Annotated in this window: 60 protein-coding genes and 1 pseudogene (2 of these 61 only partly in view); 26 read left to right on the top strand and 35 right to left on the bottom strand. The window is 67.6% G+C overall.

What is annotated here, in order from left to right:
- Positions 1-2,448 carry the 3' portion of a bifunctional FO biosynthesis protein CofGH gene (locus ACFWUP_RS06430; protein ID WP_379231390.1) on the top strand. Its footprint begins 153 nt before the window's first position, so only the last 2,448 of its 2,601 coding nucleotides appear in the window; its start codon lies beyond the left edge, outside the window; the stop codon is at positions 2,446-2,448.
- A gap of 25 nt (positions 2,449-2,473) precedes the next feature.
- Here the strand turns inward: ACFWUP_RS06430 and ACFWUP_RS06425 are convergent, their stop codons facing one another.
- Positions 2,474-2,788, bottom strand: a complete 315-nt coding sequence (locus tag ACFWUP_RS06425) for a ribbon-helix-helix domain-containing protein (protein WP_379231388.1) — start codon at positions 2,786-2,788, stop codon at positions 2,474-2,476.
- Positions 2,785-3,054: a hypothetical protein gene (locus ACFWUP_RS06420; RefSeq protein ID WP_379231386.1), complete on the bottom strand. Its 270-nt coding sequence runs from the start codon at positions 3,052-3,054 to the stop codon at positions 2,785-2,787. The genes ACFWUP_RS06425 and ACFWUP_RS06420 overlap by 4 nt, the downstream gene beginning before the upstream one ends.
- A 264-nt stretch (positions 3,055-3,318) precedes the next feature.
- Here ACFWUP_RS06420 and fdxA point away from each other — a divergent pair, with 264 nt between their 5' ends.
- Complete coding sequence (gene fdxA, locus ACFWUP_RS06415) at positions 3,319-3,642, top strand: ferredoxin (RefSeq protein ID WP_056813450.1); 324 nt, start codon at positions 3,319-3,321, stop codon at positions 3,640-3,642.
- Positions 3,643-3,668: 26 nt separating this feature from the next.
- Positions 3,669-4,754: a succinyldiaminopimelate transaminase gene (dapC, locus tag ACFWUP_RS06410; protein WP_379231384.1), complete on the top strand. Its 1,086-nt coding sequence runs from the start codon at positions 3,669-3,671 to the stop codon at positions 4,752-4,754.
- A 15-nt stretch (positions 4,755-4,769) separates the two neighbouring features.
- Here the strand turns inward: dapC and ACFWUP_RS06405 are convergent, their stop codons facing one another.
- The gene (locus ACFWUP_RS06405) at positions 4,770-5,201 is read right to left on the bottom strand and encodes a hypothetical protein (RefSeq protein ID WP_379231755.1); all 432 of its coding nucleotides are present in this window, start codon (positions 5,199-5,201) and stop codon (positions 4,770-4,772) included.
- Here ACFWUP_RS06405 and ACFWUP_RS06400 point away from each other — a divergent pair.
- Positions 5,153-7,069, top strand: a pseudogene (locus ACFWUP_RS06400) (protein kinase). The gene ACFWUP_RS06405 and the pseudogene ACFWUP_RS06400 sit on opposite strands and share 49 nt — an antisense overlap.
- 139 nt (positions 7,070-7,208) lie before the next feature.
- Here ACFWUP_RS06400 and ACFWUP_RS06395 read toward each other — a convergent pair.
- A complete protein-coding gene (locus ACFWUP_RS06395) occupies positions 7,209-8,060 on the bottom strand; it encodes an oxygenase MpaB family protein (RefSeq protein ID WP_379231382.1) in 852 nt (283 codons plus the stop codon).
- A gap of 120 nt (positions 8,061-8,180) precedes the next feature.
- Here ACFWUP_RS06395 and ACFWUP_RS06390 point away from each other — a divergent pair, with 120 nt between their 5' ends.
- The gene (locus tag ACFWUP_RS06390; protein ID WP_379231380.1) at positions 8,181-9,608 is read left to right on the top strand and encodes an acyl-CoA synthetase; all 1,428 of its coding nucleotides are present in this window, start codon (positions 8,181-8,183) and stop codon (positions 9,606-9,608) included.
- Between the two features lie 53 nt (positions 9,609-9,661).
- On the top strand, positions 9,662-10,039 hold the full coding sequence (locus ACFWUP_RS06385; RefSeq protein WP_379231379.1) for a PPOX class F420-dependent oxidoreductase: 378 nt from the start codon (positions 9,662-9,664) through the stop codon (positions 10,037-10,039).
- Here ACFWUP_RS06385 and ACFWUP_RS06380 read toward each other — a convergent pair.
- The 6 genes from ACFWUP_RS06380 to dapD form a co-directional block, all read right to left on the bottom strand.
- Complete coding sequence (locus ACFWUP_RS06380; protein ID WP_379231377.1) at positions 10,020-10,886, bottom strand: RNA polymerase sigma-70 factor; 867 nt, start codon at positions 10,884-10,886, stop codon at positions 10,020-10,022. The two genes, ACFWUP_RS06385 and ACFWUP_RS06380, sit on opposite strands and share 20 nt — an antisense overlap.
- Positions 10,883-11,962 carry an NAD(P)/FAD-dependent oxidoreductase gene (locus tag ACFWUP_RS06375; RefSeq protein ID WP_379231375.1) on the bottom strand — a complete coding sequence of 360 codons (1,080 nt, stop codon included), beginning with the start codon at positions 11,960-11,962 and terminating at the stop codon, positions 10,883-10,885. Before ACFWUP_RS06375 ends, ACFWUP_RS06380 begins: the two co-directional genes overlap by 4 nt.
- 133 nt (positions 11,963-12,095) lie before the next feature.
- Complete coding sequence (locus ACFWUP_RS06370; protein WP_379231373.1) at positions 12,096-12,743, bottom strand: hypothetical protein; 648 nt, start codon at positions 12,741-12,743, stop codon at positions 12,096-12,098.
- Positions 12,740-13,354 carry a hypothetical protein gene (locus ACFWUP_RS06365; RefSeq protein WP_379231371.1) on the bottom strand — a complete coding sequence of 205 codons (615 nt, stop codon included), beginning with the start codon at positions 13,352-13,354 and terminating at the stop codon, positions 12,740-12,742. Before ACFWUP_RS06365 ends, ACFWUP_RS06370 begins: the two co-directional genes overlap by 4 nt.
- Before the next feature lie 429 nt (positions 13,355-13,783).
- On the bottom strand, positions 13,784-14,356 hold the full coding sequence (locus tag ACFWUP_RS06360) for a hypothetical protein (protein ID WP_379231369.1): 573 nt from the start codon (positions 14,354-14,356) through the stop codon (positions 13,784-13,786).
- A gap of 109 nt (positions 14,357-14,465) precedes the next feature.
- A complete protein-coding gene (gene dapD / locus ACFWUP_RS06355) occupies positions 14,466-15,416 on the bottom strand; it encodes a 2,3,4,5-tetrahydropyridine-2,6-dicarboxylate N-succinyltransferase (RefSeq protein ID WP_379231367.1) in 951 nt (316 codons plus the stop codon).
- Between the two features lie 183 nt (positions 15,417-15,599).
- On the opposite strand from dapD, the gene dapE reads away from it, so the two are divergent.
- Positions 15,600-16,694 carry a succinyl-diaminopimelate desuccinylase gene (dapE, locus tag ACFWUP_RS06350; RefSeq protein WP_379231365.1) on the top strand — a complete coding sequence of 365 codons (1,095 nt, stop codon included), beginning with the start codon at positions 15,600-15,602 and terminating at the stop codon, positions 16,692-16,694.
- A gap of 4 nt (positions 16,695-16,698) precedes the next feature.
- Here the strand turns inward: dapE and ACFWUP_RS06345 are convergent, their stop codons facing one another.
- Entirely contained in the window at positions 16,699-17,484 is a 786-nt protein-coding gene (locus ACFWUP_RS06345) for a hypothetical protein (protein WP_379231363.1), read from the bottom strand.
- Positions 17,485-17,574: 90 nt separating this feature from the next.
- Between ACFWUP_RS06345 and ACFWUP_RS06340 the strand changes: the two genes are divergently transcribed.
- From ACFWUP_RS06340 to ACFWUP_RS06320, 5 genes are all read left to right on the top strand, one after another.
- A complete protein-coding gene (locus ACFWUP_RS06340) occupies positions 17,575-18,375 on the top strand; it encodes a TIGR00730 family Rossman fold protein (protein WP_379231361.1) in 801 nt (266 codons plus the stop codon).
- Positions 18,372-18,923, top strand: a complete 552-nt coding sequence (locus ACFWUP_RS06335; protein WP_379231359.1) for a TIGR00730 family Rossman fold protein — start codon at positions 18,372-18,374, stop codon at positions 18,921-18,923. The genes ACFWUP_RS06340 and ACFWUP_RS06335 overlap by 4 nt, the downstream gene beginning before the upstream one ends.
- 11 nt (positions 18,924-18,934) lie before the next feature.
- The gene (locus ACFWUP_RS06330; protein ID WP_379231357.1) at positions 18,935-20,701 is read left to right on the top strand and encodes a long-chain-acyl-CoA synthetase; all 1,767 of its coding nucleotides are present in this window, start codon (positions 18,935-18,937) and stop codon (positions 20,699-20,701) included.
- Between the two features lie 88 nt (positions 20,702-20,789).
- Complete coding sequence (gene folP / locus ACFWUP_RS06325; RefSeq protein WP_379231355.1) at positions 20,790-21,701, top strand: dihydropteroate synthase; 912 nt, start codon at positions 20,790-20,792, stop codon at positions 21,699-21,701.
- The gene (locus tag ACFWUP_RS06320) at positions 21,698-22,636 is read left to right on the top strand and encodes a glucosyl-3-phosphoglycerate synthase (RefSeq protein ID WP_379231354.1); all 939 of its coding nucleotides are present in this window, start codon (positions 21,698-21,700) and stop codon (positions 22,634-22,636) included. Before folP ends, ACFWUP_RS06320 begins: the two co-directional genes overlap by 4 nt.
- A 62-nt stretch (positions 22,637-22,698) precedes the next feature.
- Here ACFWUP_RS06320 and ACFWUP_RS06315 read toward each other — a convergent pair whose 3' ends face one another.
- From ACFWUP_RS06315 to sigE, 8 genes are all read right to left on the bottom strand, one after another.
- Positions 22,699-23,952 (bottom strand): ATP-binding protein, encoded by a 1,254-nt coding sequence (locus tag ACFWUP_RS06315; protein ID WP_379231352.1) that lies wholly within the window; start codon positions 23,950-23,952, stop codon positions 22,699-22,701.
- Positions 23,953-24,117: 165 nt separating this feature from the next.
- Positions 24,118-25,191, bottom strand: coding sequence for an XdhC family protein (locus tag ACFWUP_RS06310; RefSeq protein ID WP_379231350.1), 1,074 nt, complete (start codon positions 25,189-25,191; stop codon positions 24,118-24,120).
- Positions 25,192-25,302: 111 nt separating this feature from the next.
- A complete protein-coding gene (locus ACFWUP_RS06305; protein WP_379231348.1) occupies positions 25,303-25,869 on the bottom strand; it encodes a hypothetical protein in 567 nt (188 codons plus the stop codon).
- A 116-nt stretch (positions 25,870-25,985) separates the two neighbouring features.
- A complete protein-coding gene (locus ACFWUP_RS06300) occupies positions 25,986-26,843 on the bottom strand; it encodes a hypothetical protein (RefSeq protein ID WP_379231346.1) in 858 nt (285 codons plus the stop codon).
- Positions 26,844-27,023: 180 nt separating this feature from the next.
- On the bottom strand, positions 27,024-27,446 hold the full coding sequence (gene tatB, locus ACFWUP_RS06295) for a Sec-independent protein translocase protein TatB (RefSeq protein ID WP_379231344.1): 423 nt from the start codon (positions 27,444-27,446) through the stop codon (positions 27,024-27,026).
- A gap of 33 nt (positions 27,447-27,479) precedes the next feature.
- Positions 27,480-29,012, bottom strand: coding sequence for a trypsin-like peptidase domain-containing protein (locus ACFWUP_RS06290; protein WP_379231342.1), 1,533 nt, complete (start codon positions 29,010-29,012; stop codon positions 27,480-27,482).
- Positions 29,013-29,022: 10 nt separating this feature from the next.
- Positions 29,023-29,394, bottom strand: a complete 372-nt coding sequence (locus ACFWUP_RS06285) for a hypothetical protein (RefSeq protein WP_379231340.1) — start codon at positions 29,392-29,394, stop codon at positions 29,023-29,025.
- 59 nt (positions 29,395-29,453) lie between these two features.
- On the bottom strand, positions 29,454-30,110 hold the full coding sequence (gene sigE / locus ACFWUP_RS06280) for an RNA polymerase sigma factor SigE (protein ID WP_379231338.1): 657 nt from the start codon (positions 30,108-30,110) through the stop codon (positions 29,454-29,456).
- A 376-nt stretch (positions 30,111-30,486) separates the two neighbouring features.
- Here sigE and ACFWUP_RS06275 point away from each other — a divergent pair, with 376 nt between their 5' ends.
- Positions 30,487-31,119 (top strand): O-methyltransferase, encoded by a 633-nt coding sequence (locus ACFWUP_RS06275; RefSeq protein WP_379231336.1) that lies wholly within the window; start codon positions 30,487-30,489, stop codon positions 31,117-31,119.
- 111 nt (positions 31,120-31,230) lie between these two features.
- On the opposite strand, the gene glgC is transcribed toward ACFWUP_RS06275, so the two are convergent.
- A complete protein-coding gene (gene glgC, locus ACFWUP_RS06270; protein WP_379231334.1) occupies positions 31,231-32,448 on the bottom strand; it encodes a glucose-1-phosphate adenylyltransferase in 1,218 nt (405 codons plus the stop codon).
- 110 nt (positions 32,449-32,558) lie between these two features.
- Here glgC and glgA point away from each other — a divergent pair, with 110 nt between their 5' ends.
- Complete coding sequence (gene glgA, locus ACFWUP_RS06265) at positions 32,559-33,725, top strand: glycogen synthase (RefSeq protein ID WP_379231746.1); 1,167 nt, start codon at positions 32,559-32,561, stop codon at positions 33,723-33,725.
- A gap of 121 nt (positions 33,726-33,846) precedes the next feature.
- Here glgA and ACFWUP_RS06260 read toward each other — a convergent pair whose 3' ends face one another.
- From ACFWUP_RS06260 to ACFWUP_RS06220, 9 genes are all read right to left on the bottom strand, one after another.
- Entirely contained in the window at positions 33,847-34,779 is a 933-nt protein-coding gene (locus ACFWUP_RS06260; RefSeq protein ID WP_379231744.1) for a putative RNA methyltransferase, read from the bottom strand.
- Positions 34,776-34,943, bottom strand: coding sequence for a DUF3117 domain-containing protein (locus ACFWUP_RS06255; RefSeq protein ID WP_011211259.1), 168 nt, complete (start codon positions 34,941-34,943; stop codon positions 34,776-34,778). Before ACFWUP_RS06255 ends, ACFWUP_RS06260 begins: the two co-directional genes overlap by 4 nt.
- A gap of 106 nt (positions 34,944-35,049) precedes the next feature.
- Positions 35,050-35,682 carry a DNA-3-methyladenine glycosylase I gene (locus tag ACFWUP_RS06250; RefSeq protein ID WP_379231332.1) on the bottom strand — a complete coding sequence of 211 codons (633 nt, stop codon included), beginning with the start codon at positions 35,680-35,682 and terminating at the stop codon, positions 35,050-35,052.
- Positions 35,679-35,999, bottom strand: coding sequence for a DivIVA domain-containing protein (locus tag ACFWUP_RS06245; protein ID WP_379231330.1), 321 nt, complete (start codon positions 35,997-35,999; stop codon positions 35,679-35,681). Before ACFWUP_RS06245 ends, ACFWUP_RS06250 begins: the two co-directional genes overlap by 4 nt.
- A 170-nt stretch (positions 36,000-36,169) precedes the next feature.
- Positions 36,170-37,306 carry an Mrp/NBP35 family ATP-binding protein gene (locus ACFWUP_RS06240; protein ID WP_379231328.1) on the bottom strand — a complete coding sequence of 379 codons (1,137 nt, stop codon included), beginning with the start codon at positions 37,304-37,306 and terminating at the stop codon, positions 36,170-36,172.
- Positions 37,307-37,476: 170 nt separating this feature from the next.
- A complete protein-coding gene (locus tag ACFWUP_RS06235) occupies positions 37,477-38,331 on the bottom strand; it encodes a lytic transglycosylase domain-containing protein (RefSeq protein ID WP_379231326.1) in 855 nt (284 codons plus the stop codon).
- 96 nt (positions 38,332-38,427) lie between these two features.
- Positions 38,428-39,786, bottom strand: a complete 1,359-nt coding sequence (locus tag ACFWUP_RS06230; protein ID WP_379231324.1) for a lytic transglycosylase domain-containing protein — start codon at positions 39,784-39,786, stop codon at positions 38,428-38,430.
- 112 nt (positions 39,787-39,898) lie between these two features.
- Positions 39,899-40,489 carry a DUF1003 domain-containing protein gene (locus ACFWUP_RS06225; RefSeq protein WP_379231323.1) on the bottom strand — a complete coding sequence of 197 codons (591 nt, stop codon included), beginning with the start codon at positions 40,487-40,489 and terminating at the stop codon, positions 39,899-39,901.
- On the bottom strand, positions 40,486-41,793 hold the full coding sequence (locus ACFWUP_RS06220; RefSeq protein ID WP_379231321.1) for a magnesium transporter MgtE N-terminal domain-containing protein: 1,308 nt from the start codon (positions 41,791-41,793) through the stop codon (positions 40,486-40,488). The genes ACFWUP_RS06225 and ACFWUP_RS06220 overlap by 4 nt, the downstream gene beginning before the upstream one ends.
- Before the next feature lie 52 nt (positions 41,794-41,845).
- On the opposite strand from ACFWUP_RS06220, the gene ACFWUP_RS06215 reads away from it, so the two are divergent.
- The 3 genes from ACFWUP_RS06215 (at position 41,846) to ACFWUP_RS06205 (ending at position 43,933) form a co-directional block, all read left to right on the top strand.
- The gene (locus ACFWUP_RS06215; RefSeq protein ID WP_379231319.1) at positions 41,846-42,775 is read left to right on the top strand and encodes an HpcH/HpaI aldolase/citrate lyase family protein; all 930 of its coding nucleotides are present in this window, start codon (positions 41,846-41,848) and stop codon (positions 42,773-42,775) included.
- Between the two features lie 77 nt (positions 42,776-42,852).
- Positions 42,853-43,347 (top strand): general stress protein, encoded by a 495-nt coding sequence (locus ACFWUP_RS06210; RefSeq protein WP_379231318.1) that lies wholly within the window; start codon positions 42,853-42,855, stop codon positions 43,345-43,347.
- Between the two features lie 4 nt (positions 43,348-43,351).
- Positions 43,352-43,933 carry a suppressor of fused domain protein gene (locus tag ACFWUP_RS06205; protein WP_379231316.1) on the top strand — a complete coding sequence of 194 codons (582 nt, stop codon included), beginning with the start codon at positions 43,352-43,354 and terminating at the stop codon, positions 43,931-43,933.
- Here ACFWUP_RS06205 and ACFWUP_RS06200 read toward each other — a convergent pair.
- On the bottom strand, positions 43,930-45,009 hold the full coding sequence (locus tag ACFWUP_RS06200) for a magnesium and cobalt transport protein CorA (RefSeq protein ID WP_379231314.1): 1,080 nt from the start codon (positions 45,007-45,009) through the stop codon (positions 43,930-43,932). The genes ACFWUP_RS06205 and ACFWUP_RS06200 overlap by 4 nt on opposite strands.
- Before the next feature lie 78 nt (positions 45,010-45,087).
- Between ACFWUP_RS06200 and ACFWUP_RS06195 the strand changes: the two genes are divergently transcribed.
- From ACFWUP_RS06195 to ACFWUP_RS06175, 5 genes are all read left to right on the top strand, one after another.
- Entirely contained in the window at positions 45,088-45,942 is an 855-nt protein-coding gene (locus ACFWUP_RS06195) for a PHP domain-containing protein (protein WP_379231742.1), read from the top strand.
- Positions 45,939-46,205, top strand: a complete 267-nt coding sequence (locus tag ACFWUP_RS06190) for a hypothetical protein (protein ID WP_379231312.1) — start codon at positions 45,939-45,941, stop codon at positions 46,203-46,205. The genes ACFWUP_RS06195 and ACFWUP_RS06190 overlap by 4 nt, the downstream gene beginning before the upstream one ends.
- Before the next feature lie 51 nt (positions 46,206-46,256).
- Complete coding sequence (locus tag ACFWUP_RS06185; protein ID WP_379231310.1) at positions 46,257-47,813, top strand: FAD-binding protein; 1,557 nt, start codon at positions 46,257-46,259, stop codon at positions 47,811-47,813.
- 398 nt (positions 47,814-48,211) lie between these two features.
- A complete protein-coding gene (locus ACFWUP_RS06180; protein ID WP_379231308.1) occupies positions 48,212-49,432 on the top strand; it encodes an NADP-dependent malic enzyme in 1,221 nt (406 codons plus the stop codon).
- A gap of 71 nt (positions 49,433-49,503) precedes the next feature.
- Positions 49,504-49,713: a hypothetical protein gene (locus ACFWUP_RS06175; protein ID WP_379231306.1), complete on the top strand. Its 210-nt coding sequence runs from the start codon at positions 49,504-49,506 to the stop codon at positions 49,711-49,713.
- Between the two features lie 42 nt (positions 49,714-49,755).
- Here ACFWUP_RS06175 and ACFWUP_RS06170 read toward each other — a convergent pair whose 3' ends face one another.
- The 4 genes from ACFWUP_RS06170 to ACFWUP_RS06155 are packed head-to-tail and all read right to left on the bottom strand — an operon-like array spanning position 49,756 to position 53,171.
- Complete coding sequence (locus ACFWUP_RS06170; RefSeq protein ID WP_379231304.1) at positions 49,756-50,466, bottom strand: ABC transporter permease; 711 nt, start codon at positions 50,464-50,466, stop codon at positions 49,756-49,758.
- Positions 50,463-51,116 (bottom strand): ABC transporter permease, encoded by a 654-nt coding sequence (locus tag ACFWUP_RS06165; protein WP_379231302.1) that lies wholly within the window; start codon positions 51,114-51,116, stop codon positions 50,463-50,465. The genes ACFWUP_RS06170 and ACFWUP_RS06165 overlap by 4 nt, the downstream gene beginning before the upstream one ends.
- A complete protein-coding gene (locus ACFWUP_RS06160) occupies positions 51,113-52,261 on the bottom strand; it encodes an ABC transporter ATP-binding protein (protein ID WP_379231300.1) in 1,149 nt (382 codons plus the stop codon). The genes ACFWUP_RS06165 and ACFWUP_RS06160 overlap by 4 nt, the downstream gene beginning before the upstream one ends.
- A 25-nt stretch (positions 52,262-52,286) precedes the next feature.
- Positions 52,287-53,171, bottom strand: a complete 885-nt coding sequence (locus ACFWUP_RS06155; protein WP_379231740.1) for an ABC transporter substrate-binding protein — start codon at positions 53,169-53,171, stop codon at positions 52,287-52,289.
- Positions 53,172-53,418: 247 nt separating this feature from the next.
- Here ACFWUP_RS06155 and ACFWUP_RS06150 point away from each other — a divergent pair, with 247 nt between their 5' ends.
- The 3 genes from ACFWUP_RS06150 (at position 53,419) to ACFWUP_RS06140 (ending at position 55,555) form a co-directional block, all read left to right on the top strand.
- The gene (locus tag ACFWUP_RS06150) at positions 53,419-54,027 is read left to right on the top strand and encodes a hypothetical protein (RefSeq protein ID WP_379231298.1); all 609 of its coding nucleotides are present in this window, start codon (positions 53,419-53,421) and stop codon (positions 54,025-54,027) included.
- 17 nt (positions 54,028-54,044) lie between these two features.
- A complete protein-coding gene (locus tag ACFWUP_RS06145; RefSeq protein ID WP_379231296.1) occupies positions 54,045-54,563 on the top strand; it encodes a GNAT family N-acetyltransferase in 519 nt (172 codons plus the stop codon).
- A 227-nt stretch (positions 54,564-54,790) separates the two neighbouring features.
- On the top strand, positions 54,791-55,555 hold the full coding sequence (locus ACFWUP_RS06140) for a PASTA domain-containing protein (protein ID WP_379231294.1): 765 nt from the start codon (positions 54,791-54,793) through the stop codon (positions 55,553-55,555).
- Positions 55,556-55,567: 12 nt separating this feature from the next.
- Here ACFWUP_RS06140 and ACFWUP_RS06135 read toward each other — a convergent pair whose 3' ends face one another.
- On the bottom strand, positions 55,568-55,897 hold the full coding sequence (locus tag ACFWUP_RS06135; protein WP_379231293.1) for a hypothetical protein: 330 nt from the start codon (positions 55,895-55,897) through the stop codon (positions 55,568-55,570).
- A gap of 174 nt (positions 55,898-56,071) precedes the next feature.
- Between ACFWUP_RS06135 and ACFWUP_RS06130 the strand changes: the two genes are divergently transcribed.
- A protein-coding gene (locus ACFWUP_RS06130) for a PadR family transcriptional regulator (protein ID WP_379231291.1) crosses the window boundary here: on the top strand, positions 56,072-56,077 show its 5' portion. The gene runs 666 nt beyond the window's last position; 6 of the gene's 672 nt are visible here — the first part of the coding sequence; it begins with the start codon at positions 56,072-56,074; its stop codon lies beyond the right edge, outside the window.

The following is a 56,077-nucleotide window of genomic DNA, read 5'->3' as shown; positions in this document are numbered from 1 at the left end:
CTCGCCGACCTGTGCGCCAGTGCGGCGCGGGTTCGCGACGCCGGTCTGGAATCGGCGGGCAGACCCGCCACGATCACCTATTCGCGCAATGTGTTCATCCCGCTCACCAAGCTGTGCCGGGACAAGTGTCACTACTGCACGTTCGTCACGGTGCCGGGCAAGCTGCGCGCCGAGGGCAAGGGCATGTTCCTCGAACCCGACGAGGTCCTCGAGATCGCCCGCCAGGGTGCCGCGCTCGGGTGCAAGGAAGCGCTGTTCACCCTCGGTGACCGGCCGGAGGACCGCTGGCCCGAGGCCGCGCAGTGGCTCGACGAACGCGGCTACGACTCCACCCTCGACTACCTGCGCGCCGTGTCCATCCTCGTGCTCGAGGAAACCGGTCTGCTCCCGCATCTGAACCCCGGCGTGATGAGCTGGAACGAGATCTCGCGCCTCAAGCCCGTCGCCCAGTCCATGGGCATGATGCTCGAGACCACCGCCACCCGGCTGTTCACCGACAAGGGTGAATGCCATTACGGCAGCCCCGACAAGGACCCCGCGGTCCGGCTGCGTTCGATCACCGACGCGGGCAGGCTCTCGGTGCCCTACACCACCGGCATCCTGGTCGGCATCGGGGAGAATCTCACCGAGCGTGCCGAGTCGATCATGGCTATTCGCAAGCAGCACAGGGAGTTCGGGCACATCCAGGAAGTGATCGTGCAGAACTTCCGGGCCAAGAACGACACCGCCATGCGCGATGTGCCCGACGCGGGCGTCGAGGAGTTCCTGGCGACCGTCGCGGTGACGAGACTGCTTCTCGGACCGGATGTTCCGGTGCAAGCGCCGCCGAATCTGGTGTCGCACAGCGATTGCCGAGCTCTGATCGACGCGGGGATCGACGACTGGGGTGGGGTGTCGCCGGTGACGGTCGATCACGTCAATCCCGAACGCCCGTGGCCGAACCTGGACACCCTGCGTGAGATCACCGAAGCGGCCGGGTTCACCCTCGTCGAACGCACCTCCGCGCACCCGAAATATGTTCGCGCGGGCCATCCTTGGATCGATCCGCGCATCGGCGCGCACGTCGACGCGCTCACCGACCCCGCGACCGGGCTGGCCAGGCCCGATGTCATGCCGGTCGGTCTGCCGTGGCAGGAACCGGATGAGTCGTGGGACTCCGTCGGCCGCGTCGACCTGAACACCGCCATCGACACCGAGGGCCGAAACACCGACAGCCGCAGCGATTCCGGGCTCGGTCAAGAGGTTGTCGGCGCGTTCGGTGACTGGGAGACGATTCGCGAACACGCTCGTGACCTGGCCGTCGTCGCGCCGGAGCGTCTGGATTCCGAGGTGCTCGACGCCCTGCGAGCCGCCGAGAAGGACCCGGCCGGTCTCACCGACGACCAGTACCTCGCGTTGGCGACCGCCGACGGCGCCAACATGGAAGCCGTTGCCGCACTGGCTGATTCGCTCCGGCGCGAGGTCTCCGGTGACGAGGTCACCTACGTCGTCAACCGCAATATCAACTTCACCAACATCTGCTACACCGGCTGCCGCTTCTGCGCGTTCGCCCAGCGCAAGGGCGATGCGGACGCGTTCACCCTGAGCACCGACGAGGTCGCCGACCGCGCGTGGGAAGCCCACGTCGACGGCGCCACCGAGATCTGCATGCAGGGCGGCATCGACCCCGAACTGCCCGTCACCGGCTACGCCGACCTGGTCCGCGCCATCAAAGCGCGCGTCCCGGAGATGCACGTCCACGCGTTCAGCCCGATGGAGATCGTCAACGGCGCCTCGCGCGGCGGCCAGAGCATCCACGACTGGCTGTCGGCGCTCAAGGAAGCCGGATTGGGCTCGATCCCCGGAACGGCCGCCGAAATCCTCGACGACGAGGTCCGCTGGGTGCTCACCAAGGGCAAACTCCCCACTTCGGCCTGGATCGAGGTCATCACGACCGCCCACAAACTGGGCATCCCGTCGAGCTCGACGATGATGTACGGCCATGTGGACAACCCGAAGCACTGGGTCGGCCACCTGCGGGTCCTGCGCGGCATCCAGGACGAGACCGGCGGGTTCACCGAGTTCGTTCCGCTCCCGTTCGTCCATCAGAGCGCGCCGCTCTACCTCGCAGGCGCCGCTCGCCCCGGCCCGACCAACCGCGACAACCGCGCCGTCCACGCCCTGGCCCGCATCATGCTCCACGGACGCATCCACAACATCCAGACCAGCTGGGTGAAACTGGGCACCCTCGGCACTCAGGCCATGCTCACCGGCGGCGCCAACGACCTCGGCGGCACCCTGATGGAGGAAACCATCTCCCGCATGGCCGGCTCCCAACACGGCTCCGCCAAAACCGTCGCCGAACTCACCGAGATCGCCGCGGGCATCGGTCGCCCGGTCCGCGAACGCACCACGACCTATGGGCAGGTGTCGACCGAACCCGTGTCGATCCCGCTCGCGATCAGCTGAGGACGGCCGCACGGCGACGACCAGATCAGGCGGCGTGGCCCTTCTCGGCAAGGAAGGCCAGAAGGGCGTTCACGTCGACTACGCGAGGGGTGTCGGTGTCGGCTGCCACCACAGCGGCCTCGACTGCCTGGCGAATCCATTCGCCGGTGGACAGACCGCGAGCGGCCGCGAGCGTCCGCACCCGCTCGAGAACCTCGGCTGGCAATCGCACACTGAACCCAGACATCCGTTCACTGGCAGGACGGGTGTCTTCGGACTCCCAGCTCCCGGTGACCGGGTCCATCGGAGTCTCGTTGTTGTCGTAGTACTCCCGGAGTTCGTTCAGCTTGTCCTGGTTCATGTCACTTCGCATTCTTGTTGAAAACTTTTCGCTGATTCGGCGTCATGTCGTAGGCCGTCACGACATACCAACGCCCGTCCATTGATTCGGCGAGCACCCACGAACAGGTAGCGACCTGCGGTCGTGCGGCCGAACAACAGGGTGCTCGCCTCCCGACCGGGCTGAAGGTAGCGCGGCCGCGTTGTCGCTTGCTCGACTTCGCTCGGGGTGACGCCGTGGGCGGCAATGTGGGCCTCGCTGTCATCGGTCCAGAGGATCTCGAGCACTCCGCAAGTGTAGTACACGACGTATTACACTTCGAGTAGTTCGTGGTTGAGCTGGTCCGATCTGGGCGGTCCGGCTCGTCTATCCAGGTAGCGACGCGGGACGGCGTACCGTTCGTGGTGGCGGGGGTGTCCGTGATCGACCCGTGGGCGTGACTGCGTCACAACATAGTTAGGGCAGGCTGACCTGGGAGTAATGTGGGCGGTCGGGATAGTGTTTCGGGGGCGGAGTAACCCCGCAGGTGAGGACAGACTAGGAGAACGGCAGTGCCGTACATCATCGCTGAACCGTGCGTTGACGTGAAGGACAAGGCGTGCATCGAGGAATGCCCCGTGGATTGCATCTACGAGGGCGGTCGCATGCTCTACATCCAACCCGACGAGTGCGTGGACTGTGGTGCGTGTGAGCCGGTCTGCCCCGTAGAGGCGATCTTCTACGAGGACGACACTCCGGACCAGTGGAGCGGTTACATCAACGCCAACGTCGACTTCTTCAACGAGCTGGGATCCCCCGGTGGCGCGACCAAGGTCGGTGTGGTCGATTTCGACCCCGCCTTCATCAAGGCGCTGCCCCCGATGGCCGAAGAGTGAGCGCGGGGGTGCCCACGCGTGGCCGTGTGAGCAGCCTGCTGCCTGATTTCCCGTGGGACACGATCGCCGCGGTGAAGCAGAAGGCGGCCGCTCATCCGGGTGGTCTGGTCGATCTGTCCGTCGGTACGCCGGTGGACCCCGTCGATCCGGTGATCCGGGCGGCACTGGGTTCGGTCGCGTCCGTGCCCGGATACCCGACCACGCACGGCACCCCTGAGCTGCGCTCCGCCGCCGTCGCGGCGCTGGCGCGCAGATTCGGCGTCACCGGCGTCGATCCGGCGGCGGTGCTGCCGGTGATCGGCACCAAGGAACTCATCGCCGGGCTGCCCAGGCTGCTGGGGCTTGGCCCCGACGATCTGGTGGTGATCCCCGAGATCGCCTACCCGACCTACGAGGTCGGCGCGCTGCTCGCGGGTGCGAAGCCTTGGCGCGCAGACGGTCTCACTCAGATCGGCCCGCAGAACCCGGCGCTGATCTTCGTGAACTCGCCCTCGAACCCCACCGGCAAGGTGCTGCCCATCGAGCACCTGCGCAAGGTGGTGGCGTTCGCCCGCGAGCGCGGCGCGATCGTCGCCTCCGACGAGTGCTACCTGGGTCTGACCTGGGAGGGCGAGGCCGTCTCGATCCTCGACCCGCGCGTGTGCGACGGCGACCACACCAACCTGCTCGCCATCCACTCCCTGTCGAAGACCTCGAACCTGGCCAGCTACCGCGCCGGATTCGTGGCAGGCGATCCCGAGTTGGTGGCCGAACTGCTCGAGGTGCGCAAGCACTCGGGCATGATCATGCCGTTCCCGATCCAGGCCGCCATGACCGCCGCCCTCAGCGACGACGTGCACGAGGCCGAGCAGCGCGAGCGTTACCGCGCCCGTCGCGAGATCCTGCGAAAAGCCCTGCAACAAGCAGGCTTTCGCATCGACTTCTCCGAAGCCGGTCTCTACCTGTGGGCTACGCGCGGCGAACCGTGCCGCGTCACCCTCGACTGGCTCGCCGACCGCGGAATCCTCGCCGCCCCCGGCGATTTCTACGGGCCGCGTTCACCCGAGCACGTGCGTATCGCGCTCACAGCGACGGATGAGCGCATCGCCCAGGCTGTCGAACGTCTGATCTGACCGCCCGCCCGCCGGTCAGTGAATTCTGCTGCGAGGCAACATGAGTGGGGTGATGGCCTCGGTGACGTCGGCCGTCTGGGGCTCCGGCGTCCCGTAGGTGATCGCGGCGACGACGAATCCGGGTCCGAACGACACCGAGGCGACCGCGGCGGGAGTACCGCGATCCGACCAACCCCACTTGGTGCCCTGCACACCGGGCAATCGCGCTGTGCCCCAGTTCTGTTCGGTACCGTCGTCCGCGACGGCTCCCGCTCCGGCCATCCAGTCCAGGATCGGCGAGGTGGGGTCGGTGTGCTGTTCGGCGGCGATGAATTCGACGAGGTCGGCGACGCTGGTGGTCGTATAGCCCCAGTGCGCGCCCGCGTGGGTGTCGCCGAGCCCGTATTCGGCGGTGCCCCATGCGGTGCCGACCTCGGTTCGCAAGGTCAGCTGGGTGCGACTGGGCACCTGCGCGTCATCGTCATCGTCAGTCCGCGACGGGCGGCTCGTTCGCGCTCGAGGTTCGTGCAGCCGATATCGTAGGAGCGCATGGGGGCGCCTGGCTCTCCCCAGTGCTGGACCGACTGGGTCCGGCGCGCAGCGGATCGAAAGGCTTGCAACGAATGCACGGGGTGGAGTTCGAGGCAGGCACGGTGTTCGCGGGGTATCGGATCGACCGGCTGCTCGGCCGGGGCGGCATGGGCACCGTCTATCTGGCGGCGCATCCGCGGCTGCCGCGCCGGGTCGCGCTGAAACTGCTGAATCGCGAACTGTCTTCCGATCACGAGGTGCGCGGCAGGTTCGAGCGCGAGGCCGATGTGTCGGCGCACCTGGACCATCCCGGCATCGTGTCGGTGCTCGATCGCGGCGTCGAGAACGGCCTGATGTGGATCTCCATGCAGTACGTCGACGGCACCGACGCCTCGGTGTTCCGCCACGAGCCGATAGCCCCCGCCCGCGCGGTCGCCATCATCGCCCAAACCGCCGATGCCCTCGACTACGCCCATGAGCGCGGCGTCCTGCACCGAGATGTGAAGCCCGCCAACATCTTGTTGGCCCCCACCCGCACCGGCGACCGCGTCCTGCTCACCGATTTCGGCATCGCCCGACTCCGCGGCGACGCCCGCTAACTCACCCGCACCGGCGCCTTCCTCGCCACCCTCGCCTACGCGTCCCCCGAACAACTCTCGGGCACCCCGGTCGATCACCGCTCGGATCAGTACTCACTGGCGTGCACCTTGTTCACGCTGCTCACCGGCGAAAGCCCTTTCCCCGCAGACAATCCCGGCGCGGTCGTCGCCGCCCACCTGACCAAACCCGTGCCGCGCGCCTCGGCCGTGATCGGTGACCTGCCACCCGGAATCGACGGGGTGATCGCGCGGGCAATGGCGAAGGATCCGGCCGAAAGATTCAGCTGCTGTGCGGAATTCGCGCACGCGGCGACGGCGGCGACAATCGGCGCCGGCACAGGTGCAACGGCGGGGACGCCCCAGCCTGCCGCTCACGAGGGTGCCGACGCCGTTGCGACGAGCGCACCCGGGACGCTCCAGCCGGGCGTTCAGGAACGTTGGTCGGCGCGCACGGAGGTGAGCGCCCCCGGTCGGACCCTGATCGGTCCACCGGATTCGGCGCAGCAGCCGAGTGTGCAGCGCGCCGTGGCCGCCGAACCCGTTGTCGGGGCTTCGGTTTCGCGCGCCGGATTCAACCAGCCGACGACTCGCGCCGTGCCGCAGGTTCGGTCCGAATCGCGCGGCTCAGATCAGCGCCCGCAGCGTGCGGTGTCCTCGCGGTGGCGGGCACTGGCGGTGAGCCTGATCGTGCTCGCGATGGTCGCCGGAGTCGGTGTCATCGGCGTCGGCGCGATCTACTGGAAGTTCGTGCGCCCCAATCGGGTTGCCCCGACGCCGAACTGGGGCGCGCACGCATCGGTGGCGTCGGGTTTCACCGACCTGATCCCGTCCGGGCCGACCGGGCGCGGCTGGCGGGATGCGAACTGTTTCGCGACACCGTCGCTGGTCGTACTCCCCGGCGACCCGGCCCCACTGCGCCAGATCACCTGCACCGACGCCGACGGCCTCACCGCCTGGTACACCGAATACCCGGCCACCGCCGACGTCGAGGCCTACCTCGCGCGCCACACCATCGAGGCGGTCACGCGCGAGCTACCCGGCACCACCGTCACCGCCCACCGTCCCCGCGACCCCGGCGCACCGTTCACCCTCGCGGTACGAGAACGCGGCAACGTGCTCAGCGAGAACACGGTGGTCGAGGTGTCATGGCCCGGGCACACCTTCGACGAAGCCCGAGACAACTGGTGGCACCAAGCCCCCTTCTGACCCGCGACCTGCCACTGGCTCCGCCAGCGAGTACGCCCCAGGCGAACCCGCCCAGAACACCTGGGCGATTGATCACCACGCTCCCAGCAAAGCATCGCCCGAGAAGCGAACACGGTGGGAGCGTGGTGATCTTGATTCGTCAGAGGAGAGGCTTCCCCCTGCGGTTGCGGCGGCGCATGTCGGCGAGGCAGGCGTTGAAGGGGAAGTTGCGGATCGGGCGGGGCAGGTGGCCCCAGATGGCGCCGGTGGTGCGGAGTAGGCGGTTGAGGCGGCGTTCGTCGGTAGGGGTCCAGGTGAGGCCGAGTTCGTCGCGGATGTGTTGGGGGAGAAGGCCGGTGGTGAACCAGCGGTGGAAGCGGGCGAGGAGTAGGCGCAGGGGTGGGGTGACCATTTTCAGGTCGAGCAGCCGGTCGAAGTAGGCCTTGATGGTCAGGTCGACGCTGGTTTGTGGCAGGTGTTCGGCCCAGTAGGCGGCGAAGGCGGCGCGGTCGGCGGGCCACATCTCGCGCGGGACCTGGAGTGTGGTGCCGAGGTGGTGGGCGTAGTCGTAGAAGTCGTCGGCGATCGTGTCGTCGACGGGGCCGTAGATGCGCTCCATCACGTCGATCGAGCCCCAGTACAGGCAGGCCGCCACCCACAGCTGCAGGTTCTTGTCGAAGGCGTTGTATTTCACGGGGCTGTCGGCGGTGGAATGGACGTGGCGGTGCGCGCCGTTGATGGCGGTGCGATAGGCCTCGCGGTCGGCGTCGGTGCCCATCAGTGCCACCGACAGGTAGGTGAGCGTGGTCCGGGTGCGCTTGACCGGGTGCAACATGATGCTGCCGCTGTGCACCGAGGATTCCGCGACGCCGTAGCCGACGGGGGCCAGGCTGAGCTGCATGATCACGTTGGCGGTCGCGCCGTAGAAGGCGGCTGCGCCGTCGATGTAGTCGCGGATGTCGAAGGGTGCCGGTTCGGATTGCTGTGAACGTGAGCGCGACAGGATGGTCATCGTTGACCCCGTTTTCGTCGAAGAGCGTGAGAGAGTTATACGTTGAATGTCTCATCATGTCGCCGGGGTGTCAACGGAGGCGGCGACGGGCAACGATCCTTCTCGCGTTAGCGTTGACGGATGCCCTATGGTCCGCCGCTGCTGCTCGCTTCACTGAATCCGGCCGCCGTCGCCGCCGGGGATGACATTCCCGACGCCGTCACCATCGATGATGCCACCATGTCGCGCAGTGATCTGCTGGGTTCGGCGACCTCGGTGGCGGAACGGATCGCCCGCGCCGACCGCGTCGCCGTGCTGGCCGAGCCGACGCTGCGCACCGTGATCGCCGTGGTCGGCTGCCTGATCGCCGGGGTGACCGTGGTTCCGGTACCGCCGGACGCGGGAGTTGCCGAGCGCGAACACATTCTGCGGGATTCGGGTGCGCAAGCCTGGTTGGGTGCGGCGCCGGACGGCACGGATCTGCCGGTGGTGCCGGTGCGGCTGCACGCGCGGTCGTGGCACACCTATGCCGAACCCGACCCCGCGGCAACCGCTTTCATCCTCTACACCTCCGGCACCACCGGCCCTCCGAAGGGTGTGATGCTCAGTCGCGGCGCGATCGCCGCCGGGCTCGACGCACTCGCCGACGCATGGGCGTGGACGTGGAAAGACACACTGGTGCACGGACTTCCGCTGTTCCATGTGCACGGGCTGATCCTCGGTCTGCTCGGGCCGTTGCGGTTCGGAAGTCCGGTGATCCACACCGGCAAGCCGACCCCTGAGGCTTACGCGGCTGCGGCTGGCAGCTTGTACTTCGGGGTGCCGACGGTGTGGTCGCGCGTGGTCGAAAAGCCGGAACTGGCAAAGGAACTGGGCAAGGCGCGGCTGCTGGTCTCGGGGAGCGCGCCGCTGCCGGTGCCGGTGTTCGAGAAGCTGGCCGAGCTCACCGGGCAGGCGCCGGTGGAGCGGTACGGGATGAGCGAAACCATGATCACGCTGTCCACCCGGGCTGACGGTGAGCGCAGGCCGGGCTGGGTGGGCACGCCGGTGCGCGGGGTGGAAACGCGGCTGCGCGACGAAGCAGGCGAGCCGGTTCCGCACGACGGTGTGAGCATCGGTGGCCTGCAGGTGAGCGGTCCGATGCTGTTCGACGGGTACCTGAACCGGCCCGACGCCACCGCCGAGGACTGGACCGAGGACGGCTGGTTCCGCACCGGTGACGTAGCCGTGATCGACCCCGACGGCTTCCACCGCATCGTCGGACGCGAGTCGATCGACCTCATCAAATCCGGCGGCTACCGCATCGGCGCGGGCGAGATCGAAACGGCGCTGCTCGGGCACCCGGCGGTCGCCGAAGTCGCCGTGGTCGGTCTGCCGGACGACGACCTCGGCCAGCGGATCGTGGCCTTCGTCGTCGCCCGCGACGGGAGCTCCGACGCGCTCGGAGACGAGCTGACCGCCTATGTGGGCGAACAGCTTTCGGCCCACAAGCGTCCGCGCGAGGTTCGCTTCGTCGATTCGCTGCCGCGCAACGCGATGGGCAAGGTGCAGAAGAAGCTGCTGGGCTGAGCACGCCGATCGACCCTTGACCTCGACAGCACTCGAGGTTTTACCGTCGGTGCATGACACTGACGCCGGAACACCTCGCCTACCTCTCGACCCAGCAGTTCGGGCGGTTGGCGACGGTCCGACCCGACGGCACCCCGCAGAACAACCCGGTCGGCTTCCGCTACAACGCCGACCTCGGCACCATCGACATCGCGGGCTGGAACATGGCTGCCTCCAAGAAGTTCCGCAATCTCGCAGGCAACGCCCACGTCGCCTTCGTCGTGGACGACATCGCCTCGGTGCGACCGTGGCGGGTGCGCTGCCTCGAGATCCGCGGCACCGCCGAAGCGCTGACCGGTGTCGAGTCCTACATGAGCGACGCGCCGGACGCGCTCATCCGCATCCACCCCGAACGCGTCATCGCCTTCGGGCTCACACCTGAACCCGCCTGAGCTTTTCCGGGTTGCGCACGGAGTACAGCGCGGTGATGACACCTCCGGTGACCTCGATCGACGTCACCTGATCGAGCACGCCGTCGACGGTCGCCAGGATCGAGGGCATCGCGTTGTAGATGCCGAAGTGCACGCCCATCTCGCCCATCCGCTGGCCCTTGGCGAGCAGTCCGATGACCAGCCGGGCGACCTTGTCCTGGCCGAGCACCGGCCGTCGTACCGCGTTGACCACACCACCGCCGTCGCCCAGAAACACCACTTCGGGGGCGAGCACGTCCATCAGCGCCTGGACATTGCCGGTGGCGGCGGCGATGGAGAACCGCTCGACCACCGACTGTGCCTGCTCGGGGGTGGCGATCGCGGTGTGCCGTTGAGCGTGCACCCGGTCGCGGGCGCGCTGATTGAGTTGGCGCACAGCCGCTTCCGACTTGTCCACCGCCGCCGCGATCTCCGCGTAGTCGAACGCGAACACCTCGCGCAGCACGAACACCGCACGCTGCAGCGGCGTCAGCTTCTCGAACACCAGCAGCATCGCGGTGGTCACCGCCTCGCCGGTCAGCACGTGCTCGACCCCGCCCTCGGCCTCGGTGGCCAAGGGCTCGGGCAACCACGGTCCGATGTACTCCTCGCGTCGGCGCGCGGCCGAGCGCAGCACCCCGAGCGCCTGCCGGGTGACGATCTGGGCGAGGTAGGCGCGCGGATTGTCGACCAGCGCGAGGTCGACCCCGCGCCACAGCAGGTAGCTGTCGTGCAGGACGTCTTCGGTGTCGACCACCGAGCCGAGGATCTCGTAGGCGATCGAGAACAGCAGGCGTCGGTTCTCGGTGAAGACGTCCTCGTGGGTCACTGTTTCGGGCCGCCGATCCAGACGCTGTTGCCGGTGCGGGAGGCGTAGGCGGCGTAGCGGTTGATGCCTTCCTTGATGACGGCGGAGACGCGGCCGCCGAAGAAGAGCCAGCCGGCGTTGTCCGCGCGGTCGCTCGCCTGCATCAGCCCGTCGTGCCTGCCCAGGCTCAACCCCTGCCCGCCGTAACCCATCGAAAACGGGCGCGGCGCACGTCCTTTGATCATCCTGGCAAGAGTATCGGCCGCGTGCGCGCCCTGGGGTGCGGCTGTGGCGCAGGCCATGCGCATACCGGGCACTGCGGCGCAGTCGCCGACGGCGAAGACGCGGGGATCGGAGACGCTGCGGAGGTTCTCGTCGACCAGAGCCCGGCCGCGGGGGTCCACCGCGAGTCCGCTGCGTGCGGCCAGGTCGGGGACCGCGGAGATGATCGCCCACAGGGTGAGATCGGAATCGAGTTCGCGACCAGATTCCGATCGCAGTGTCCTACCGTCGATTTCGACGATCGTGTCGGCCGCGATCTCCACGTTCAACCGGGCGAGCGTGTGGCGAATATGCCGCTGCGCACCAGCCGAGAGCGTGGGCGCGATGGCATCGCTCACCAGTCGTACGCGCAGGTCCGGATGGGCTTCGGCGAGCTCCGCCGCGATCTCGATCCCGGTCGAGCCCCCACCGATCACCGTGACGATCCCGCCCGCGGGCAGCGCCTCGAGCTCGGTGCGAGCCTGCTCGGCCCCTTCCCACGTGCTGACCGCGATCGCCCCGGGCAGCGGATCCGCGATGCTGCCCGCCGCGAGAATCGCGTAATCGAACTCCAGCCCCCGGCCGTCATCGAGCGTGACAGCCCCGTCGCCGATCTTGTCCACACTCGCCGTCTCGATCGAGATCCCGTCCCTGAGCATCTCGCCGAGCGGCCGCGCCGCCTTCCCACTCCCGGCGAGCTGCTCGTGCAAACGCACCCGCTCGATGAAGTCTCCCCGCGGATTCACCACGGTGATCCGCGCATCGGGAACCTTCCGATTCAACCGATTCGCCGCGACAGTCCCCGCATACCCTGCCCCGATAACCACGATGTCCATCTGTGCCTCCCTGCGATCGACCGATCCGTTCGACCATGGGATGCGCCCCGTCGACGCTTTGTGACGGTGACCTACACCACAGCGAAAGGCCCCGTACTCCGCAGAAGTACGAGGCCTCTGTACGCGGCGCGGCTTACGCAGGTGGGGCGGTGAAGTGAGCGATACCCGCCTCGATCAGGGGTTGACCCCCCACCGCTAGGAATCCGATTCCAGCGCCGATCGCAGGGAACAGGAATACCGGGATGATCAGAATCCCGAGCATCAGACCGGGGATGAGTCCAATTCCCGCGCCGATCAGGGCGCCCATAGTCGCACGCTGTACCTCGGCATTCCAGCGCTCTTCCGTGACACTGACAGCACCCGCCGCGACCGGTAGACCCACCGGGCGAAGCGTCATCGCAGTGCCACCGTTGGAGATTTCAGGTTGTAATGCCACCGTGCGGTCTCCGGTGCGCAATTCAAGTAACACAGAGCCGACGATTTCTCCACCGGGACGGCGGACTTCGACGAGGTCACCGGCTGATGACAAGGAAAATACTCCCGCATCGAGAGTGGTGGTGAGGCCGGAACCGTCGGCAGTCGGCTGTGCGCTGTATCCGATGCCGGACGCTGTGCCCTGGACGGGCGACAGCGCGGTCGCCTTCGAACTCGGTGGCATCTGCGTGGTTGGCGCGGCGATTGCTGTGCCGGTTGCTATGCCGAAAGCGGCGATGGTCGGGACGGCAACACCCAGGAATCTGCGTGAAAAACGGGCGGGCCTCTGTCGTCCTGAGTCAGTCACTGCAGACCTCCGGTGCCAGCGCCGATAAGCCCGCCAGCGGCAAGCCCGACCGCACCCCAAGCGACACAATTGAGTGGCGCCAGTGGCGCTCCGATGATGGTTGCCGTCGCGAAAGCGGCGGGGACAACACAGCCGATCGTGGCACCCCGAACGGCTCCGCCCACTGCACCTGCGGCGATTTTGTCCGCTCTACTCGGCGCAACGCCGACTGACCTGGCGAACTGTGAAATCTGCGCTTCCGGGCCTGCGCCCGCCGCATTGAACTGATCGACCATTCCCTGGTCGAGGAACTCCGGTGCCGGCGTAATGAGATCCCCCGCCCGCAGCACCCGTGGGTCCACAACGATCGGGGCGACCGGCCGCTCGGGTTCGGGTGCATGCAATTCTTCGAGCTGCAGCGGCGCAACGTACTCCCGCTCAGGGATCTGGCGAGTGGGGAGATAATCCGTCTCGGGTGCGACACCGAGCTTATCCGCTTCAGGCGATACATATTCCATCGGCGGCGGTGCGGTTGCCGCAGGCTGAGCGGGCGTGGTCACACCCGGTTGCGTCGGCGGCACGATCACGCCTGGTTGTTGCGGCGCGATGAATTCGGCCGGAGCCGCATGCACACTTCCCGCGTAGCTGACCGCTACAGCCAGTGGTAGACCTACGACTGATGCGCGTAGTGCGCTGCGTCTTACTTTTCTGTGTCGACCCGCCATGCGATGCGACCCCACCCTTCGAATAAATATTCACACCGGCAAACTTTCGGTCGATCACTGTCGGCCGAACGCCCCCGGGTCGAATTAAACGACGTCCACAGTAGATCGATAATCACGGAATGATTACAAGATGTAATAGAATGTTGTGATGTAGATCACCTTCGGGTGAGGCCCGGTAGGCATGAGCAGTCCGTGATAGCGCGGCAGCTCTAACCTCGGCCGTCATGAGTTCGCAATGATTGCTGAATAGTTTCTGGTGTTCGATAATTGCCCATGCGCCATAGCGAAAAGGCCCCACGCTCCGAAGAGTGCGGGGCCTCCGTAGGCGACCTCAGGTCAGGGCTGGCCGGTGAGGTAGGCGATCACGGCTTCGCGGAATGCCTCGCCGCCCATCACGTAGCCGCCGATGAACATGCCTGCGGGGATGGTGATGAACCACAGGATCGGGAAGAACAGGCCGATGAGGCCACCGATCACGATGCCGGGCATGTTCTTCTGGGTCTGGTACATGAAGCGGTCGTAGGCGCTGATGTCCTTCAGCTCCGCGACATCGCTGAGCTTCGCGGAATCCTGCGGCGTCATCGACGCGGCCAGCTTGACGGTGCGACCGTCCTGGCTGATCTCGGGGGCGATCGCGATCGGCAGGCCCGCGACCTCCTGGCGCAGCGACACCTGGTCCACCGTGGCGCCGTCGGTGCCCTTGAGCAGCACGGTGGCACCGTCGGCGGTGATCTCGAACTTGCCCGCGTCGACGGCCCAGGTGATGGCCTTGTCCGCCGGGGAAATCGTCACGCCCGGACCCGTGGTGGGCTCGATGGCGACTGCGGGCGCACCGTGGGCGGTGGCCGATGTGATCCCGACCGCCGCGACCGCCATGAACACCGCGGTACTGATCTTTCCGAACTTCATTCTTGGTGAATCCCTCCGCATTCGCTGCCCCGATCGGGGCACAAGTACGGTAACGAAAACATAAACGCCGACGGCACTTCAAGACCTATCGTCAAGAAACCGCAATGTTTCAATCGTTGGCGTGCAGGGCGGCATTGAGTTCGACGCCGGTTCCCTTGCGCGCCACTACTTCCACGGCGCCGGTGGTGGAATTGCGGCGGAACAGCAGGCTGTCCTGGCCGGACAGGGTCGACGCCTTGACGATCGAACCGTCGGGGCCGGTGACCTTGGTGCCCGCGGTGACATAGAGGCCTGCCTCGATCACGCAGTCGTTGCCGAGCGAGATGCCGAGCCCGGAGTTGGCGCCGAGCAGCGAACGCTCGCCGACGGAGATCACCTGGGTGCCGCCGCCGGACAGCGTGCCCATGATCGAGGCGCCGCCGCCGACATCGGAGCCGTCGCCGACCACGACGCCCGCCGAGATGCGGCCTTCGACCATCGAGTTGCCGAGGGTGCCCGCGTTGAAGTTGACGAAGCCCTCGTGCATGACGGTGGTGCCCGCGGCCAGGTGCGCGCCGAGGCGGACGCGGTCGGCGTCGCCGATGCGCACACCGGCGGGGACCACGTAGTCGACCAGGCGGGGGAACTTGTCGACGCTGAGCACCGTCACCGGGCCGCGGGCGCGCAGCTTCAGCCGGGTCTGCTCGAAACCGTCGACCGCGCACGGGCCGTGGTTGGTCCACACGACATTGCTGAGCAGGCCGAACTGGCCGTCCAGGCTGAGGCCGTGCGGCTGCACGAGACGGTGCGAGAGCAGGTGCAGGCGCAGGTAGACGTCGTGCGCGTCGGCCGGGGCGGCCGACAGGTCCGCGATCGTGGTGCGCACCGCGATCACCTCGACCCCACGCGCGGAGTCGACCCCGAGCAGCTCGGCGAACTCGCCCGCCTCGGCGGCGTCGAGGCGCTTGGAGCCGGTTTCGGTGAACTCGCCCAGCTCGGGACTGGGGTACCAGGTGTCGAGGACGGTTCCGTCCGAGGTCACATTGGCGATGCCGACTGCAGTTGCTCCCTGAATACTCACCCCTCCATCTTGCCGCGCGAGCGTCGGCGGGTGCTGCGCGGGTGCGGACTGGCGTAATCACGCACTTCGACCGTTCTGAGTCAGTTTTCTGATCGGTGGCGGCCGAATTGCGTGATTACGCCGGTCCGACTCCGCCACCTCGGACTCGTCCACGTCCACCCCGGTCCGTACTACTCTCGAGATGTGACCCTCGATTTGCGTGCCGACCCCATCCAGTTGACCGCCGCCCTCGTCGACGTGCCGAGCGTTTCGCGCGACGAGGCCAAGATCGCGGATCTGGTCGAGCAGGCATTACGGGAGCAGACCACCGGCTTCGAAGTGCTGCGTCACGGGAACGTGGTGCTGGCGCGGACTCAGCGCGGCCTGCCCACACGGGTGATTCTCGCGGGGCATCTGGATACCGTGCCGATCGCCGACAATGTGCCGAGCCGACCGGACGAAGTCGACGGTGAAGCGCTGCTGTTCGGTTGCGGCACAGTCGATATGAAGTCCGGCGACGCGGTGTTCCTGCACCTGGCCGCGACGATCGCCGATCCGGCCCACGATCTGACGCTGATCTTCTACGACGGCGAGGAGATCGCCGCCGAGTTCAACGGTCTCGGACATATCGAGCGCGAATTGCCGGAATGGCTCGAAGGCGATCTGGCGATTCTCGGTGAGCCCTCGGCGGGTTGGATCGAGGCGGGCTGCCAGGGCACCTTGCGGGTGCGCTTGACCACCTCCGGTGTGCGGGCGCATTCGGCCCGAGCATGGCTGGGGGAGAACGCGATTCACGACCTGGCGGAAGTGTTGGCGCGGCTGTCGGTCTATGAGGCGCGGCAGGTCGATATCGACGGTTGTGTGTATCGCGAGGGACTGTCGGCCGTGCGGGTGTCAGGCGGGGTCGCGGGCAATGTGGTGCCCGATGTGGCCGAGGTGGATGTGAACTTCCGTTTCGCCCCCGACCGCAGCGTCGAGCAGGCCATCGCGCACGTTCGCGAGGTCTTCGACGGACTCGATGTCGCGTTCGAAGTCACCGACTTCTCACCCGGCGCCCTGCCCGGGCTGACCGCTCCCGCGGCCCGCACTCTCATCGACTCGGTCAATGCCCACGGCGGCGGCGGGGTGCGCGCCAAATACGGCTGGACCGACGTGTCCCGCTTCGCAGCCCGCGGCATCCCCGCCGTCAACTTCGGCCCCGGCGACCCCAACCTCGCCCACAAGCGCGACGAACACGTCCCGCTGAGCCAGATCACCGCCGTCACCGCGATGCTGCGCACCTACCTGTCGAAGCCGTAGGCGGCTACCAGCCGCCGGTGAACAGGGCGGCCAGGCCGGGGACCGGGTCGGACGCGTTGGTGGTGTTCGCGACGGCGACCACGATCAGCGCGAGCGCCGACACTGCCGAGAGGGCGACGAACGCGGCGAACACTCGGCGGGAGCGGCCGTCAGCGGACCGGCGGCGGGTGCGCCACAGCAGTGCGCATGCCCCGAGCGGGGAAGCGGCTGTGACGGCGGCGAGTACGGCCATCGCGAGGTGGTACCGGGCGAAGTCGTCGAGCATCACCTCCAGTGGCGGTGTCCGGGTGCCGTCGGCCAACCGCAGGCTCACCTCGGCGCGGACCTCGCCGGTCACCATCGGCAGCAGCGAGGCGAACGGGGCCACCGTGCCCTGCACGTTGGCGAGCACGAGCACCAGCGAGCACAGCGCGAGCACGGTGGCCACACCGCCGGACACCGCGAGTGCCACCCGGGTGCCGAGCCCGTCCGCCGCCATGAACCTCCGCCAGAGCAGCACCGCGAGCGTGCCGAGCACGGCCAGCAGGAGCGCGGCGAGCACTGCTTTCGCGAGGTGATAGCGGAACCAGTAGTCGACGATATTCCCCAGTTCAGCGGAGAATTCCCGGGTTCCGGAGTGCCAATAGTCGACGAAGGCCGCGCCGAACGCGTGCCGAAGATCGTCCTCGCCTCCGAAATCGGCGCCTGCCCGGTTCGCCAACAGGCGCGGCGCGAGAACGAACGCGGCGATCAGCGCACCGGCCACCCCGACGAGCGCCCCGAGAACACGACCGGGAACTGCACTGAACATCGTCAAATCCTTAGGTTCGATCGAGTGCGCCGCCGACCGATCCACCAAGTGCGCGCCCGCTCCTGGAATCCAACACAGTAGGTTGGGAGCATGTCTACCGATTCCGCTGATGAACAGGTTGGGAAGGTCAAACCGAAGTTCCGTGGGCCGGTGATGTTCCGGCGCGAGCGCAAGCCCGGCGTGCGGACCGCCGACCGGAACCTGCTCGACACGCGGCAGGACAGCGAGTGGGTGCACACCGATCCGTGGCGGGTGCTGCGGATCCAGGCCGAGTTCGTCGAGGGGTTCGGCGCGCTCGCGGAGATTCCGCCCGCGGTGACGGTGTTCGGTTCGGCGCGCACGGGCCCCGATCATCCCGAGTACGCGGCGGGCCGGGCGATCGGCGCCGCGCTCAGCGAGGCCGGTTTCGCGGTGATCACCGGCGGTGGACCGGGCGCGATGGAAGCGGCCAACCGGGGGTGTTCGGACGCGGGCGGTTACTCGATCGGGCTCGGGATCGAGCTGCCGTTCGAGCAGGGGCTCAACGAGTGGGTCGACCTGGGGATCAACTTCCGGTACTTCTTCGTCCGCAAGACGATGTTCGTGAAGTACTCGCAAGCCTTCGTCTGCCTGCCCGGCGGTTTCGGCACCCTCGACGAACTGTTCGAGGCGCTCACCCTGGTGCAGACCCGCAAGATCACCCGGTTCCCGATCATCCTGTTCGGCACCGAATACTGGTCGGGCCTTGTCGACTGGATGCGCAGTTCACTGGCGGGATCGGGCAAGATCTCGCCAGAGGACATCGACCTGATCCAGCTCACCGACAGTGTCGACGAGGTCGTGCGGATCATCCAGGGCGCCACCGGCGACCACGCCAATATCGAGCGTCTCGGCACCGAGGATCAATGGTGAGCTACTCCGTCTGTGTCTACTGCTCGGCCAGCACCACCGATCCAGATCTGATCAGCCTCGCCGCGCGCGTCGGCACCGAAATCGCCCGGCGCGGTTGGCAATTGGTGTCCGGTGGTGGGCACGTGTCGATGATGGGCGCGGTCGCCACCGCGGCAAGGGCCGGTGGCGCGCACACCATCGGGGTGATCCCGAAACACCTGGTGCACAAGGAAGTCGCCGATGTCGACGCCGACGAACTGCTCGTCACCGACACCATGCGCCAGCGCAAACAGCTGATGGAGGAGCGCGCCGACGCCTTCCTCACCCTGCCCGGCGGCATCGGCACCCTCGAGGAACTGTTCGAGACCTGGACCGGTGGTTACCTCGGCGAACACGCCAAACCTGTTGTGCTGCTGAACGCCGACGGATTCTACGACGGCCTGTTCCACTGGATCGATGAATTGGCCGAGCGCACAATTGTTCCGCGGCAGGCACGCGAGCGCTTGATCGTGGCCACCGACCTGCCCGCCGCGTTCGCAGCATTGGAACCGGCCGCGCCCGCACAGTAGGAGAGATCGACGTGAGCAATGACGCACGCGACACGGTAAGCGTGTTCGACCTGGCCAAAGCCCTGCCCGGCATGGCGCTCGACGCCCCCGGCATGCTGCGCAACGCGCGCGGAATGCTGGTGGGGCCCAAGGACAAAGCCTCCATCGGACTGTATTTCCAGCGGGTCGCGCACCGCAGACCCGACCGGGTGTTCCTGCGTTTCGAGGGCCGTTCCTACACCTACCGCGCCGCCAACAGCGAGGTGAACCGGTACGCCGCAGTGCTTTCCGCGCGTGGGGTGAAGGGCGGTGACGTGGTCGGTGTGCTGATGACCAACCGCCCGGAAACGCTGTTCACAGTGCTGGCGGTGCTCAAGCTCGGCGCTACGGTCGGCCTGCTCAACTACAACCAGCGAGATCAGGTGCTGGCACACAGCATCGGGCTGCTGGGCAGCGTGCTCAATGTCGTCGGCGAGGAGTGCACGGAGGCGCTGGAATCACTGCCGGAGCCCGCGGAGAATGTGCTCACCGCCGAGGGCCTGGCCGAATCAGCCCGCACCGCAGCCGATTCCGATCCCGCCACGTGTGAGCGGGTTCGGGCGGGGGAGCGCGCGTTCCTGATCTTCACCTCCGGCACCACCGGCATGCCGAAGGCCAGCGTGATGACCCACCAGCGCTGGACCAAGAGCATGGCCGGGCTCGGCGGAATGGGCGTGCGGTTGCGCGCCGACGACGCCCTCTACTGCTGCCTGCCGCTCTATCACAACAACGCGCTCACGGTCGCGCTGTCGGCGGTGCTCGCGGGCGAATCGACCTACGTGCTCAGTCGCAAGTTCTCCGCCTCGGGATTCTGGGACGAGATCGCGCGCGAGCGGGCCACCGCGTTCATCTACATCGGTGAGCTGTGCCGGTACCTGATCAACCAGCCAGTGCGGTCCGGGGAGAAGGGCAACCGGGTCCGGCTGGCCGTCGGCAACGGGCTGCGGCCCGAACTGTGGGACGAGTTCCGGCGCCGGTTCGGGATCGGCCGGGTCGTCGAGTTCTACGGGTCGAGTGAGGCGCCGCTGGCGTTCGTCAACGCGTTCGGCGTCGACCGGACCGCCGGGCTGTGCCCGCTGCCGTACGCGGTCGTCGAGTACGACGACGAGACCGGCCAGGCGCGGCGCGGTCGCGACGGCAAACTGCGCAAGGTGCGGTCCGGCGGAGTGGGGCTGCTGTTGGCGAAGGTGAACAACCGTCAGCCGTTCGACGGCTACACCGACAAGAAGGCCTCGGAGTCGAAGCTCGTGCGCGACGGCTTCAAGAAGGGCGACTGCTGGTTCGACACCGGCGACCTCGTCCGCGATCAGCACTTCTGGCACATCGCGTTCGTCGACCGGCTCGGCGACACTTTCCGCTGGAAGGGTGAGAACGTGGCGACCACGGAGGTGGAGGGTGCGCTCGGGCACGATGCGAGCGTCGACCAGGCCGTTGTCTACGGTGTCGACATTCCCGGCACCGACGGCAAAGCGGGCATGGCGGCGATCACCCTGGCCGACGGCGCCACTTTCGACGGAAAGGCACTGGCGGCGACCGCCTACCAGCGACTGCCGCTGTACGCGGTGCCGCTGTACGTGCGCGTGGTCGCCGAATTGGAGCAGACCTCGACGTTCAAGAGCCGCAAGGTGGAATTGCGCAAGCAGGGATACGCGCCGGATGCGGACGGTGAGCTGTACGTGCTGTCCGGCCCGACCGAGGGCTACGTCCCCGCTTACTCCGAATACGCGGCTGACGTTGCCACTGGTAGAGCCCCGAGGTAGCACCCGTAATGTCTGATTTCGTATGAACATGGGTAACTCGTCGGGCACGCCCGAAACTCGACCGAATGACGAACCGCCTGCCCGGAGCATGAGCAGTCGCGGTGGAGAGTTGTCGGCCGAAGACTCGGGGAGGCGGAACGAGCGGACCTTCTGTGGGCGTGCGGTGGCGACCGATCGCGCGTTGGTGATGGCGATCGTGAATCGCACACCGGACTCGTTCTACGACCGTGGCGCCACCTTCAGCGACGCGGCCGCGATGGAACGGGTTTCGCGCGCGGTCGACGAAGGCGCTGATCTGGTCGACATCGGCGGGGTGAAGGCGGGGCCCGGTGTCACCGTCGACGCAGACGAGGAAACGCAGCGGGTGGTGCCGTTCGTCGCGGCGATTCGGGCGAAGTATCCGGACCTGTTGATCAGTGTGGATACCTGGCGTGGGGACGTCGCGCGGGCGGCGGTGGCCGCCGGCGCCGACCTGATCAACGACACCTGGGCAGGCGCCGACCCCGACCTCGTGCACGTCGCCGCCGAAACGGGCGCGGGCATCGTCTGCAGCCACACCGGCGGTGCCGTGCCACGCACCCGTCCGCACCGGGTCCGGTACGCCGATGTGGTGGCCGAGGTGACCGAAACGGTCGTCGCCGCAGCCGAAAATGCGGCGGCCGCGGGGGTGCGAGCCGATGGCATCGTGATCGATCCCACCCATGATTTCGGGAAAAACACCTATCACGGGCTCGAGTTGTTGCGCGGAATCGACGGTCTTGTAAAAACCGGATGGCCAGTACTGATGGCACTGAGTAACAAGGATTTTATCGGGGAGACTCTAGGGGTAGGTCTTACCGAAAGGGTCGAGGGCACACTGGCGGCAACCGCATGGTCGGCCGCCAGGGGCGCTCGGATCTTCCGGGTTCACGAAGTCGCCGAAACCCGACGCGTCGTGGACATGATCGCATCCATCCAGGGCATCCGGCCCCCCGCACGAACTCTGCGAGGTCTGGCATGAAAATCCAACACCGCGAGCCCGCCTGGGCCACTACCCACACTTGGGACACCCCTGATTGGACGGTCGGCGAACTCATCGCCGCCAAAGCGGGACGCACCGTATCGGTGGTGCTGCCCGCGCTGAACGAACAGGACACCGTCGCCGACGTCGTGGCCAGTATCCGGCCGCTGCTCGGCACGCTCGTCGACGAACTGATCGTGCTCGACTCCGGGTCCACCGACGCCACCGCGGCCCGCGCACGCGCGGCAGGCGCGGAGGTGATCACCCGCGAGGAAGCCGTTCCCGAACTCGAGCCGGTCCCCGGCAAGGGCGAGGTGCTGTGGCGTTCGCTGGCCTGCACCTCCGGAGACCTGATCGCGTTCGTCGACTCCGACCTGATCGACCCCGATCCCGACTTCGTGCCCAAGCTCCTCGGTCCCCTGCTGATGATGCCGGGCACACACCTGTCCAAGGCCTACTACCGCCGCCCCTTACGCCAGGGCGAGTCGGTCGACGCCAACGGCGGCGGCCGCGTCACCGAACTCGTCGCCCGTCCCATCCTGGCCGCCCTTCGCCCCGAACTGGCCCAGGTCATCCAGCCCCTAGGCGGCGAGTACGCGGGCACTCGCGAACTGCTCACCGCGGTCCCCTTCGCCTCCGGTTACGGCGTCGAGATCGGCCTGCTCCTCGACACCTACGATGCCATGGGGATGGACGCCATCACCCAGGTCAACCTGGGCGTGCGCACCCACCGCAACCGCCCGCTGTCCGACCTCGGCGTCATGAGCCGCCAAATCCTCGGCACCGCCCTACGCCGCAGCGGAGTCCCCGACTCCGGCGCCCCCCTCACCCAATTCCCGTTGATAGAAGGCGAATTCATCCCCCACACCACCACGGTCTCCCTCGAAGACCGCCCCCCGATGAAAACGCTCCGCCCGGAACAAGTCGCGGCCTAGTCGATGTGTCAGTTCCGGTGACGGGCAGTGAGCGCCCTTCGTCGGTGTCGCGGGCGTCGACGTCAGTTCGGGGGGAGCTGCCACAGCGCACTGATGGGCATGGCCCTCAGCTTGGGGCCGAAAGGGAGGGTGTGGTTGCCGGTGTAGAGGACGATGCCGGTGAGGAAGTCGTCGCCGAGTTTCGACTCGAGGGTGCGTAGGCCGCGGAAGTCTTCGGATTTTACGGTTGATGCGGCTTTGACTTCGATACCTACGACACTTCCGCGGCGGTCTTCGAGGACGACGTCGACCTCGACCTTGTTCTGGTCGCGGTAGTGGTACATGTCCACCGGAGTCTCGGTCCAGGTGAGCTGGCGGGCGAGTTCGGAGATGACGAAGCCCTCCAGTAACGGACCGAGTGGGCCGTTGGGGCGCCGCAAGGTATGGGCGTCGGCGGCGAGCATTCGGGCGGCGATACCGGAATCGACGAAGAAGAGTTTAGGGGCGGCGGTCGCGCGGGTGCCGAGGTTGCGGGACCAGCCGGGTATCCGTTTGATGAGGAAGATCTCCTCCAGCAAGCGGAGGTAGCGCTGCGTGGTTCCGGAGGCGAGGTCGAGGTCGCGGGCGAGTGAAGGGCTGCCGACGATCGTGCCCGAGCGTGCGGCCAGCAGGCGAATCATCGTCGCCAGTTGGGGTGCCCGTTCGATTTCGGACAGCTGTCGAACATCGCACTCGACAAGATTCTGGACGTAGTTGTCGAAGAAGCGGGCGCGGCGGCGGGGATCGGTGCGTGCCACTGCTTCTGGAAAGCCGCCGCGCACAAGGCGTTCGGTGTACTCGGTGCGGGTGATGTCGGAGTCGGTACCCGCCGACGGGCCGTGACGGAACAGTGCGTCGATGAATCCGTCCGGGGTTCGGTCTATCTCTCCTTGCGAGAACGGCCAGAGTTCGATCGTCTCCATCCGGCCGGGCAGTGTATCGGGGAGATCGCGCATGCCGAGCAATCGCGAGGATCCGGTGAGTAGATACCGGCCGGGGCGCGGGTCGTCGTCGACGGAGACCTTGATCGGAAGCAGCAGTTCCGGCACTCGCTGAATCTCGTCGATGACCATCAGTCCGCTGTCTTCGACAAAGCCGATCGGATCGACAGTCGCGGCCTGTCGATCATCCGGCCGGTCGAGATCTCGCCATGTCGCGCTCTGCGTGCCCGCGACGGCCCGGACCATCGTACTTTTACCAGCCTGACGTGCGCCGTTGACCAATACGACGCGGGTATCGGAGAGGGCCTCGCGCACAGCTTCAGCCGCATGTCGAGGTTGCAGGACGCTGGAGGACATGTAGTCGAGTCTACCCCCAACTGACCATTTGCGGCACCGCGCATAGGCCATATGCGGCGCATCGTGTTGACCATTTGCGGCCGCTGACACTGGTCATATGCGGCGGGGTGGATTGACCATTTGCGGCAGAGCCTGCTGATGATTCGCGGTGAGTAAATTTGGCGGTCACCGGCGATGGATCGGGCCGGTGAGGGTTGAGAGGGGTTGGGCGGTGGCGTTTCCTCGGTCGGCCAGGATCTGGGCGAGGATGGAGATGGCGGATTCTTCGGGGGTGTGGGCGGCGATGTCGAGGCCGAGAGGGCTTCTGATGCGGGCTGTTTCGCGAGGGGCGAGGCCTGCTTCGTGGAGGCGGTTGGTGCGGTCGGTATGGGCTCGGCGGGAGCCGAGGGCGCCGATGAAGCCGACTTCCGGTAGGCGTAGGGCCGAAGTCAGTAGGGGGACATCGAATTTGGGGTCGTGGGTGAGGACGCAGATGACGGTGCGGGCGTCGATGCGGCCCGCGGCTTGTTCGGCGTCCAGGTAGCGGTGGGGCCAGTCGACCACCACCTCGTCGGCGGCCGGGAAACGGGTTGGGGTGGTGAAGGTTTCGCGGGCGTCTACGACGGTGACGTGGTAGCCGAGGGTCGAGGCGGCGACGGTGAGGGCGCGGGTGTAGTCGTTGGCGCCTGCCAGGATCATGCGGGCGGGGGCGCGGAAGACCTGGACGAAGGTGCGGGGGCGCACGGACTGGGCGGGGGTGCAGTCCTGGGCGCCGATGAGACCGTTGTGACCCGCGGTGAGCAGTGCCGCGGCGTCCTGGTCGAGGCCGCGCCACGGGTGGGAGTCGCCGGGGCGCAGGAGTTTTCGGTCGGGGGTCGACTCGAGGGTGGTGGCGTAGGCGACCGGGTGATGGGCAACGAGTGCGAGCCGCAGGGCACTCAGCACAGGAAGGTCGGTGTGGTCGAGGCGTTCGACGAAGACTTCGATTTCGCCACCGCACGGTAAGCCGACGGTGATCTCGTCGGCGGCGGCGAAACGCTCGAGGGTCGCGTGGCCGTCGCGAAGGACCTGGGAGGCGGTGGCGAGCACCGACGATTCGACGCAGCCGCCGGACAACGAACCGAGCACGCTCCCGTCGCCGGTCACCGCCATGGCGGACCCGGTTTCGCGGGGACCCGCACCCGTCCGGTCGACGATCCGCGCCAGCGCGAGGGCCTGACCGGGAAGCAGTTCGAGCACCTGCCCGAGCAGATCACGCATCACACACCGGCCTCTCCACGATCACGTCGAGGCGTCGTGACCGTGCTGACCAGCATAGTAGGCACAGCAGCGAAGCGAGATCCGGCTAGCTAACTTCCAGCATCCGGAAGTTCAGTCGAGGATCTCGCGCAGCTGCAGCCCGGTCGGCACCGCACCGCCGTGGAAGAAGTCGCGGAAGATCTCCACCGCGCTGTCGGCGGTGAACACCTCTTCGGGGTAGACGTAGGTGTCCTCGTCGCCGTGCGGGAGATACACCGTCGGCAGGCCGAGTCGTCCGCCCGGTAGGCCGAGGGTGAACCGCCGGGTGACGTGGTCGACCGTCGTGCGCAGCTGCAGCGTCATCGCGTCGGCCGAACCGGCGCAGCCGAGCGCGAGATCGCCACGCGCCGAACTCACCGTTGTGGTGACCTCGGTGGCGGGCACGGGCTCGGGCAGCACGGTCAGATCGAGCGCGTAGCGCTGATGGCCGTCCATCCGGCGCAACGGGCGCAGAAAGCTGTCCACGTCCTCGTGCGGGCCGATGAAGACCTTCAAACGGTCGCTGTAGGTCACGCGATGGGTGGTGACGATGACGTCGCCGGTCGTCGGCTCGGTCTCGACGGGGAAAGCGGGCCTTGGGTTGACTGCGGCACGCACGGGCAGAACCCGGCATGCGCTGGCCTCAGGAGACGAGAACATGTGATGCTCACCTACTCACACTCGGTTACTCGCTAGCAATCTAACCATCGCGGACGACTTGTGATCCATAACAGTACAGTGACACAGATCACTAAGTGGCGCGAGTTTAGATCGGCCTATGGACGAACCCGGGTCGTAGCCAACTTCGGGTCTGTTTCATGGCGGTATACCGGGGTGAGAAGATCCGCATCAACTGGTTCGCCGGTGGCGCGGTCGTACCGCACGGCGATGAGAACCGAGAACAGATGTGTGCTCGCGCGCTCGTGCAGGGTTGCCAATCGGGTCGCCAGCAATCGGATCGCACCCAAGGATCCGGGCGGGTGCAGTCCGTCGATCACCATGATGCTGCCGCGCCGGTCCGGCCGGGGTAGACGAGCCAGGTAGGCGATGTCGTGCGGTTCGGTGCCGCCGGGACGGTAGACGCGGCGCGCGGCCCTGTCCTCGATCCCGCGCCGGGTATCGCCTGCCCTGGTGACGGTGCGGCGCAGGCGTGGATCGGCCACCACCAGCTGGCGCAGGCTCGGCGAGAGTTCGGGGCCGCCGAGGATCACCAGGCCGTCGCGATTGAGGTCGATCGGCCTGCCGGGCATGAAGGTCTCGACGTTGGCGGCGAAGCCGAGTTGACGCAGCAGTTCGGCCAGACGCTGGGCGGCCTGTGGATCGGGTGCGCCGAGCAGCCGGCCGGAGCGGACCTCGGGGGCGAGCACGGTGAGTGTGCCGTGGCCGAAGAACAGGCCTTCGGGGACGGGGCCCTGGGTGCTCACCTGGTGGATGCGCGCACGTGACAATCCGGCGGCGGCGCCGATCCGGGCGAACGTCCAGCCGTCGGCATGGAGTTCTCGGATCACGGCTCGCCGGATCCTCGTTAGTTCGTTGATGGTCTGCTGTGCAGCCGCCACCCCGTCGGTGGCTGCTTTGAGTCTCTCGACCTTGTCCTCGATCGCGAAAACTCGTGCCACGTCATCGGCCGACATGTGCGAAGTCTAGACAGCTCGACAGCGTTGTGTGTCTATAACGATTGACATCGAACTGTCTTGCGGGACAACGCCCTCGGACGCGAATTCCCGGCAAATCGACTACTCGCGAGGTCGCCGCCGCAGAGTCCGTTCGGCGCGATCTCGCAGCAAATGCCGACCGTTCGGTGTGGTTCCAGCTCAGGTCGCGTCGTAGTCGACCGGGGGGCGCTCGTTGTGTTCGAGGGACTTCTGCGGGGTGGGCGTCGACGACGGGGTGCCAGGCATGCCGCTGCTGGTGCCGAACAGTTGCTTCTTGTCGGGCACCGCGCTCTCCAGATCGCGCAGCACCTTGTCGTCACCGCCGAGCAGGTGCTTGGTGACCACGGCCCGCGGACTCATGCCGCGCAGCTCGTTGAGTTCGGCGAGCGGCTTGCGCAGATCGTCGAACTCCGGCCCGAGCTCCTGCTTGAGCTGGGAGGTGGCACCGCTGGCGTAGTCGCGCGCCTGACGCAGCGCGCCCGTGGTCCAGCGGACGGCGCCGGGCAGTCGCTCCGGGCCGAGGATCACGAGGGCGGCGACGAGCAGGATCATCATCTCGCTCCACCCGATGTTGCTGAACACGGATCCAGGCTACCCGGCGCGCGACCGCGCAGCTCAGTCGGATTCGAGGGTGACCGGCACGTCCACCTGCCTGCCATCGCGGATCAACTGCACGTTCACCCGGTCGCCGATCTTGTGCTGCTGCACAGCGACCACCAGCTCGTCGGGCCCGGTGACCTCACGGTCGCCGATCTTCACGACCACGTCACCCTCGACGATGCCTGCCTTGTCGGCGGGGCTGCCCGGCACCACATCGGCGACAGCGGCACCGCTCATCACCTCGTTGGCGACGGTCTTGGTGCGCGCGCTCAGGCCGATCACCGGGTGGTGCATCTGGCCGTCGCGGATCAGGGTCTGGGTCACCGTGGTCATCACGTCGACCGGGATGGCGAAGCCGAGGCCGACCGAACCTCCGGTCTCGCTGCGGATGGCGGTGTTGATGCCGACCACGCGGCCCTGCATGTCGACCAGCGCGCCACCGGAGTTACCGGGATTGATCGCGGCGTCGGTCTGGACGGCGTCGATCACCGCATTGGTGTCGCTGCCCTCGCCAGCGAGCTTCACAGGCCGGTGCAATGCGCTGACGATGCCGGAGGTGACGGTCTTGCTCAGGCCCAGCGGCGAACCGACGGCCAGGACGTCGTCGCCGACCTGCACGTCGGCGGACTTGCCGAGATCGGCGACGGTCAGGTTCTTCGCCTCGACCTTGAGCACCGCGAGGTCGGTCTTGGGATCGCGCCCGACGATCTGCGCCGGCACCCGGTTTCCGTCGGAGAACTGCACCTGGATGGCGGCGCGGTCGGACTTGTCGGTCGCGGCCATCGAGATCACGTGATTGTTGGTGACCACGTATCCGCCACCGTCGATGACCACGCCGGAACCGGTGGCGCCGTTGTCGCCGACGGTGACCCGGATCGAGACCACCGAGGGCAGAACGGCATTGGCGACGGCGGCGATCTGGCTGTGCGGCGTCTCGGTGCCCGCGCTCTGATCCAGGGTCACCTTGCGGGAGGTGAGGGTGGAGGCGGTCTCGGCGGTCATCCGCCCGACGAGCCCGCCGACGACGGCGATACCGAGTGCGAGCACGGCCAGCAGTGCGAGTGCCTTGGGCGCCACGCGCGAACCGAACAGCACCTCGCGGGCGCTCAGCTTGGTCGCGACCGGCAGCCGGGCGGGCGGGGGAGTGGCGACGGCGGGCGAGCCGAGCCGGGCGGCGGCGTCGGGATCACGCCACGGATCCACCGGACCGGCGATGACCGTCTTCGGTGCGTCGGCGCCGGGCTCGCGCTGCAGCAGCTCCGAGGAGCCCTCCGGCCGGGCGAACGCCTCGGCGAGCACACCGTCCGGCGGACGCTGGGTGAGCCCCTCGTCGGCACCGATCTGGTTCGCGCGCTGCGGGTCGTGCGGCGCGAACGACCCGGCCTGGCCCTTGGGGCGGCGGAACGCGCGCGCGGTGTGGCTGTCGATGTGCGGCCGATAGACCGGGCGCGGCCCGAGACTCGGTGCGTCGGTGGGGCGCAGCGTGCCCCGTTGGTCCCCCGAATCCGAGTGGTCGGCCGATTCGGAATTCGTCGATTCGCCTGTCACGTCGCAGACTCTACTTGCGCCGCCACGTTGTCCACCGGGTCGCGGTGAAGGAATCTGTGATGAATCCGAGAAATGCCTCGTTACGGCGTTGCGGCTCGGGTGCGTTGCCGGGCAGATCGGCCAGCGGAATGCGCGAGAGGCTGTCGTGCAGGCTGCGCGGGACGGCCACCTCGGCGGCGCGGCGCAGGGCGATGCGGGCCTGCTGCTGGGCATCGACCTCGGCGGCGCATTCGGGGCAGACCGAAAGGTGCTGGGCGGCACGCAGATAGGCGTTCATGCGCAGTTCGCCGTCGACGAAGGCCGCGACAGCCTCACTGGCCAGATGCTCGGTGGGCTGAAAGCGCGGTGGGCGACCTGCTGAGGCACTGGGATCCACGCTCATCCGAAGTTCTTCCTTCCGAACCGACATCACCTGAGACACCCGGTGACGTCGAACGCCCGTCACGCTGTGTGCGCTTCAGCGGAGTACCGCTGCTCACTTCCATTATGCGCAAGGTACTCGCGCAGTGCCTGACGCCCGCGGTGGATCCGGCTGCGCACGGTGCCCAGTTTCACACCGAGAGTGGCGCCGATCTCCTCGTAGGACAGGCCCTCGATGTCACAGAGCACGACCGCGGCGCGGAACTCCGGCGCCAGCGAATCGAGTGCTTTCTGCAGGTCGGGGTCAAGGCGCGAGTCGTGGTAGGCGTCCTCGGGGGTGGGGCCTTCGGCGGGCACCCGGTCGTAGTCCTCGGGCAGCGCTTCCATCCGGATGCGGTTGCGGCGGCGGACCATGTCGAGGAACAGGTTGGTGGTGATGCGGTGCAGCCAGCCCTCGAAGGTGCCGGGCTGGTAGTTCTGCAGCGAGCGGAACACCCGGATGAAGGTGTCCTGGGTGAGGTCTTCGGCGTCCTGGGCGTCGCCGGAGAGGCGGTAGGCCAGGCGATAGACCCGGTCGGCGTGTTCGCGGACGAGTTCGTCCCAGGAGGGCATGGCGGCGCGATCGCCCGTCGCGTCGAAGGCGGCGGTGCCGGTGAGTTCGGCGTCTTCGGCTGCCGCCGCGAGGAGATCGGCGGGCAGAGTCTGGTCGGTGGCGTCGTGACGCGCCGTGTCTACCATCGGGATGGGACACCTCCTACTCGGGACCGCTGGCACGAAACCTGGCTGGTCCGGGTCAGCGAACCTTGCTTATCGACAATCAACCAGCAACTGTGTGCGGTTGTTCCCGAGCCTCGTACCCGCCGCGATCGGCTGGCCTTGCGTAGGGCAACTATTTCCTGCCCTGATATGGGTCAGGTGTGGAGATCCTGAGTGTGACCTGAGAATCCTGGTCCGATTCGAGCCTAGCCTCGCCGGCACCGGAGAACCAGCAGCTCGGAGCCTGTTGTGACCGATCCGCAAACTTTCGGCAATTGTTCGGGATCTGTGCGACACAGTGCCGGATCGGTCCCTTTGCTGAATACACAGACCCCTTCTGTGACATAGCCTCATAACCGTGGCATCGAACGTGGAGCGGAACCTGGCCTATGTGGAGGAGTCCGTCGTCGAAGACGAAGTCCTGCTCGAAGCGCGCGAGCGGGCCACCGAACTGGGCGCCATGCCGGTGCCCGCGGCGGTCGGTGCGCTGCTGAGCATGTACGCGCAGATGCTGGGCGCGCGCTCGGTCGTCGAGGTGGGCACCGGGGCGGGCGTGAGCGGGTTGTGGCTGCTCGACGGGATGCGCGAGGACGGGACGCTCACGACGATCGACTCCGAACCCGAGCATCAGCGCGCGGCCAAGGAGGCGTTCCGTACCGCCGAGATCACCCCGTCGCGCACGCGCCTGATCAACGGGCGGGCCCTCGATGTGCTGCCCCGCCTCGCCGAGGGCACCTACGACCTGGTCTTCATCGACGCCGCGCCGATGGAACACCCGCATTACGTCGAACAGGGTGTGCGGTTGCTGCGCGAGGGTGGTGCGTTCATCCTCAACAACGCGCTGCTCGGTGGGCGGGTGCCTGATCAGGATCAGCGCGATCCGGCCACGCAGGCGGTGCGGGCGGCGACTCGCGCGATCGCGGAGAATCCCGAACTCACCAGCGTCTTGATTCCGATCGGTGACGGGTTGCTCTGCGCCTCGCGGGGCTGAGACATTGGCGGCTGGCGCCGCGGGTTCTCGGCGTGTTCCCTCGATCTTCCCTCCCTACGGGTACTCCTTCGTCGCACCCTCCAGTCAGTCCAGATCAAGGCGGCCGAGAACCTAACCGACCCAGATCCCCTTGCCGACGGTCACTACGCCACCGTTGCTGACGGCGAAACGTTCCCGATCGCGGTCCAGGTCAAGGCCGATGATCTCGCCCTCGCCGACCACCACGTTCTTGTCCAGGATCGCGTGGCGCACCACCGCGCCACGCCCGATCCGCACCCCGGGCATCAACACACTGCCCTCGACCGTGGCGCCGTCCTCGATCACCACATTCGAACTCAACACCGAATTGCGGACCGTGGCCGCCGACAGGATCGAACCGGCCCCGACGATCGACTCCTGGGCGAGCCCGCCCTGGGCGAATTTAGCGGGCGGCAGGTTCTCGGCGGCGCCACGGATCGGCCAGTGTTTGTTGTAGAGGTTGAACACGGGGTGTACCGAGACCAGGTCCATGTGCGCCTCGTAGAAGGCGTCGATGGTGCCGACGTCGCGCCAGTAGCCGCGGTCGCGTTCGGTGGCGCCGGGGACCTCGTTGTCGGCGAAGTCGTACACATTGGCCAGACCCTCGGCGACCAACTTCGGGATGATGTCGCCGCCCATGTCGTGGTCGGAATCGGAGTTCTCGGCGTCGGCGCGGATGGCGTCGACCAGCACGCGGGTGGTGAACACGTAGTTGCCCATCGACGCGAACGTCACGTTCGGGTCGTCGGGGGTGCCAGGCGGGTGCGCGGGCTTCTCCAGGAACTGGGTGATCTTGCCGGACTCGTCGGTGTCGATGCAGCCGAACGCGCTCGCCTCGGCCCTCGGCACCCGGATCCCGGCGACGGTCACGCCCGCGCCCGACGCGATATGGCTGGCCACCATCTGCTCCGGGTCCATCCGGTACACGTGGTCGGCGCCGAACACCACGATGTAATCGGGGTCTTCGTCGTAGATCAGGTTGAGCGACTGCATGATCGCGTCGGCGCTGCCGGTGTACCAGCGCGGCCCGAGCCGCTGCTGCGCGGGTACCGGGGTGATGTACTCACCGGTGAAACCGGACAGTCGCCAGGTCTGCGAGATATGGCGGTCGAGCGAATGCGACTTGTACTGGGTGAGCACACACAGACGCAGGTATCCCGCGTTCACGAGGTTGCTCAACACGAAGTCGATCAGCCGGTAGGCCCCACCGAACGGAACCGCGGGCTTGGCCCGGTCGGCCGTGAGTGGAAACAGTCGTTTGCCCTCGCCACCGGCGAGCACGATCCCGAGTACGTGCGGCTGGCTCCTCACCCTGCTCAAAGTACAGGGCCAGCGCGGTTACGGTGGCCCATGTCGACCCGAGGGTCTAATTTGGACCGGTGAGTGATGGTGGCGCTGGCGAGCGGACGCAGGCGGAATTGCTGCGAGTCGCCATGCTGACCCGGGAGTATCCGCCCGAGGTGTACGGCGGTGCGGGAGTTCATGTCACCGAACTCACCTCGCGATTGCGTGCGCTGAGTGAGGTGACCGTGCACTGCATGGGCGCGCCGCGCAACGGTGCCGTTGTGCACCGGCCGGACCCCGAGCTGTATGCCGCCAACGCCGCGTTGCAGATGATGTCGGCGCAGTTGCGGATGGCGGATGCGGCGGGCGGGGTGGACGTCGTGCACTCGCACACCTGGTACGCCGGGTTGGCCGGGCACCTGGCTTCCATGCTGTACGGGATTCCGCATGTGCTCACGGCGCATTCGCTGGAACCGCGCAGGCCGTGGAAGGCCGAGCAGCTCGGTGGTGGGTATCGGCTGTCGTCGTGGTCGGAACGTAATGCGATGGAACATGCCGACGCGGTGATCGCGGTGAGCGAGGGCATGCGCCACGATGTGCTCGACGCCTACCCCGCGATCGACCCTGATCGAGTTCACGTGGTGCACAACGGGATCGACGCTCAGGTGTGGCATCCCGGCCCGCCCGCCGGTGACGGGATGCCGGTGTTGGAGCGGCTCGGGGTGCGGGCAGATCTGCCGATCGTGTCGTTTGTCGGGCGGATCACGCGGCAGAAGGGCGTCGGGCATCTGCTCGCGGCGGCTGCCCTGTTCGATCCCGATATCCAGTTGGTGCTGTGTGCGGGGGCGGCCGATACCAAGGAACTCGAGGTGGAGGTGGCCGCCGCCGTCGACGGGTTGCAGCGGCAGCGGGGCAATGTTTTCTGGGTGAAGGAGATGCTGCCTGCCGAGCAGGTTCGCCAGATTCTTTCGGCCTCTTCGGTATTCGTGTGCCCGTCGGTGTACGAACCGCTCGGCATCGTGAACCTGGAGGCGATGGCGTGTGCGACGGCGGTCGTGGCTTCGGATGTGGGCGGGATTCCCGAGGTGGTCGACGATGGGGTCACTGGCCGGTTGGTGCACTACGACCCGGAAGCGACGGCGGAGTACGAGCGGGGGCTCGCGGCTGCCGTGAACGAGGTTGCGGGGGATCCGGCGTTGGCGGTGCGCTACGGCGAGGCCGGGCGGGCGCGGGCGATCGCCGAGTTCGACTGGGCGCGGATCGCCGAGCGGACGCTCGAGGTGTATCGCAGCGTGTTGCGCTAGGGCTGGATGCGTACCGGGGCGGTGGGTGAGGCTCGCACTGCGGGCGTCGGGTGGCCGTCGGTCGTGTGTCGCTGAGGTGTGTCGGCGCTCGAGTCTCGTGGGCTGATCGGCGCGAGTCAGGTCAGCGGTTCGACACGTAGGTCGACACGGTCACCGAGGCCGTGACTTCGGTGATGTCGGGGAGCGCGGCGATGCGTGGATCGTCGGCGGGGGTGCCGTGGAAGGCCGACGGGCCCATCGCGACGACGTTGGTGACGTCGGTGTGCGACAGCTTCATCGGGAACTCGACAGGCGTGTGGTCGGTGCGGGTGAAGGTGCCTGCCAGTGAATCGGCCAGGCGGCGGTCCTTGTCGGGGTCGACGCTGACCATGCCGAGGGGACCGATCAGCTCGCCGAGATGGCGCGCCGTTGGCGTGACGACGACGAAGCGTCCGCCGGGTGCGAGGACGCGGGCGACTTCGGCGGGGTTGCGTGGGGCGAAGACCGACAGGACTCCCGTGAGGGCATCGTCGCGCAGAGGTAGGCCACGCCAGGCGTCGGCAAGTACGGAGGCCACCCGGGGATGCGCGCGGGCGGCTCGGCGGGCGGCGGGCTTGGCCACGTCCAAGGCGATGCCGAACAGGCTGGGGTTCGCGTCGACCACGTCGGCCAGGTAGTAGCCCGTGCCTGCGCCGATTTCGAGCAGGGCGCCGACGGGCGGCATCGAGGCGACCATCTCGTCGGAGCCGGACTGTGCACCGGTGGACTCGGTCGCGTCGTCCTCGGCGGCTGTGCCGAACGGTCGCTCGCCGGCCCGCGTATCGAACGCACGCGTGATCGCCGCGGCGATCGGGGCGAAATGACCCGCGCCCTGGAAAGCGGCGCGAGCGTCGAGCATGTCGGCGGTGTCGCCGGTCATTTTCGTCGATGCGCCGGTCAGTAGCCCGACATAACCCTGGCGGGCGATGTCGAAGCTGTGGCCGGTGCCGCATCGCAGCGCACGATCGTGCGGTTGCAGTTCGTCGCCGCACTCCGGGCAGGCCAGAAGTGCGGCGACCTCGGTCAGCGCATTCAGCTGGTGACGCTCTTCAATTCGTCACCGAGCGCCGCAGCCTCGTCCGGTGTGAGTTCGACGACCAGACGCCCGCCACCCTCGAGTGGAACCCGCATGACGATTCCACGACCTTCCTTGGTTGCTTCGAGGGGACCGTCCCCGGTACGGGGCTTCATGGCCGCCATCCTCTGCTCCCTCCAGATCTGCGCGGTGGTTCTGCGCACTGTTTTCTCGTCTGCCGGTTGTCACCAACCAGCGGGCTCGCCGGGTGTTCGGCGGGCCACACCGGTCCTATTCTTCCCTATCGCCGCCGCGGGCGGACACCTGAGTAGGAAATCTGACTCTGGAGTCGGTTCCGTTCGGTACCGCTGCCACCCAGCAAACATCCAGGTGGTCGTCCACCATGCCGGTTGCCTGCATGAGGGCATACGCCGTCGTCGGGCCCACGAAAGCGAACCCACGGCGCTTCAATTCCTTTGCCAGAGCAATGGATTCGGCTGTGGTGGCGGGCACATTCGCGATCGAGGTGGGCCGTGGGCGTGGCGCGGGTGCGAACGACCACACCAGCTCGTCCAGGCTCACCGGCAGGTCGCGAGCAACCCGGGCGTTGTTGATCACCGCGTCGATCTTGGCGCGGTTGCGCACGATGCCCGCGTCGGCCATGAGGCGCGCGCGGTCGCGATCGTCGAACTCGGCGACTTTCGCGATCTCGAAACCGGCGAACGCGGTGCGGAAGGCGGGCCGCTTGCGCAGGACGGTGATCCACGCCAGGCCCGACTGGAAGGCCTCGAGGCAGAGCCGTTCGAACATGGCGTCGTCGCCGTGCAGGGGCTGACCCCACTCGGTGTCGTGGTACTCGCGGTAGAGCTGGGAGCCGGTCGACCAGTCGCAGCGAACCAGTCCGTCGTCGGCGAGCTCGCTCACCCGCGCTCCTGCCCCGCCGCCACCTGCGCCTGCCAGTGCCGAGCCTGCGCTAATTCGAACTCGAGCTCGTCGATCCGGTCCGCCAGCCTGCCCAGCGCCCAGTCGACCTCACCGGCCTTGTACCCGCGCACCACCTGCTGGAACCGCAACGCCCGCACATCGGCCCCCGTGACGCCGTCAGCGGGCAGTACGGTGGCCGTGGTCCCCTCGGGTAACGCCCCGAGCTCCTCGGACCGCCCGAACACGGCACTGGCGATGAGGAACAGCATCGCCGCGACCAACCCGACGATGAGTACGTACAGAAGCAGCGTCAGCATGAAAACAGACTAGGCAACGCCACCGACAGGCTTGTCCGCCTCCCCGGGACTTCAGACCGGACCTGGGTGCGCAGAGAGTCTGCGTTGGCGGCCAGACCGGTGATTGTGCCTGGTTGGCCCGTTCCCGGTGAGTTACCCATGTTCGTGCGTGATCAGGGGGACCGGTGCCTTTACAGGTGCCGGGTGGTGTCGATGCCGAGGGACATGCCCGCCAGGCCGCGCTTGCGGACGGCGAGTTTGTCGGCGACCTCGAGCAAGGCGACCGCGGCCGGGTTGGTCGGATCCGCGAGGACGATCGGGTTGCCGTCGTCGCCGCCTTCGCGCAGGGCCTGCTCGATCGGGATCTGGCCGAGCAGTGGCACATTGGAGCCGACGGCGCGGGTGAGGCGGTCGGCGACGACCTGGCCGCCGCCGGAGCCGTAGAGGTCCATGCGGGAGCCGTCGGGCAGGTCGAGCCAGGACATGTTCTCGATGACGCCGGCGATGCGCTGGCGGGTCTGCAGGGCGATCGCGCCCGCGCGCTCGGCCACCTCGGCGGCGGCGATCTGCGGGGTGGTGACGACCAGGATCTCCGCGCTCGGGATGAGCTGGGCGAGGGAGATCGCCACGTCGCCGGTGCCGGGCGGCAGGTCGAGCAGCAGCACGTCCAGATCGCCCCAGAACACGTCGGCGAGGAACTGCTGCAGCGCGCGGTGCAGCATCGGCCCACGCCACACCACGGGGGTGTTGCCCTGGGTGAACTGCGCGATCGAGATCATCTTCACGTCGTGCGCGACCGGCGGCATGATCATCCGCTCGACCTGGGTGGGCTTGGCGTCGGAGCCGAGCATGCGGGGGATGGAGTGGCCGTAGATATCGGCATCGAGCACACCGACCGACAGCCCACGCTGCGCGAGCGCCACGGCCAGGTTGGCGGTGACGCTGGACTTGCCGACACCACCCTTACCGGAGGCAACCGCGTAGACACGGGTGAGCGAACCGGGCTGGGCGAACGGAATGACCGGCTCGGCCGAATCCCCACGCAGCGACTTGCGCAGCTCGGTGCGCTGCTCATCGCTCATCACATCGAGATCGACCGTCACCGCCCCCGCACCGTTGACATCGGCGACGGCCTTGGTGACCCGCTGAATGATCTCGGTCCGCAACGGGCACCCGGAGGTGGTCAGGTAGATCTCGATGTGCACATCACCGCTGTCGGCGATGGCAATGGACTTGACCATGCCCAACTCGGTGATCGGTTTGCGGATCTCCGGATCGTCGACCTTCGCGAGCGCCGCCCGCACATCCGCTTCCGTAATCACTGACATACCCAGATGCTATGCGCCTGCCGATCACCGGGCGATGCAGGGGTCTGACCCCCGATTCGCCCGAACTTGTCCGTGTCATACCTGGGCGGTCCGGGTCGAGCCACGCCGAAAATGCGCTCCAGGATCAGCGGGCGATCCTGGAGCGCACAGTCGGCGGAGCCGGCAGGTCCCTAGTGGATCTGGGGGAGGTCCTGGGGCTTGGGGGCGAGGCCGCTGGAGTAGGAACCCGACCAGGCCATCACGTTGGCGACGTAGGCCATCGAGTTGTTGTAGCGCAGGATGGCTTTGGACTGCTGCGAGAGGTCGCGCATGTTCAGGCCGCCGTCGCACAGGTACCTGCCCGCGGTGAGGGCCGCGTCGAACAGGTTCTGGGGGTCGGCGACGCCGTCGGCGTTGCCGTCGGCGGCGTAGCGGTGCCAGGTCTCGGGCAGGAACTGCATCGGGCCGATGGCCCGGTCGTAGCTGCCGAGCCCGTCGAGGTCGCCGCCGTCGCTGTCGTGGATGACGTTGTTGCCCGCGAGGCTGCCGTCGAGGACGGGTCCGTAGACCGCCTTGATCGGGTTGCCCTGCGCGTCGGCCTTGCCGTAGGCGTGGGTGGATTCCACGCGCCCGATGCCTGCCAGCAGCGACCAGGACATTCCGCAGTGCGGATTCTCCACGGCCAGTTGCTGTTCGGCGGTCTGATAGGCGGCCACGGCGATGCCGGGGATACCGAGCGGGCCCGCAGGCAGATCGGCGGAGGCGCGATCATCCGGCAACGCAACGGTTTTCACGACCGGTGCGGCCGAGGCCGACTGGCGGGCTTCGGCGTGGATCATCTCGGCCTGCGGTGCCGCGACCAGATTGGCCGTGGGCTCCGGGTCGACGCCGGGCAGCACGTCGTGCTCGACTGCCGCGTTGGTTGCCGGGGTCGCCTCGGTGGTGGCCGCGGTGACGGCGACCAATCCAGCGGGGACCAAACCGGTCAGTGCGATGAGCGAGCTACGGCGGACTGTCGTAGCAGGCTGTTTCCGATGACGACCCACTGTGTGGTGCCCTCCTCAACCGTGTTGGATGAGAAGAGATTACCGCACCCGAGACCCTTTTGTTACCCCCCTGTGATCTGAGTTTCGGTTTGATTTCTACGGAGCCGGTGCGGGGGCGGGCGGCAGCGGGATGACGATGCCGAACGGCAGCGTGATGGCGGGCGGAGCGACGGGCGCCGCCGGTGCGGGCTCGGCAGGTGCGGGTTCCTCGGTGGCCGCTACCCCCGGCTCCGGCGTCTTCTCCGGCGTCACGGGGGCGGGCTCGGCCGGTGCCACGGCAGCAGGCGTGCAGGCCGCGGGCTCGACGACCGGCTGCTCGGGCGCGGCCGGATCCTTCGGCGCCGCGGCACCGTAGGTCTGCGCGGCGGGCTTGTCGACGGGCTGTCCGGGTTCGAGCGGGTTCGGCATCTCGGCGGGCAGCGGCTCGCTCACGCAGGTCTCGGGTGGCGCGACCGGCGCGGGGCAGAGGATGCCACACGGGATCGGCGGCAGACCGGGCAGGTGGATCATCACCTGGGTCGGCGTGGTGACCTTCGGCGTGGTCGGCGCGGGCGTGGTGGTGGTCGGCGTGTTCGTCGAGGCGGCCAGCACGTTCGGCGCGGGGGCCGTGGGTGCGCTGCCCGGCGGGATGATGTTCGGTGAGATGGCCACCTGACTCGGGGCACCACCGGTGCGATAAGCCGCCGACCAGCTCAGCACATTGGCCGCGTAGGACATGGAGTTGTTGTAGCGCAGCACCGCCCGCAGTTCCTGGGCCGTCTCGCGCAGGTTCATGCCACCCGAGCAGAGGTATTTGCCCGCGGCCAGTGCGGCGTCGAAGACATTGTGTGGGTCCGACGCGCCGTCGCCGTTGCCGTCGGCGGCGTAGTGCACCCAGGTGCTCGGCAGGAACTGCATGGGGCCCATCGCTCGCACGAATCCGCCGTCGGCTGCCTTGATGACCTCGTTGCCGGGCAGGGTGCCGTCCAGCGCGGGCCCGAAGATCGGCGTCGTGGTGGTGCCGGCGGGGTCGGTGCGGCCGCTGCTGGCGTGCCCGGATTCGATTCGGCCGATGCCTGCGAGGAGGTTCCAGGTGAGGCCGCAACCCGGCTGCGCCGATTCCAGGGCCAGTTCGGCGTTGCGGTAGGCCGCGAGCACGATCTCCGGGATGCCGAGCGCGCCGCTGCCCGTGGGTAGCGAAATGGTCTGTAGCGGAACAGTTCCCGCGAACGGTGTGGCCGCGTTGGCGTTGAGCGCACGCAACCGGCGCGGCGCCTCCTGCGCGACCGGCAGCAGGCCGACGATCTCGGACGGATCGGCCTCGGGCGTGTCGTCGGTGGTGCTCGCGTTGGCGGCCAGCAGGGCCTCCGGCGCGGTCGGCGCGGTGCTCGGGTTGCTGGTGTGCACCGCCGAACCGGAGGCGACAAGGCCTGCGACGACAAGGGCCGACATCGTTATCGGAGCTGAAATTCGCACGGCCACACCCTTTTCGTCGAAAAGCAGCGGCGCCGCAGAGTCCCCTTCCGGCCCGCCCGGAACAACGTGATCCAGGTTACCTACCGGTCAGGTACTTATTGAGCATTTCCGGTCATGCGTCTGGAGCACCAGGCGAAATCGGGGCGGAAGAGGGCGTTTGACCGGAGGTTTTCTTGCGGACAGATTTTCGCTTTTTGTCCGTCTTCGGCGCGCCGTCGGGCGTGGTGACCGCGTCGATGCGGTCGAGCATGTCCTTGATCTCCTCCAGTTCGCGGCGCAGATAGTCGCGGGTGGCGACCTCGCCGACCGCGAGGCGCAGCGAGGCGAGTTCGCGGGCGAGGAACTCGGTATCGGCCTTGGTCTGCGCGGCTCGGGTGCGGTCCTCTTCGAGGGAGACCTTGTCCCTGTTGTCCTGGCGGTTCTGCGCCAGCAGGATCAGCGGCGCCGCGTAGGCGGCCTGGGTGGAGAAGGCCAGGTTGAGCAGGATGAACGGGTACGGGTCCCAGCGCAGCCACACCACGAACACGTTGATGATGATCCACACGATCACTATCACCGTCTGGATCGCGAGGTAACGCCCGGTGCCGAGGAATCGGGCGACCCGCTCGCTGCTGCGCGCGAAAGCGTCGGAGTCCCAATCGAGTTTGAACCGCGAGCCGACCGGGGTTTCCAAACGTTGTCTGGCCGGATTCTTCTCGCTCATACCGCACCCCCGTTCGGCAGGAGCGGCTCGACCCGGGTGAGCCCCGGAGGTTCTTCCTCGCGCCAGTCCTCGGGCAGCAGATGATCGAGGACATCGTCGACGGTCACCGCGCCGAGCAGGTGGTTCTCCGCGTCGACCACCGGCCCGCACACCAGGTTGTAGGTCGCGAAATAACGGGTCACCGCCGAGAGCGGCACGTCGGGCGACAGCGGCGTCAAGTCACTGTCGACGATCCCGCCCACCAGGTGCGCGGGCGGTTCCCGCAGCAGTTGCTGGATGTGCACGCACCCCAGGTAGCGGCCGGTGGGCGTGGCCGTGGGCGGTCGAACGACGAAGACCATCGACGCGAGCGCGGGGGTGAGGTCGGGGTCGCGGACCCGGGCCAGTGCTTCGGCGACGGTGGTCGCGGGGCCGAGCACGACCGGTTTCGGCGTCATCAGACCGCCCGCGGTGTCGGGGGAGTGCGCGAGCAGCCTGCGGACCGGTTCGGATTCCTCGGGGTCCATCAGCGCGAGCAGCGATTCGGCTTCGCTCTCGGACAGTTCACCGAGGAGGTCGGCGGCGTCGTCGGGGTCCATCGCCTCGAGGATATCGGCGGCGCGGCGCACCTCGAGGTGGCCGAGCAGGTCGACCTGGTCGTCGTCGGGGAGTTCCTGGACGACGTCGGCGAGGCGTTCGTCGTCGAGGGCGAACGCCACTTCGAGGCGCCGCTTCTCGGGCAGTTCCCGCAGCCGGTGCGCGACGTCGGCCGCGCGCAGACCCTCGAACTGAGTGAGCAATGTCGTCACATCCTGGCCTGGCCGATCCACCTCGGCGGGGGTCAGCCCCTCGACCTGTGACCAGTCGACGACGTGCACGGTCCGCCTGCGCCCGAGCCGTCGATGCCCACGCACCGCGACCCGGCCGACGATCCAATCCCTGGTTCGCGTCTGCTCGATCCCGAGGTCGGCGACGTACACGTCGACCCCTCGGAGATCGGGCAGATCCGGATCGTCCACGCGTACCTGCGAATCGACGATCTGCGCCATGGCGAGGAGTTCGCCCGGTCGCTGGGCGAATCGGCGCAGGCTCACGGTGCCGGTGTTGAGCGTGACCATGCCCGGCTCGATCGCGGTGACCCGCAGCATCGGCACGAAAATCCGTCGCCGGGTCAGCAATTCGATGACGAGCCCGTGCACCCGCGCGGGCTGACGCCCGTGCCGGACAGCCACGACCACATCGCGGACGCGGCCGATAGACTCCCCGTCCGGACCCAGCACCGTCAGACCGGCGAGCCGGGCGACGTACACCCTGGTGGTTGCCATGACCATCAGGCTATCGGTCGGGTACGACCGTACGAGTCAGGAGGCGCTCCTCATGAAGCCACGGCGTTCGGTGCTCGCGGTGCCGGGAAGCAATCCGAAGATGATCGCGAAGGCGAAAACGCTGCCGGTCGACGAGGTGTTCCTCGACCTGGAGGACGCGGTCGCGCCCGGCGCCAAGGCCGCGGCGCGCGCGAACATCGTGGCGGCGCTGAACGAACCCGGCTGGGGTGAGCAGCTGCGGGTGGTGCGGGTCAACGACTGGTCGACCGAGTGGACCTTCGCCGATGTGATCAGCGTGGTCGAGGGTGCCGGCCGGTGGATCGAGGCGATCCTGCTGCCCAAGGTCACCGACGCCGGTCAGGTGCAGGCGCTCGACCTGTTGCTGACCCAGTTGGAGAAGGCCAGCGGCCTGGAAGTCGGCCGGATCGGCATCGAACCGCAGATCGAGAACGCCTTGGGCCTGCGCAATATCGACGCGATCGCCACCGCGAGCCCGCGCGTGCAGGCGCTGGTGTTCGGGCCCGCCGATTTCATGGCCAGTATCAATATGCGCACGCTGGTGGTCGGCGAGCAGCCGGAGGGCTACGACGTCGGCGATGCCTACCACCACATCCTGATGACGATCCTGCTCGCCGCCCGCGCCCACGGCCTGCAGGCGATCGACGGCCCCTACCTGCAGATTCGCGATGTCGACGGGTTTCGCCGTGCCGCCGGACGCACGGCCGCACTGGGTTTCGACGGCAAGTGGGTGCTGCACCCCGGCCAGATCGACGCGTGCAACGAGATCTTCAGCCCACGGCAGGCCGACTACGACCGCGCCGAGTTGATCTTGGAGACCTACGCCTTCCACACCTCGGAGGCGGGCGGCGCGCGTGGTGCGGTGATGCTGGGAGATGAGATGATCGACGAGGCCAGCGCCAAAATGGCTCAGGTCATCGCCGACAAGGGTCGGGCTGCGGGAATGGCGAGGACACCCGCTTGATCGCCGAGAGCGGTCCGGCAACGGGGTCGAGGCGTTTCACTCCGGCACAGCCGGTCGACAAATAGCAGAATAGGACCATGACGAATCCCCTGGGCAACACCAATCGCGGGCGGCAAGCCTTGCCGACGCCGCCCTCGGGCTGGCCGGTCGGCTCGTATCCGACCTACGCCGAGGCGCAGCGCGCGGTCGATTACCTGGCCGACGGGCAGTTCCCGGTGCAGGACGTGACGATCGTCGGTGTCGATCTGATGCAGGTGGAGCGGGTGCTGTACCGGCTCACCTGGGGCAAGGTCATCGGCGGCGGCGTGGTGTCGGGTGCCTGGCTGGGTCTGTTCCTCGGTCTGCTGCTGAGCCTGTTCACCACCACCGGTGGTGCCATCGGACCGCTCGTCGTCGGTCTGCTCGGCGGCATCGTGTTCGGCGTGATCACCACCTCGATCCCGTACGCGGCCACCAAGGGCCAGCGCGATTTCGCCTCGACCATGCAGTTGGTCGCCGGGCGCTACGACGTGCTGTGTGACCCGAAGTCCGCCGAACAGGCCCGCGACATGCTGGCCCGATTGGCCCTGTAGCGCAATGGATGTGGAGAACACGGTCCGCGCCGCGGTGCTGGATCACTTCGAAGTCGAACGCGCGCAGGTCGATTCGGCCTCGCTGACCTTCCTCGGACTCGAACCCGTTGAGATCCTGCGCATCCCCGGCGACGGCGCGGTGCACTACGCGACGCTGGGTGGTTCGCGCCATCCGATGGGTGACCCGTCGGATCTGCTGGCCGACCCGGTGCGCGGGCCGCGCGCGGAACTGGTCCTGACGTTGTTGATGAGCGCCGACCCGCAGGTCGGGGTGGCGAAATCGCTCGGCATCCTCGTGGCCTCGCCGGCGGTGGAAGGCGTTGTGCTGCAAGCTGACGCGCTGCTCGATCTCGGAGAACCGCTGTGGCGCAACGCGAAGTTCACCGCCGTCGTGCTCGGCGAGAGCGACATCCCCGAAATTCCGCTACCCGACCCGGCCGATCCGGTGCGCTATCTCAGCGTCACCCCGGTGACCGCGACCGAAGCCGCCTGGGTGCGGGTGCGTGGCGCTCGAGCGCTGCGTGACGCCTGGGCCGAGGCCGGGATCGACGTGCGCGATCCCGAGCGCGGCGCGGTGACCCTCTAGAGCCACCCGTTGCGGCGGAAACTGCGCAACAGCCATCCGCAGATCACGACCATGAGCACCAGGGTCGAGGGATATCCCCACCACTGGTGCAGGAGCCACATGTGGTCGAAGTTCATGCCGTAGACGCCCGCGATCAGGGTCGGCACCGCGGCCATCGCGGCGTAGGCCGAGATCTTGCGCATGTCGGTGTTCTGCTGAACGCTGATCTTGGCGAGCGCGGCATTGACCAGGCCGCTGAGCGCCTCGTCGAAATAGGTGATGTGGTCGGAGACTTCGGTCTGGTGGTCGGCGACGTCACGCAGGTAGCGGCGGATCTCCGTCGGCACCGGCAGATCGGTGTTGTTCACCAGCCGTTCCAGCGGAACCGCCAGCGGCGCCACCGCCCTTCGCAATTCCACCACCTCGCGTTTGAGCTGGTAGATCGACTCGATACCGATCCTCGAGGCGGGGGTGAACACCGCCTCTTCCATCTCGTCGATATCGCCGCCGACGGACTCGGTGACGTCGACGTAGGTGTCGACCACGTGGTCGGCGACCGCGTGCAGTACCGCGGTGGGTCCGTATTTCAGCTGGTCGGGGTGCTTTTCCAGTTCGTGGCGCACGGTGGAGAGGTGGGTGTGTTCGCCGTGGCGCACCGTGATGGCGAAGCGGGGTCCGGTGAAGACCATGATGTCGCCGGTCTCGACGATCTCGCTGATCGAATCGATCTCGTGGTCGATGTAGCAGACCGTGCGCATCACCAGGAACAGCGTGTCGCCGTAGCGTTCCAGCTTGGGACGTTGACGGCCCTGCACGGCGTCTTCCACGGCCAGCGGATGCAGGTCGAACACCGAGGCGATGTCGTTCATCTGCCGCTCGTCCGGGTCGTGCAGGCCGATCCAGACGAATCCCGCATCGGTTTTCCGCGCCGCTGTGAGCGCCTCTTTCGGCGTGAAATGTCCCGGCTGTCGCTTGCCGTCGTCGTAGACCCCGCAGTCGACGATCGCGCGCGCGGTCGGCACGGGGACCTGCGGTCGCGGCGTTTTCGCGGCGCGATCGGACCCGTGGAACGACGGCATCGGCGGTAGGGAAGGCATCGAACGAATCCTACGGGCACCGACCGGGTGGCCCCTCGGAACGCGCGGGACCCGGGAGCGCACTGTATGACTGAGAGTGTGCGCATCGACCTGCATACCCATTCCACCGCCTCCGACGGCACCGACACCCCCGCCGAACTGGTGCGTCATGCCGCGGCGGCCGGTCTCGACGTCGTCGCGATCACCGATCACGACACCACCGGCGGCTGGGCCGAGGCCGAGGCGGCCCGTCCGCCGGGGCTCACGCTGGTGCGTGGCATGGAGATGTCGTGCACGGGCATGGGGGAGGACGGCTTCCCCGTGCCGGTGCATCTGCTGGCGTATCTGTTCGACCCCACCGATCGCGGATTCGCCGACGAGCGCGAGCGGTTGCGCGGCGAGCGGGTGGCCAGGGTGCGGGCGATGGCCGAGAAGATGGCCGCCGACGGGCTGCCGATCGATCCCGTCACGGTGATGGCGAGCGCGGGCCCGGCGGTGGGCAGGCCGCATCTGGCGCAGGCGCTGATGGCGGCCGGGGTGGTCACGAGCGTGAACGAGGCGTTCGTCGATCTGCTCGCTCCGCACGGGCCCTACTACGCAGAGAAGGCCGACACCCCGCTGACCAGGGCCGTGGCGTTGATCGCGGCCGCCGGTGGGGTGAGCGTGATCGCCCACGCCCGCGCCCGCAAGCGGGGCAGACTGCTGGCGCTCGACGAGATCCGGGAGTTGGCCGGGCTCGGTCTCGGCGGACTCGAGATCGACCACCCCGATCACAGCGAGGCCGATCGCCTTGTGCTGAGCGATCTTTCGTGTGAGCTGGGTCTGGTTCGCACCGGCTCGTCGGACTATCACGGCAGCAACAAGACCATCGAGATCGGCGCGTGCGGCACCGACCCCGACCAGTACGCGGCGCTCGTCGACAAGGCGAGCGGGACACCGGTGATCGCCCCGTGACGCTGGTACGCACCGTCAGCGGCGTCGTCGCGGGCGGGGTGGTGGTGCTGTTGTGCGTGGTCGTGGGCGCCGCAGTGATCGGTGCGCGGCGCGACTTCCCCGGACCGGGTGTCGAGTCGCTGAGTTGGCATGTCGTGGCCGCGGCGGTGGTTGTCGTCGCCCAGGTTTTCGCCGACCGCCACCGCGGGATGTCCACATTGTTCGGATCGGCGACGGTCTTGGTCACGGCCGGTGTATTGCTTTGGACACAATGGTGGGGTTGACGGTCGTGTAATGGTTGCGGTCGGGTGAACTGTGCCCGAATATTTCTCTTTGTGACCAGCATCGAAACCGACGTTCTGATCCTCGGCGGTGGACCCGCCGGGCTCTGGGCCGCCGTCTCCGCCGCCGCGGCGGGCGTACGGGTGGTGCTGGTCGACAAGAGCCGCTGCGGTTCCAGCGGTCCCACCGTGTACGGCACGACCGTGCTCTGGGACATTCCCCCCGGTCCGGGCCGGGCGGCGGCGGTCGAGCAGGCGTTCGTCGCCGGCGGCGGGCTCGGCGATCGGTCCTGGCTGCACCGCGTCGTCGACGAGACCCACCGGCGTTTGCAGACCTGGTCGGGCACCCGCCACCGCGTCCCCGACCCGTCCGGCGACCAGGCCCATGTCCACTTCGACGGCGCGAGCTACCTGCGCCGACTGCGGCGCGGCGCGCTCGAGGCGGGCGTGCGCATCCTCGATCACCATCCGGCGCTGCAACTGCTCGTCGACCCGGCGGGCACCGTGGTCGGTGCCGCGGGAGTCCAGCGCCACAACAAGTTTCGGCCGTGGACCGTGCGAGCGGGCGCGGTCGTGGTCGCCACCGGCGGCTGCGCGTTCCTGTCCGGCGGCGCGGGGACCGAGGTGAGTACCGGCGAGGGCCTGCTGATGGCCGCCGAAGCCGGGGCCGAACTGTGCGGGATGGAATTCTCCAGTGCCTACGGGTTGGCGCCGGTGCTGTCGCGAGTACATCCGCATCCGGCCGTCGCGCCCGGCCTGGCGGTGCATTTCGCGGCCCTCTACGACGAAGCGGGCGTCGAACTGCCCGACCGGTATCCGGCGGCACTCACCGCCATCGCCGACGGCCGACGGGTCTTCGCCGCCCTGCACGAAGTGCCCGACACCGTCCGGCACTGGCTGAGCAGGCACGGCGCGATCGATGCGACCGGCCGGGTGCCCGTGCGGGCGGTGCTGGAGGGCACCATCCGCGGTGCGGGCGGACTCGCCATCGCCGACACCGATTGCGCGACCACCATCCGCGGCCTGTTCGGTGCGGGCGATGTGACGGGCAGGCAGATCGTCACCGGAGCGGCGGGCGCGGGCGGCGGCCTCAACGGCGCGTGGGCGCTGGCCTCCGGCACCTGGGCGGGCCACGGTGCGGCCGCGTTCGCGATCGCCAACGAACGCGCGAGCAGCGCGCGCCCCGTGCCCGGCGCGGGTCTCGGCCCGCACGCGCACATCGACCCGCGCTCGGTGGTCGGGCTGGTGCAGGAACACACGCTGCCGTTGCGGCGCAGCTACCGGCGCAGCGCGGGCAGCCTCGGCGACAGCATCGCCGAACTGGACGCCATGTGGCCCGGCGCCCGCCTGGAACTCGGCGGCCTCGGTGTCCAACAGCTCCGAGCCCGCCAGGCCGCGGCCCTGCTCGCCGTCGCCCGGTGGGCGGGCTACAGCGCGCTGGTGCGCACCGAGAGCCGCGGCATCCACCGGCGCATCGACCACCCCGACGCCCACGCCGACTGGCTCGTGCGGCTGCGCTGTGGCGGGCTCGACGAAGTGTGGGTGCGTCGGGAGGAATGGCCGGACGCACTCGGCGGCGAGCTCACCGAGGCCACCCCCGCCGCGGTGTGAAAGTTCACCGGATGTTCCCGCTGTGCTGCGAGTTTTCGCTTACGCCACGGCAATTCGACCCGGTTACGCTCGATCCATGACGCGGTTTGGCAATAGACACACCGTGCTGGCAGAATGTTCCGAATTCCCTTCCCTTGCCACCGCCGGGTTCGGGGACATGGTGACCTTCCGCCGTGCGACGCACCGTCGCCGCGATGGTCGACCCGTTTTGCTCGCCTGGACCCACCTGTCCGGCTCCGCTCGGCGGATCAGTGCCGCGCCACGCGTACCGGTTTCCACCGCGAAACGCGCGCAGTCGCGCACCCGATGAGCGTTGCAGCGCCTCAGAAATGTGTAGTTCCGATATACCCGGCGGTAACCGTCCCCCGGTTGAGCCCGACTCGAGCAGGAGTGAAATCGTGTCACCTGTGACTGACGCACCGAATGCCACCGCGGCGCCCAAGGCCGATGACGCAGCGAGCCTCGCTGCCATCACCAACGACGAGATCTTCGCGGGCCACCTCGGCGGCAAGCTGTCGGTCGAGCTGGCCGCGCCGCTCGAGACCCAGCGCGACCTGTCCATCGCCTACACCCCCGGCGTCGCCCAGGTCAGCCGGGCCATCGCCGAGGATCCCGCGCTCACCAAGCGCTACACCTGGACCGACCGCCTCGTGGTCGTGGTCAGCGACGGCACCGCCGTGCTCGGCCTCGGCGACATCGGCCCGCGCGCCTCGCTGCCCGTGATGGAGGGCAAGGCCGCGCTGTTCAAGAAGTTCGCGGGCCTGAACTCGATCCCGCTGGTGCTCGACACCACCGACCCCGACGAGATCGTCCAGACGCTGATCCACCTGCGCCCGAGCTTCGGCGCGGTGAACCTGGAAGACATCTCCGCCCCCCGCTGCTTCGAAATCGAACGCCGCGTCATCGAGGCCCTCGACTGCCCCGTCATGCACGACGACCAGCACGGCACCGCCATCGTGGTGCTGGCCGCCCTCAAGGGCGCGGCCGCGGTGCAGGGCCGTGACATGTCGGGCCTGAAGGTCGTCGTCTCCGGTGCCGGTGCCGCCGGTGTGGCCTGCTCGAACATCCTGCTCGCCGCCGGTATCCCCGACGTGGTCGTGCTCGACTCCAAGGGCATCATCAGCGCCGGTCGCGCCGGCCTCAACGAGGTGAAGGCCGAGCTGGCCGCCCGCTCCAACCCGCGTGGTCTCACCGGTGGCGCGGCCGAAGCGCTCGCCGGTGCCGACGTGTTCCTCGGCCTGTCCGCGGGCAAGATCCCCGAAGAGCTCATCGCCTCGATGGCCCCCGAGGCGATCGTGTTCGCCATGTCCAACCCGGACCCGGAGATCCACCCCGATGTGGCCGCCAAGTACGTGGCGATCGTGGCGACGGGTCGCAGCGACTTCCCGAACCAGATCAACAATGTGCTCGCGTTCCCCGGTGTGTTCAAGGGTGCCCTCGATGCGGGCGCCCGCCGCATCACCGAGGGGATGAAGGTCGCCGCCGCGAACGCCATCTTCGGTGTCGTCGCCGACGAGCTGGCCGTCGACAAGATCATCCCGAGCCCGCTCGACCCGCGCGTGGCCCCGGCCGTCGCCGACGCCGTCGCGGAAGCGGCGCGCGCCGAGGGCGTCGCCTAGTTTCTCCGTCGACAGCGCCCTCGTTCCCACCGGAGCGGGGGCGCTGTTGTGTTGTCTGGGATCATCGGATGATGACCACGATCACCGTGCAGCTACCCGACGAGGTCTACGAACAGCTGGCAGCCGGGGCCGAGGCCGACGGTGTGTCGGTGAATGTGGCGATGGTGCTCGCCGCCCAGGAGTGGATTCAGGCTCAGGCGCATCGAGCGAGCGAGCGGGCCAGAGTCAAGGAGATCTTGGCCGACGACCCGCACCTGCGCGCACTTCTCGGCGACGACTGACGCCGCAGGACCGGCCTGATCACGCACAACGGCGCGTTCCAATCAGAATTCTGACTTTGCGGCGTCGATTTGCGTGATTACGCCGGAGCGCGTGACCCGGCCGGATCCTGGCACACTGGCCCAGACCGCCACCGCGAGCAGTCCGTCGAGCACCAGGGCAAGCATCGCAACCAGTAGCGCGCCGACCAACACCAGGTCATAGCGGTAGAGCCCGATCCCGTCGAAGATGTAGCGCCCGAGCCCACCGAGGTTGACATAGGCGGCGATGGTCGCGGTGGCGACCACTTGCAGTGTGGCGCTGCGCAATCCGCCGAGGATTACCGGCAGCGCATTGGGCACCTCGACCCGGAACAGGATCTGGCTTTCCGTCATCCCCATCGCCCGCGACGCGTCCACCACATCGGCAGGCACGTTCGCGATCCCCGCATACGCGCCCGCCAGCAGCGGCGGAATGCCGACGGTGATCAGCGCCAGCAGCGGCGGGATCAGCCCGAGCCCGAGCCCGAGCACCAGAAACGTGAGCAGACCCAAGGTCGGCAATGCCCGCATGGCATTGGCGAACCCGACCATCACCGCGCTGCCGCGCCGCGTGTGCCCGATGATCAAGCCGAGCGGCACCGCGATCACCGCCGACAGCGCCACCGTGAGGAAGCTGTACCAAAGGTGTTGCAGCAAACGGTGTTCGATGCCGGTCGGCCCGCCCCAGTTCGCGCCGTCGCTCAGGTAGTTCCAGGCTTCGATGAACAGGTTCACGCGCGCGCACCCTTCGCATCGGCCCGGGTCCACGGCGTCGCGAGGGTGCCGAGCAGGAACACCAGCCGGTCGAAGATCAGCGCCAGCACCAGGGTGACGATGATGCCGGCGATGATCTGATCGGGATAGTCACGCTGATAGCCCTGGGTGAACAGTTTGCCGAGCCCGCCGACCCCGATCAACGCGCCGACCGACACCATCGCGATATTGGTGACCACCACCACCCGCAGGGAAGCGGTGAAAACCGGTAGCGCCAAAGGCATATCGACGGTGACGGTCCGCCGCAACCGGCCGAAGCCGATCGCATCGGCGGCATCGATCACGCTGGCGGGCACCGTATCCAGTGCCGTCGGCACCGCGATCAACAGCAGCGCGGTCGAATACACGGTGAGCGCGATGATCACATTGAGCGGGTCGATCATCGAGATGCCGATCAGCGGCGGGATGATCACGAACAGGGCGAGCGAGGGAATCGTGTAGGCCAGGCTCGATACCGTGGTGGTGATTCTTCTGGCCCACCGGTTTCCGTGCACCAGCGCGCCGATCGGCACCGCGATCACCAAGCCGATCAGCAGCGGGACCAGCGCCAGCACCAGGTGGGTGCGGGTGATCGCCATGATGTCGGCGAAGTTGTCGATCAGGTATCTCACGATGCGCCCTGCGTGAAGAACTCCTGGTTGCGTTCGGCGTCCTCGGTTGCCCGCTGCTCGGCGAGTTGGGTCAGGACGTCGGCAGCCAGCAGTCCGCCGCGCACGGCGCCCGCCTCGTCGACGGCGACGCCGATCCCGGAGGGGGAGGAGATCGCCGCGTCCAGGGCCTGCCGCAGATCGCCTGCTGGCGTGAACAGTGAACCACCGGCGGAAACGCTGGCGTCCAGGGGTTTTCCGGCGCGGACCCCTTCCACGCCGGTCACATCGATCCAGCCGCCCGGCTTCCCGTCGGCATCGACGATCAGCGCCCATTCGCCCTGGGTGAGCCGCAAGCCGACGATGTCATCGGCCTCGATCGTCCGAATCGGCGCCAGCGCAACGGCATCGGCACTGCGGAACGACAGCCCTCGGTAGCCCCGATCCCGGCCGACGAAACCGGCGACGAAATCCGTTGCGGGCTGGGCGAGTACGCGCTCGGGGGTGTCGTACTGCTGCAGCACCCCGCCGCGTCCGAATACCGCGATCTTGTCGCCGAGGGTGATCGCCTCGTCGATATCGTGGGTGACGAACACGATCGTCTTGTTCAGCTCCGCCTGCAATCGCCGCATCTCCGACTGCAATTCCGCCCGCACCACCGGGTCGACCGCGCTGAACGGCTCGTCCATCAACAGCACCGGTGGGTCCGCTGCCAATGCCCGCGCCACCCCCACCCGTTGCTGCTGGCCGCCTGAAAGCTGGGCCGGATACCGTTGCGCCAGATGGCGATCCAGGCCCACACGGTCCATCACCTCGAGCGCGGCGGCGCGGGCGGCTTTGCGTGACTGTCCGAGCAGGACGGGCACGGTCGCCACATTGTCGATCACCTTGCGGTTGGGCAGCAGCCCGCCGCTCTGGATCACATAGCCGATGCCGAGGCGCAATTTCACCGGGTCGACCGTCGCGATATCGCGACCGTCGATGGTGATGGTGCCCGCGGTGGGCTCGACCATCCGGTTGATCATGCGCATCGAGGTGGTCTTGCCGCAGCCGGACGGCCCGACGAACACCGTGAACGAGCCGGATTCGATGCGCAAATTCAGATCGCGCACCGCGTGCGTGCCGTTCGGATACGTCTTATCGATACCGCTGAATACGATGTCGGACAACGAGTTCTCCTCGAGGCGCAATGCCTCAGCCGATGGGGGAGTTCAACCCTTGCGCGGTGATCCAGGCGAGCGCGGCCGCCTTCGGCTCGATCTTGCTGTCGCCGGAAACGGCCGTGTTCAGCGAAATCAGTTCGGTGGTGGTCAATTTGGCCGATACCGCATCGAGCACCGCGACCGCTTTATCGGTCTTCTTCGCGGAATTGAACAGCGGCACCACATTCTGGGCCGCGAAATTGTGCTTCGGATCGGCGAGGACGACCAGGTCGTTCTGCGCGATCGCCTGCGACGTGGTGAAGATATCGGCGGCGTTCACCTGCCCGTCGACCAGGGCGCGCACCGTGGCGGGCCCGCCGCCGTCGGCGATCGGCACGAAATTGGCATCGCTGATATCGAGGCCGTAGTTCTTCTTCAACCCCGGCAGCCCGCCCGGGCGCTGCGCGAATTCGGCCATCGCACCGAATTTCACCTCGGCCGAATGCGGGGCGAGATCGGCGATGGTCTTCAGACTCCACTTGTCGGCCGTGGCGCGGGTGACGACGACGGCGTCGGAATCCTCACCGGGGGCGGGCGTTGCGATGGCGAGGTCTTCGCCGAGTGCCTTGGTGAGCGCGGCGTTCACCTCGGTGGCGGCGGTGGCGGTGGCGTCTTTGTCGAGGTATTGCAGCAGGTTGCCGGTGTATTCCGGGATCAGCGAGATGGCGCACTGGCGCAGGGCCGGAATGTAGGCCTCGCGGCTGCCGATATCGAACTTGGTGTCGACTTTGAAGCCGTTGATCCGCAATGCTTCGGTATAGATGTTGGCGACGGTCTCGGATTCGGGGAAATTGGCCGAGCCGACGATCAGCGCGTCGCTGGTGCAATCTCCCTTGGCGGCAAGCGGATCGCTGTTGCCGCAGGAGGCGAGGATCATGGCGGCGGCCAGTGCCACAGCGGCAGCCAGCACCCGGCCCGCCCGGACCGCGAGGCTGCGTGCCGGTCGACGTTGTCGCGTTGAAGAGGAGGCGAAGGCGGTTTTCACTGGTGTCCTTCCGGCAAAGGCGGGCAGTGCGCTGTGCGTGCGACCCGGGGGCCACAGGTACATTCTGGTAGTTCATACTGCCCGCCGTCGGGCCGAATTGCGCGGGTTGACGGCAAATTCAGAAAGTTGGTGTCGTCGGATGCATTCGGTCGTCGTGCGTCGAACCGCCGCCGCGATCCTGGCTGCCACCTGCGTTTTCGGCACTGTTTCCTGCGCCTCCGAGGACACCCGTCCGGTGGTTGTGGTGGGTGGGGATTCGACGACGGAATCAGTTCTGCTCGCCGAGATCTATTCCCAGGCCCTGGCCCGCACCGGCACACCGACCGCTGTCGTCACCCAATTGGTCAACCCGCTCGGCGACCTCGACTCCGGCCGCATCGCCGTCCTGCCCGCCCGCAACGGTGACCTGCTGACCGACTGGAACCCTGGCTCACCCGCCCGCAAACCCGACGAGGTCACCACCGCCGTCAACGCCTCACTCCCACAGGGCCTTTCGGTCACCGACGCCGCCGACGGCACCGACCTCCGTCCTCCCGCGGCCCTGCCCGACCCCGACTACACCCTGCGCGCCCAGAACATCCTCGCCGTCTACCGCTCCGGCATCTTCGACCGCCGACAGCTGAAAAAACTCAACTACGTCGCAGGCGAACTAACCACCGAAGACCTGACCGCCCTGATCCACCAGATTGAAGCCGGAACCCGCCCCGCCGACGTGGCCCGCACCTGGCTGGACGCCCACGCCCTCTGAGTGCTGGGAGTGATTGCGTGAAAGACGAGATCCGCCGCGTCACCGACTCCGACTACGCGTGGCACGTCGAGCCCGCCGACCCCCACTCCCCGCCGGCCGCCGCCCTCCTCCGCCTCTACCTGGCCGAAATGATCACCCGTTACCACGGCCGCCCCACCGACGACGCGGAAATCGACCGCCACCTAGCCGAAGGCCACCACAGCGACGACCTCACCCCACCCACCGGCCTCCTCCTACTCGCCCACCACCACGGCCACCCCGCCGGCTGCATCGGCCTACGCCACCTCGCCCCCCGAACCCTCGAACTGACCCGCATGTTCGTCCACCCCGACACCCGCGGCAACGGCGGCGCAACCGCCCTGCTCCACGCAGCCGAATCAACCGCCCGCACCCTCGGCGCCCACACAATCCGCCTCAACACCCGCAAAGACCTCACCGAAGCCCGCGCCCTCTACTTGAAACACGGCTACACCGAAACCCCGCCCTACGGCAACGATCCGCTCGCAGACCATTGGTTCGAACGACGTCTCAGCTGAACAACGGGGTCGTGCCTTGGTCGCCGCTGGCCACGGCGGTTCGCTGAGAGCATCCCGGCCAGGAGTCGGATCAACGGATGAAGCTCGTTGTAGCACAGGGCAATTGAACGGCTTCTGTACGAAGCAGTCCTGTTAGCATTAGCTCTCGGTTGTCAGCGGCGGATCGTCGCTTATCAGGGGGAAGTTCGTTGCGCTCGTTGTTGTCTGTGCTCGCTGCTGTGGTGGCCGTGGGAGTGTTGTCCGGTTGTTCCACCGCTGAAAACGCCGCCCCGCCTCGACAAGCGACCGCCCCGACCTCCACGCAACAGGCGCGGGCCACGGGAGACCTGAACCTCACCGAGTACGAGCGCTACCGGCAGTCGGCAAACAACTACGGCAAGTCGGGACTGTTCTTCCAGTCGCCGAGCGGGATGTTCCACTGCGCCATCTTCGATCAGCCGATGACGAACTACGAGATGCCGATCCAGGCGGCTTGTACGGGTCGTGAAGCGGCGACGCCCCAGGGTGAGGATGCCTGCGCCAAGCGCGAGGTCGGGAACTCGCCGATTCCCGCGGCGGGAGTCGGCGCGTCCGGTTCGTTGTTCCTGTGTGTCACCGAGCCCGTGTTCTACGGCAAGCAGGACGCTCTCGTCCTCCCCTACGGCTCCACCGTTATCGGCAACGGCATCTCCTGTACCTCGAGCGAGACAGACATCTCCTGCTCCGACAATTTCAGTGGCGAATACTTCTCGATTTCGAGGGAGTCCACCGAACTCTCCAGTACGCGGGCGACCACGGCTGTCCCCAGCGTGCTGGGCGAACGTCCCGGCACGGCACGGAACACACTCACCGCCGCGGGCTTCCAGGTGAAGATCGTCGGCGGGGAGAACCGCGGTAAGAACGGCGGTCAATGCATGGTCGCAACTCAGCAACCGGCGGCCGGAACCAACGCCCCCGCCAACTCCGTCGTCACCTTGGAGACCGAAGAGATCGGCGCCGCGGCGCCGTGCTGATCTCGCGCCCGGTCATCGTGTCGGTGGGATGCGGATTTCGAGGCCCGTCAGGGTGGCGTTCTCGATGGGGACGTCGGCGTTCGAGGGGATCGAGCACAGCATGTTGATGCCGCCTCGTGCGACGTCGACGGTTGCGGGGGAGAGGTCCTCGCTGTTGTCGCGGCGATCCTGGATGAACTTCGTGATCGTCAGGCGCTGGGTGTCGGCGTCCTGGTCGAGGTAGTCGCCGCAGGGTGTGGCGCCGCCACGGTTGAGTGCGCGTTCTATGTCGCCGCAGCCGGCGGTGGTGATGGCGACGGCCAGTAATGCGATGGCTGTGCGCCGAAATCGATGTGCCCCCACTGTGATTCCCCCGAGCTGTCACGTTCGACTGCCGATTCTACGGCCGTTCAGGTGAGACCCGGTACGTCTCGGGGTCCGCTTCCCGGTCCAGCCCCCTTGTCAGCCCATGTTCCGTTCCGTATATTCCTACTGGAATATTTGGTTCGGAACATTGCGCTGAGTGGAGGTGGTGGGGTGGGG

The organism is Nocardia sp. NPDC058658 (assembly GCF_042716665.1).
GTDB lineage: Bacteria > Actinomycetota > Actinomycetes > Mycobacteriales > Mycobacteriaceae > Nocardia.
Note: the sequence above shows the minus strand (reverse complement) of the source record. Positions and strands in the feature narration are given on the sequence as shown.

Bases quoted from the DNA above. Each gene is read 5' to 3' on its own strand.
- ACFWUP_RS06425 (WP_379231388.1), bottom strand. From the start codon at position 2,788: ATGAACCAGGACAAGCTGAACGAACTCCGGGAGTACTACGACAACAAC.
- ACFWUP_RS06395 (WP_379231382.1), bottom strand. From the start codon at position 8,060: ATGACCATCCTGTCGCGCTCACGTTCACAGCAATCCGAACCGGCACCC.
- ACFWUP_RS06390 (WP_379231380.1), top strand. From the start codon at position 8,181: ATGCCCTATGGTCCGCCGCTGCTGCTCGCTTCACTGAATCCGGCCGCC.
- ACFWUP_RS06385 (WP_379231379.1), top strand. From the start codon at position 9,662: ATGACACTGACGCCGGAACACCTCGCCTACCTCTCGACCCAGCAGTTC.
- ACFWUP_RS06375 (WP_379231375.1), bottom strand. From the start codon at position 11,962: ATGGACATCGTGGTTATCGGGGCAGGGTATGCGGGGACTGTCGCGGCG.
- ACFWUP_RS06360 (WP_379231369.1), bottom strand. From the start codon at position 14,356: ATGAAGTTCGGAAAGATCAGTACCGCGGTGTTCATGGCGGTCGCGGCG.
- ACFWUP_RS06345 (WP_379231363.1), bottom strand. From the start codon at position 17,484: ATGTTCAGTGCAGTTCCCGGTCGTGTTCTCGGGGCGCTCGTCGGGGTG.
- ACFWUP_RS06340 (WP_379231361.1), top strand. From the start codon at position 17,575: ATGTCTACCGATTCCGCTGATGAACAGGTTGGGAAGGTCAAACCGAAG.
- folP (WP_379231355.1), top strand. From the start codon at position 20,790: ATGAGCAGTCGCGGTGGAGAGTTGTCGGCCGAAGACTCGGGGAGGCGG.
- ACFWUP_RS06320 (WP_379231354.1), top strand. From the start codon at position 21,698: ATGAAAATCCAACACCGCGAGCCCGCCTGGGCCACTACCCACACTTGG.
- ACFWUP_RS06315 (WP_379231352.1), bottom strand. From the start codon at position 23,952: ATGTCCTCCAGCGTCCTGCAACCTCGACATGCGGCTGAAGCTGTGCGC.
- ACFWUP_RS06310 (WP_379231350.1), bottom strand. From the start codon at position 25,191: ATGCGTGATCTGCTCGGGCAGGTGCTCGAACTGCTTCCCGGTCAGGCC.
- ACFWUP_RS06305 (WP_379231348.1), bottom strand. From the start codon at position 25,869: ATGTTCTCGTCTCCTGAGGCCAGCGCATGCCGGGTTCTGCCCGTGCGT.
- ACFWUP_RS06300 (WP_379231346.1), bottom strand. From the start codon at position 26,843: ATGTCGGCCGATGACGTGGCACGAGTTTTCGCGATCGAGGACAAGGTC.
- ACFWUP_RS06285 (WP_379231340.1), bottom strand. From the start codon at position 29,394: ATGAGCGTGGATCCCAGTGCCTCAGCAGGTCGCCCACCGCGCTTTCAG.
- sigE (WP_379231338.1), bottom strand. From the start codon at position 30,110: ATGGTAGACACGGCGCGTCACGACGCCACCGACCAGACTCTGCCCGCC.
- ACFWUP_RS06255 (WP_011211259.1), bottom strand. From the start codon at position 34,943: ATGGCGGCCATGAAGCCCCGTACCGGGGACGGTCCCCTCGAAGCAACC.
- ACFWUP_RS06245 (WP_379231330.1), bottom strand. From the start codon at position 35,999: ATGCTGACGCTGCTTCTGTACGTACTCATCGTCGGGTTGGTCGCGGCG.
- ACFWUP_RS06240 (WP_379231328.1), bottom strand. From the start codon at position 37,306: ATGTCAGTGATTACGGAAGCGGATGTGCGGGCGGCGCTCGCGAAGGTC.
- ACFWUP_RS06225 (WP_379231323.1), bottom strand. From the start codon at position 40,489: ATGAGCGAGAAGAATCCGGCCAGACAACGTTTGGAAACCCCGGTCGGC.
- ACFWUP_RS06220 (WP_379231321.1), bottom strand. From the start codon at position 41,793: ATGGCAACCACCAGGGTGTACGTCGCCCGGCTCGCCGGTCTGACGGTG.
- ACFWUP_RS06215 (WP_379231319.1), top strand. From the start codon at position 41,846: ATGAAGCCACGGCGTTCGGTGCTCGCGGTGCCGGGAAGCAATCCGAAG.
- ACFWUP_RS06210 (WP_379231318.1), top strand. From the start codon at position 42,853: ATGACGAATCCCCTGGGCAACACCAATCGCGGGCGGCAAGCCTTGCCG.
- ACFWUP_RS06205 (WP_379231316.1), top strand. From the start codon at position 43,352: ATGGATGTGGAGAACACGGTCCGCGCCGCGGTGCTGGATCACTTCGAA.
- ACFWUP_RS06200 (WP_379231314.1), bottom strand. From the start codon at position 45,009: ATGCCTTCCCTACCGCCGATGCCGTCGTTCCACGGGTCCGATCGCGCC.
- ACFWUP_RS06175 (WP_379231306.1), top strand. From the start codon at position 49,504: ATGACCACGATCACCGTGCAGCTACCCGACGAGGTCTACGAACAGCTG.
- ACFWUP_RS06155 (WP_379231740.1), bottom strand. From the start codon at position 53,171: ATGATCCTCGCCTCCTGCGGCAACAGCGATCCGCTTGCCGCCAAGGGA.
- ACFWUP_RS06150 (WP_379231298.1), top strand. From the start codon at position 53,419: ATGCATTCGGTCGTCGTGCGTCGAACCGCCGCCGCGATCCTGGCTGCC.